Source organism: Gulosibacter hominis, from assembly GCF_904842695.1.
In the GTDB taxonomy this organism is placed as follows: domain Bacteria; phylum Actinomycetota; class Actinomycetes; order Actinomycetales; family Microbacteriaceae; genus Gulosibacter; species Gulosibacter hominis.
In genome coordinates, this window is the sequence record NZ_CAJGWQ010000004.1 from 1 (window position 1) to 57,671 (window position 57,671).

At 62.4% G+C, this 57,671-nt stretch carries 54 protein-coding genes (1 of these 54 running past the window's edge); 16 read left to right on the forward strand and 38 right to left on the reverse strand.

Translation table 11 applies throughout. The annotated features are described in order from the left end of the window. Positions 1-137: 137 nt before the first annotated feature. From JMV54_RS04030 to infC, 4 genes are all read right to left on the reverse strand, one after another. Positions 138-941, reverse strand: a complete 804-nt coding sequence (locus JMV54_RS04030; RefSeq protein WP_201517666.1) for a TrmH family RNA methyltransferase — start codon at positions 939-941, stop codon at positions 138-140. 87 nt (positions 942-1,028) lie between these two features. Continuing rightward, positions 1,029-1,415, reverse strand: a complete 387-nt coding sequence (gene rplT / locus JMV54_RS04035) for a 50S ribosomal protein L20 (RefSeq protein ID WP_201517667.1) — start codon at positions 1,413-1,415, stop codon at positions 1,029-1,031. 64 nt (positions 1,416-1,479) lie between these two features. Then, complete coding sequence (rpmI, locus tag JMV54_RS04040) at positions 1,480-1,674, reverse strand: 50S ribosomal protein L35 (protein WP_201517668.1); 195 nt, start codon at positions 1,672-1,674, stop codon at positions 1,480-1,482. Next, on the reverse strand, positions 1,674-2,309 hold the full coding sequence (infC, locus tag JMV54_RS04045) for a translation initiation factor IF-3 (RefSeq protein WP_201517783.1): 636 nt from the start codon (positions 2,307-2,309) through the stop codon (positions 1,674-1,676). Before infC ends, rpmI begins: the two co-directional genes overlap by 1 nt. 279 nt (positions 2,310-2,588) lie before the next feature. Between infC and JMV54_RS04050 the strand changes: the two genes are divergently transcribed. After that, a complete protein-coding gene (locus JMV54_RS04050; RefSeq protein ID WP_414146375.1) occupies positions 2,589-2,972 on the forward strand; it encodes a DUF1844 domain-containing protein in 384 nt (127 codons plus the stop codon). 125 nt (positions 2,973-3,097) lie between these two features. On the opposite strand, the gene JMV54_RS04055 is transcribed toward JMV54_RS04050, so the two are convergent. From JMV54_RS04055 to JMV54_RS04085, 7 genes are all read right to left on the reverse strand, one after another. Beyond that, positions 3,098-5,683: a cation-translocating P-type ATPase gene (locus JMV54_RS04055; RefSeq protein WP_201517669.1), complete on the reverse strand. Its 2,586-nt coding sequence runs from the start codon at positions 5,681-5,683 to the stop codon at positions 3,098-3,100. A gap of 9 nt (positions 5,684-5,692) precedes the next feature. Then, a complete protein-coding gene (locus JMV54_RS04060; protein WP_201517670.1) occupies positions 5,693-6,559 on the reverse strand; it encodes an SseB family protein in 867 nt (288 codons plus the stop codon). Between the two features lie 5 nt (positions 6,560-6,564). After that, on the reverse strand, positions 6,565-7,314 hold the full coding sequence (gene priA / locus JMV54_RS04065; protein ID WP_201517671.1) for a bifunctional 1-(5-phosphoribosyl)-5-((5-phosphoribosylamino)methylideneamino)imidazole-4-carboxamide isomerase/phosphoribosylanthranilate isomerase PriA: 750 nt from the start codon (positions 7,312-7,314) through the stop codon (positions 6,565-6,567). 133 nt (positions 7,315-7,447) lie between these two features. Beyond that, positions 7,448-8,194 (reverse strand): imidazole glycerol phosphate synthase subunit HisH, encoded by a 747-nt coding sequence (locus JMV54_RS04070; RefSeq protein WP_201517672.1) that lies wholly within the window; start codon positions 8,192-8,194, stop codon positions 7,448-7,450. Then, positions 8,194-8,799, reverse strand: a complete 606-nt coding sequence (hisB, locus tag JMV54_RS04075) for an imidazoleglycerol-phosphate dehydratase HisB (RefSeq protein ID WP_201517673.1) — start codon at positions 8,797-8,799, stop codon at positions 8,194-8,196. Before hisB ends, JMV54_RS04070 begins: the two co-directional genes overlap by 1 nt. 89 nt (positions 8,800-8,888) lie before the next feature. Then, positions 8,889-10,037: a histidinol-phosphate transaminase gene (locus tag JMV54_RS04080; RefSeq protein WP_201517674.1), complete on the reverse strand. Its 1,149-nt coding sequence runs from the start codon at positions 10,035-10,037 to the stop codon at positions 8,889-8,891. Between the two features lie 105 nt (positions 10,038-10,142). Then, positions 10,143-10,496, reverse strand: coding sequence for a LysM peptidoglycan-binding domain-containing protein (locus tag JMV54_RS04085; protein ID WP_201517675.1), 354 nt, complete (start codon positions 10,494-10,496; stop codon positions 10,143-10,145). 187 nt (positions 10,497-10,683) lie between these two features. Between JMV54_RS04085 and lexA the strand changes: the two genes are divergently transcribed. Beyond that, positions 10,684-11,385, forward strand: a complete 702-nt coding sequence (gene lexA, locus JMV54_RS04090) for a transcriptional repressor LexA (RefSeq protein WP_201517676.1) — start codon at positions 10,684-10,686, stop codon at positions 11,383-11,385. Positions 11,386-11,403: 18 nt separating this feature from the next. Here lexA and hflX read toward each other — a convergent pair whose 3' ends face one another. Next, positions 11,404-13,035 carry a GTPase HflX gene (hflX, locus tag JMV54_RS04095; protein ID WP_201517677.1) on the reverse strand — a complete coding sequence of 544 codons (1,632 nt, stop codon included), beginning with the start codon at positions 13,033-13,035 and terminating at the stop codon, positions 11,404-11,406. 48 nt (positions 13,036-13,083) lie between these two features. Between hflX and JMV54_RS04100 the strand changes: the two genes are divergently transcribed. Continuing rightward, positions 13,084-13,692 (forward strand): class I SAM-dependent methyltransferase, encoded by a 609-nt coding sequence (locus JMV54_RS04100; RefSeq protein ID WP_201517678.1) that lies wholly within the window; start codon positions 13,084-13,086, stop codon positions 13,690-13,692. 34 nt (positions 13,693-13,726) lie between these two features. Here JMV54_RS04100 and JMV54_RS04105 read toward each other — a convergent pair whose 3' ends face one another. From JMV54_RS04105 to JMV54_RS10760, 9 genes are all read right to left on the reverse strand, one after another. Continuing rightward, positions 13,727-14,566, reverse strand: a complete 840-nt coding sequence (locus JMV54_RS04105) for an ABC transporter permease (protein ID WP_201517679.1) — start codon at positions 14,564-14,566, stop codon at positions 13,727-13,729. Further along, positions 14,563-15,477 (reverse strand): ABC transporter permease, encoded by a 915-nt coding sequence (locus tag JMV54_RS04110; RefSeq protein ID WP_201517680.1) that lies wholly within the window; start codon positions 15,475-15,477, stop codon positions 14,563-14,565. Before JMV54_RS04110 ends, JMV54_RS04105 begins: the two co-directional genes overlap by 4 nt. Beyond that, positions 15,474-16,652, reverse strand: a complete 1,179-nt coding sequence (locus JMV54_RS04115; RefSeq protein WP_201517681.1) for a polyamine ABC transporter substrate-binding protein — start codon at positions 16,650-16,652, stop codon at positions 15,474-15,476. The genes JMV54_RS04110 and JMV54_RS04115 overlap by 4 nt, the downstream gene beginning before the upstream one ends. Further along, a complete protein-coding gene (locus tag JMV54_RS04120) occupies positions 16,649-17,836 on the reverse strand; it encodes an ABC transporter ATP-binding protein (protein WP_201517682.1) in 1,188 nt (395 codons plus the stop codon). The genes JMV54_RS04115 and JMV54_RS04120 overlap by 4 nt, the downstream gene beginning before the upstream one ends. A 134-nt stretch (positions 17,837-17,970) precedes the next feature. Further along, positions 17,971-18,819: a diaminopimelate epimerase gene (locus tag JMV54_RS04125; RefSeq protein WP_201517683.1), complete on the reverse strand. Its 849-nt coding sequence runs from the start codon at positions 18,817-18,819 to the stop codon at positions 17,971-17,973. 45 nt (positions 18,820-18,864) lie between these two features. After that, complete coding sequence (gene miaA, locus JMV54_RS04130) at positions 18,865-19,809, reverse strand: tRNA (adenosine(37)-N6)-dimethylallyltransferase MiaA (RefSeq protein WP_201517684.1); 945 nt, start codon at positions 19,807-19,809, stop codon at positions 18,865-18,867. Then, positions 19,806-21,344 (reverse strand): tRNA (N6-isopentenyl adenosine(37)-C2)-methylthiotransferase MiaB, encoded by a 1,539-nt coding sequence (gene miaB / locus JMV54_RS04135; RefSeq protein WP_201517685.1) that lies wholly within the window; start codon positions 21,342-21,344, stop codon positions 19,806-19,808. The genes miaA and miaB overlap by 4 nt, the downstream gene beginning before the upstream one ends. A 52-nt stretch (positions 21,345-21,396) precedes the next feature. Then, positions 21,397-22,974, reverse strand: a complete 1,578-nt coding sequence (locus JMV54_RS04140) for a SulP family inorganic anion transporter (protein WP_230972806.1) — start codon at positions 22,972-22,974, stop codon at positions 21,397-21,399. A gap of 16 nt (positions 22,975-22,990) precedes the next feature. Beyond that, positions 22,991-23,125, reverse strand: coding sequence for a hypothetical protein (locus tag JMV54_RS10760; protein ID WP_269144445.1), 135 nt, complete (start codon positions 23,123-23,125; stop codon positions 22,991-22,993). 120 nt (positions 23,126-23,245) lie between these two features. On the opposite strand from JMV54_RS10760, the gene JMV54_RS04145 reads away from it, so the two are divergent. The 5 genes from JMV54_RS04145 to JMV54_RS04165 all read left to right on the forward strand — a co-directional run bounded on the left by JMV54_RS04145 (position 23,246) and on the right by JMV54_RS04165 (position 29,596). Then, a complete protein-coding gene (locus JMV54_RS04145) occupies positions 23,246-24,160 on the forward strand; it encodes a hypothetical protein (protein WP_201517687.1) in 915 nt (304 codons plus the stop codon). Between the two features lie 199 nt (positions 24,161-24,359). After that, the gene (locus JMV54_RS04150) at positions 24,360-25,868 is read left to right on the forward strand and encodes an APC family permease (RefSeq protein WP_230972807.1); all 1,509 of its coding nucleotides are present in this window, start codon (positions 24,360-24,362) and stop codon (positions 25,866-25,868) included. Between the two features lie 27 nt (positions 25,869-25,895). Further along, a complete protein-coding gene (locus JMV54_RS04155; protein ID WP_201517688.1) occupies positions 25,896-27,209 on the forward strand; it encodes a type I glutamate--ammonia ligase in 1,314 nt (437 codons plus the stop codon). Beyond that, positions 27,199-28,341, forward strand: coding sequence for an amidohydrolase family protein (locus JMV54_RS04160; protein ID WP_201517689.1), 1,143 nt, complete (start codon positions 27,199-27,201; stop codon positions 28,339-28,341). Before JMV54_RS04155 ends, JMV54_RS04160 begins: the two co-directional genes overlap by 11 nt. Positions 28,342-28,378: 37 nt before the next feature. Further along, positions 28,379-29,596 (forward strand): M20 metallopeptidase family protein, encoded by a 1,218-nt coding sequence (locus JMV54_RS04165; protein WP_230972808.1) that lies wholly within the window; start codon positions 28,379-28,381, stop codon positions 29,594-29,596. Here JMV54_RS04165 and JMV54_RS04170 read toward each other — a convergent pair. Next, positions 29,593-30,450, reverse strand: coding sequence for a MurR/RpiR family transcriptional regulator (locus JMV54_RS04170; RefSeq protein ID WP_201517690.1), 858 nt, complete (start codon positions 30,448-30,450; stop codon positions 29,593-29,595). The two genes, JMV54_RS04165 and JMV54_RS04170, sit on opposite strands and share 4 nt — an antisense overlap. A gap of 31 nt (positions 30,451-30,481) precedes the next feature. On the opposite strand from JMV54_RS04170, the gene JMV54_RS04175 reads away from it, so the two are divergent. Next, on the forward strand, positions 30,482-31,825 hold the full coding sequence (locus JMV54_RS04175; RefSeq protein ID WP_201517691.1) for a class-III pyridoxal-phosphate-dependent aminotransferase: 1,344 nt from the start codon (positions 30,482-30,484) through the stop codon (positions 31,823-31,825). Positions 31,826-31,967: 142 nt separating this feature from the next. Here the strand turns inward: JMV54_RS04175 and JMV54_RS04180 are convergent, their stop codons facing one another. The 10 genes from JMV54_RS04180 to JMV54_RS04225 form a co-directional block, all read right to left on the reverse strand. Beyond that, positions 31,968-32,600, reverse strand: a complete 633-nt coding sequence (locus tag JMV54_RS04180) for a regulatory protein RecX (protein WP_201517692.1) — start codon at positions 32,598-32,600, stop codon at positions 31,968-31,970. Between the two features lie 112 nt (positions 32,601-32,712). After that, complete coding sequence (gene recA / locus JMV54_RS04185; RefSeq protein WP_201517693.1) at positions 32,713-33,777, reverse strand: recombinase RecA; 1,065 nt, start codon at positions 33,775-33,777, stop codon at positions 32,713-32,715. A 257-nt stretch (positions 33,778-34,034) separates the two neighbouring features. Further along, positions 34,035-34,265 carry a DUF3046 domain-containing protein gene (locus JMV54_RS04190; RefSeq protein ID WP_201517694.1) on the reverse strand — a complete coding sequence of 77 codons (231 nt, stop codon included), beginning with the start codon at positions 34,263-34,265 and terminating at the stop codon, positions 34,035-34,037. Positions 34,266-34,326: 61 nt separating this feature from the next. Further along, complete coding sequence (locus JMV54_RS04195; protein ID WP_201517695.1) at positions 34,327-34,647, reverse strand: helix-turn-helix domain-containing protein; 321 nt, start codon at positions 34,645-34,647, stop codon at positions 34,327-34,329. 141 nt (positions 34,648-34,788) lie between these two features. After that, positions 34,789-35,445, reverse strand: a complete 657-nt coding sequence (locus tag JMV54_RS04200) for a CinA family protein (protein WP_230972809.1) — start codon at positions 35,443-35,445, stop codon at positions 34,789-34,791. Further along, the gene (pgsA, locus tag JMV54_RS04205) at positions 35,442-36,095 is read right to left on the reverse strand and encodes a CDP-diacylglycerol--glycerol-3-phosphate 3-phosphatidyltransferase (RefSeq protein ID WP_201517696.1); all 654 of its coding nucleotides are present in this window, start codon (positions 36,093-36,095) and stop codon (positions 35,442-35,444) included. Before pgsA ends, JMV54_RS04200 begins: the two co-directional genes overlap by 4 nt. Further along, complete coding sequence (locus tag JMV54_RS04210; RefSeq protein WP_201517697.1) at positions 36,088-38,964, reverse strand: DNA translocase FtsK; 2,877 nt, start codon at positions 38,962-38,964, stop codon at positions 36,088-36,090. The genes pgsA and JMV54_RS04210 overlap by 8 nt, the downstream gene beginning before the upstream one ends. 108 nt (positions 38,965-39,072) lie before the next feature. Continuing rightward, positions 39,073-40,806, reverse strand: coding sequence for a ribonuclease J (locus JMV54_RS04215; protein WP_201517698.1), 1,734 nt, complete (start codon positions 40,804-40,806; stop codon positions 39,073-39,075). Positions 40,807-40,869: 63 nt separating this feature from the next. Further along, positions 40,870-41,844, reverse strand: a complete 975-nt coding sequence (gene dapA / locus JMV54_RS04220; RefSeq protein WP_201517699.1) for a 4-hydroxy-tetrahydrodipicolinate synthase — start codon at positions 41,842-41,844, stop codon at positions 40,870-40,872. Positions 41,845-41,936: 92 nt separating this feature from the next. Further along, positions 41,937-42,146, reverse strand: a complete 210-nt coding sequence (locus JMV54_RS04225) for a hypothetical protein (RefSeq protein WP_201517700.1) — start codon at positions 42,144-42,146, stop codon at positions 41,937-41,939. A gap of 77 nt (positions 42,147-42,223) precedes the next feature. On the opposite strand from JMV54_RS04225, the gene trmB reads away from it, so the two are divergent. Next, positions 42,224-43,171, forward strand: coding sequence for a tRNA (guanine(46)-N(7))-methyltransferase TrmB (gene trmB / locus JMV54_RS04230; RefSeq protein ID WP_230972810.1), 948 nt, complete (start codon positions 42,224-42,226; stop codon positions 43,169-43,171). Positions 43,172-43,211: 40 nt separating this feature from the next. Here the strand turns inward: trmB and JMV54_RS04235 are convergent, their stop codons facing one another. The 3 genes from JMV54_RS04235 to JMV54_RS04245 all read right to left on the reverse strand — a co-directional run bounded on the left by JMV54_RS04235 (position 43,212) and on the right by JMV54_RS04245 (position 48,044). Then, a complete protein-coding gene (locus JMV54_RS04235; RefSeq protein ID WP_201517701.1) occupies positions 43,212-43,997 on the reverse strand; it encodes an ABC transporter ATP-binding protein in 786 nt (261 codons plus the stop codon). Positions 43,998-44,096: 99 nt separating this feature from the next. Continuing rightward, entirely contained in the window at positions 44,097-46,478 is a 2,382-nt protein-coding gene (locus JMV54_RS04240; protein ID WP_201517702.1) for an ABC transporter permease, read from the reverse strand. A 60-nt stretch (positions 46,479-46,538) separates the two neighbouring features. Then, on the reverse strand, positions 46,539-48,044 hold the full coding sequence (locus JMV54_RS04245; protein ID WP_201517703.1) for an Hsp70 family protein: 1,506 nt from the start codon (positions 48,042-48,044) through the stop codon (positions 46,539-46,541). Between the two features lie 157 nt (positions 48,045-48,201). Here JMV54_RS04245 and JMV54_RS04250 point away from each other — a divergent pair, with 157 nt between their 5' ends. Then, positions 48,202-49,062 (forward strand): 3-hydroxyacyl-CoA dehydrogenase, encoded by an 861-nt coding sequence (locus JMV54_RS04250; protein WP_201517704.1) that lies wholly within the window; start codon positions 48,202-48,204, stop codon positions 49,060-49,062. Positions 49,063-49,543: 481 nt separating this feature from the next. On the opposite strand, the gene lepA is transcribed toward JMV54_RS04250, so the two are convergent. Beyond that, entirely contained in the window at positions 49,544-51,388 is a 1,845-nt protein-coding gene (lepA, locus tag JMV54_RS04255) for a translation elongation factor 4 (RefSeq protein ID WP_201517705.1), read from the reverse strand. Positions 51,389-51,624: 236 nt separating this feature from the next. Between lepA and JMV54_RS04260 the strand changes: the two genes are divergently transcribed. The 5 genes from JMV54_RS04260 (at position 51,625) to JMV54_RS04280 (ending at position 55,801) form a co-directional block, all read left to right on the forward strand. After that, positions 51,625-52,065: a PTS sugar transporter subunit IIA gene (locus tag JMV54_RS04260; protein ID WP_201517706.1), complete on the forward strand. Its 441-nt coding sequence runs from the start codon at positions 51,625-51,627 to the stop codon at positions 52,063-52,065. 25 nt (positions 52,066-52,090) lie between these two features. Continuing rightward, positions 52,091-52,366 carry a PTS sugar transporter subunit IIB gene (locus JMV54_RS04265; RefSeq protein WP_201517707.1) on the forward strand — a complete coding sequence of 92 codons (276 nt, stop codon included), beginning with the start codon at positions 52,091-52,093 and terminating at the stop codon, positions 52,364-52,366. Positions 52,367-52,468: 102 nt separating this feature from the next. Further along, complete coding sequence (locus JMV54_RS04270; RefSeq protein WP_201517708.1) at positions 52,469-54,037, forward strand: PTS ascorbate transporter subunit IIC; 1,569 nt, start codon at positions 52,469-52,471, stop codon at positions 54,035-54,037. 222 nt (positions 54,038-54,259) lie between these two features. Continuing rightward, a complete protein-coding gene (gene rpsT / locus JMV54_RS04275) occupies positions 54,260-54,526 on the forward strand; it encodes a 30S ribosomal protein S20 (protein WP_201517709.1) in 267 nt (88 codons plus the stop codon). 246 nt (positions 54,527-54,772) lie between these two features. Then, a complete protein-coding gene (locus JMV54_RS04280) occupies positions 54,773-55,801 on the forward strand; it encodes an agmatine deiminase family protein (protein ID WP_230972811.1) in 1,029 nt (342 codons plus the stop codon). 17 nt (positions 55,802-55,818) lie between these two features. Here JMV54_RS04280 and holA read toward each other — a convergent pair whose 3' ends face one another. Together holA and JMV54_RS04290 are read right to left on the reverse strand one after the other, a co-directional pair. Beyond that, positions 55,819-56,841 (reverse strand): DNA polymerase III subunit delta, encoded by a 1,023-nt coding sequence (gene holA, locus JMV54_RS04285; RefSeq protein WP_230972812.1) that lies wholly within the window; start codon positions 56,839-56,841, stop codon positions 55,819-55,821. 62 nt (positions 56,842-56,903) lie between these two features. Then, a protein-coding gene (locus JMV54_RS04290) for a DNA internalization-related competence protein ComEC/Rec2 (RefSeq protein ID WP_201517710.1) crosses the window boundary here: on the reverse strand, positions 56,904-57,671 show its 3' end. It continues 1,602 nt past the right edge of the window; the window shows 768 of its 2,370 coding nt (coding positions 1,603-2,370); its start codon lies beyond the right edge, outside the window; it ends in the stop codon at positions 56,904-56,906.

Consider the following 57,671-nt stretch of genomic DNA (forward strand, 5'->3'; position numbering starts at 1 on the left):
ACAAGTGGCCGCGTCGACTCAACATCATTGTTCGAGTTCATAGGTGACATATAACCACACAACGCAACGGCTCATGGAAACAAAAAGTAACGAACCACTCGAGCGCCAGGAAAATAGCGCGATGACCACCGGTGAAACTATGCCGAACGCTGCGCGAACGCCGACTCGTACAGGCACACGCTCGCGGCCGTGGCGAGGTTCATCGATTCGGCACGCCCGTAGTTGGGCACCGCGATCGTGGCATCGCACTGCGCGATGATGTCGTCGGGCAGGCCACGGGCCTCGTTGCCGAACACCCAGGCGGTTGGCTGCGCGAGGTCGCCGGCGTTGCGGGCCGCCAGCAGATCGTCGCCGTCAATATCGGCGGCGACCAGCCGCATCCCGGCCGTCTTGGCGCGCACACTGGCATCAAGGAAGTCGCCATCCACGGCAATCGGCACGTGGAAGAGCGAACCGGTGGTGGCGCGCACCACCTTCGGGTTGTAGAGGTCGACCGAGCGGCCGGTAAGGATGACCGCATCCGCACCCGCGGCATCGGCCACCCGGATGATGGTGCCGAGATTACCGGGGTCACGCACCTCTTCCAGAATCACCACCAGCTGCGGCGACTCATCAAAAAGCCGCTTAATCGCCACCGGGAACTGCCGCGCAACCGCTACCACGCCCTGCGGCGTGCGGGTATCGCACATCGCATCAACGACCTCTTCGGTGGCCCAAACGACCTCGATTCCGGCCGCATCGGCAAGTTCGGCGAGATCGTGGTGCCGTTCCATTGCGGTGGGGGTGGCAAATAGTTCAGTAATCAGATCGGGGCGGTCGTGCAGGGCCTCGCGGACAGCCTGCGGCCCCTCGAGCACAAACAGACCGCGCTCGGTGCGCTCAGCTTTTTGCGCGAGCTTACGCACATCACGCACTCGGGAATTGCGTACCGACTCAATCATGGGTGGGTCCTTTCATTCGCACTGCTCGGGATGCAAGAAGGCGGCCGGCCGGAAGCTCTCCGGCTGGCCGCCCACTCATATAGGCCGTTACGCGGCGTTCTTCGGTGCCGAGGTGTCCTCGGGAAGAGCAGCCTTCGCGGTCTCAACAATTGCGGCGAATGCGGCCGGCTCGTTCACTGCGAGCTCGGCGAGCATGCGGCGGTCAACCTCAACGCCAGCCAGGTTCAGGCCCTGGATGAGGCGGTTGTAGGTGAGGCCGTTTGCGCGCGACGCAGCGTTGATGCGCTGGATCCACAGGCGGCGGAAGTCACCCTTGCGGTCTTTACGGTGTGCATAGTTGTACACATACGAGTGGGTGACCTGTTCTTTCGCCTTACGGTAGAGGCGCGAACGCTGACCGCGGTAGCCCGAGGCTTCATCGAGGATGACGCGGCGCTTCTTCTTCGCGTTAACTGAACGCTTCACACGTGCCATAGCAGTGTTCTCCTAGTGATTTCAGGGCCGGGGATGCTCCGGCAAAACTTTTGTTGGCTGCGGACTAGCGACCGAGCAGCTTTTTGATGACCTTGGCGTCCTGAGGAGCAGCGATCTTGTCGTTGTTCAGGCGTGCCTTACGGCCGGGGGCCTTGACCTCGAGGTTGTGGCGCATGCCGGCCTGCTGTTTCTTGATCTTGCCGGTGCCGGTGACCTTGAAGCGCTTCTTCGTACCCGAGTGGGTCTTCTGCTTCGGCATCAGTTCTCCTTGGTAGTTGCCGGGGCTTCGGCGTTTTCGGCGCCTGCCTTGCCGGCTTGTTTGGCGGCACGGGCCGCTTCTTTTTGCTGGTTACGTCGGGCGTTCTGCTCGGCCTTCGCCTCGGACTTGTTGCGAATCGGTGCGACGATCATGACCATATTGCGACCGTCGAGCTTCGGTCGGTTTTCGGCCGTGCCGTATTCGGCGACATCCTCAGCAAACTTTTGCAGCAGCTTCAGACCAAGTTCGGGACGCGACTGCTCGCGGCCACGGAACTGGATCATCGCCTTGACCTTGTCACCCGACGAAAGGAACCCGACGGCTCGCTTGAGTTTCGTCTCGTAGTCGTGATCGTCGATCTTCAGGCGGAAACGGACCTCTTTGAGCACCGTGTTGGCCTGGTTGCGGCGAGCTTCTTTCGCCTTCTGTGCTGCCTCGTACTTGAACTTGCCGTAGTCCATGATCTTTGCCACGGGAGGACGGCTGTTCGGTGACACCTCGACGAGATCAAGGTCGGCTTCCTGGGCGAGGCGCAGAGCGACCTCGAGTTTTACGACGCCGACCTGCTCTCCACTGGGCCCGACGAGGCGTACCTCGTGGGCGCGGATTCGGTCGTTGGTGCGTGGTTCGCTGATGGTGGCTCCTCTTCTAGCACGTGAATCGCTTCACCGGTTTCGGATCCCCCACCGGCAACGACAGTTCGCAGCACGTGCAGCCACCCACTATCCAAGAGCTGGATCACTCAACACTGTAGATACAGCGTTAAGGGAGCGGTTTACCCGGTAACCTTGAGCGGTAGTCGCGGGTGGGACGAGTCCTCTTGACTAGGCCGCCTGAACTGGCCACTGCCGGAGCAGCAAACAGTGCAGACACCGCCCAATAGACTAGCAGAATCTTCTCGTGAAAGGAACCCTGTGGCGGAGAACAATGCAGCCGATGCTGGCACCAACCAGTTTGCCTTCAATAACGAACAGGTGGATGCGCAGCTTCGCGACATCGCCGAGGTGCCTGCCGTCGAATTGATCTCGACCGTTGCGGTTCATCTCATGAGTGCCGCCGCGGTGCACCTGGGCCTGGCCGAGGACGGCACCGAACCCGATCTCGATGAGGCGCGCAAGTGCATCAGCGCGCTGGCAGGACTCATCCAGGGAGCCACCCCCTACCTCGGCGACCACCACGGCCGTCCGCTGCGCGACGGGCTGCGCTCGCTGCAGCTTGCCTTCCGTGAGGCCTCCACTATCCCCGACCCGATCGGTAAGGGACCGGGCGAGGATTTCACCGGCCCGGTGTTCGGATAATCACAACGCCAGCACCAAGCCGGCACAGCGCCAGCTAAAATACCGGCGCTACGGCACCGAGCTAAACCAAAACGCAGCGGGGCGAGTCAGATGGATCGACTCGCCCCGCTGTAGTTTCACGTCACTCAGCGCCGACGCTGTTTGCCGGCGCGCCGTTCACGCTGGCCGGGCTCGTCGCCCTGGCGCTGCCCCGGGATCAACCGCGTCAGTCGTTCACGACGATCGTGGATGCGCTGCAGCGATTGCTCTACCTCGGCACCCAGCGCGCCGGCACGCCAGCGACCGTGCAGCTCAAGCAGCCCGATCGCGGCGAGACAGGTAATCGCCAGCGCGATCCAGAGTTCGTTCGTGGGCCATTCAAGCTGCAAGAACCAGCGCCCGAACGGGATCGCGAGGATCAGCAGGAATGCCGCAATACATCCAGCAAAAACGGCAGCCAGCAGCGGCTTGAACGGACGGCACACGAGGCTCAAAATCCACAGACCCGCAACCGCGAGGAATAACGACGCGGTTGTCTGCTGTTGCGGAACGCTCGCATCCGTGAATCGTCCCACCGCGGTTATCGCGAACACGCCGAGCAGCACCACCGCACCGGCGGGCAGCGCGAATTGCAGCGCGCGCCGGAAAAATCCGCTCACATAGCGGCGCGAGTTGGGGAGCAGCGCGAGCACGAATGCCGGCCAGCCGATCGTCACACCGTCGAGAATTGACAGCTGTCGCGGCAAGAACGGGTACGGCCAGAGGATCAGGCCGAACACGACCGCAAACATCACCGCGTAGGCCGTCTTCGACAGGTAGAGCATTGAAACGCGCTCGACGTTTGCGATTGCCTGCCGGCCTTCGAGCACCACATTCGGCAGCGCCTCAAACTGGTTGTTGAGCAGCGTCAATCGTGAAACCGCCCTGGCGGCTGCCGAGCCGTGCCCCATCGCAATACCGAGGTCGGCGTCCTTCAGTGCCAGCACATCGTTCACACCGTCACCGGTCATGGCAACCACGTGGCCGCGCTTACGCAGAGCGAGCACCATATCGCGCTTCTGCGTGGGGGTCACCCGACCAAACACGCGTTCCTGCTCGAGTACCTCGGCCATCTCATCAATGTCGTCGGGCAGCTTGCGCGCATCGAACCCGGATGCATCCGGTTCAATCAGGCCCACCTCGCGCGCCACGGCCGCAACCGTGCGCGGGTCGTCACCAGAGATGACGCGCAGGTCGACGCCTTCTTCACGGAAGTAGCGCACCGTATCGGCGGCATCGGGGCGGATGCGTTCGCGCAGCGATACGAGCACCACGCCCTGACAATTCTGCGGTGCGGCCTCATCGGCCACCTGCTGCTCGGTGAGTAGCTCTGGCGAGTAGCACAGCGCCAGCACGCGGCGACCCATATTGCTGAGCTCGGCCACTTCGGCGAGTAGCTCCTGGTCGCGTTCGGGTGAGAGCACAATATCTGGCGCGCCCAGCTGCCAGGTTCCGCGTGCTCGCTCATCTTCGATGACCAGCGCCGACCACTTTCGCTGTGACGAAAACTGGATTTCGCGCGCAATCGGAAGGGCAAGATCGGCGCCATACTGCTCGGCAAGACAGGCCGCCGAGTCGTTGGCATTTTTATCGGCGCCAATAGTTGCGAGCACCTGCTCCCAACCCGGCTGCGGCGCCGGGCCCTCGTGCGTGCCCCAATAGGCCATACCGCCCTCGGTGAGCGTCCCGGTTTTGTCGAAGCAGAGCATATCCACGCGCGCCAGCCCCTCAACGGCGTGCAGCTCTTGCACCAGCACCTTCCGGCGCCCCAGCTTCACCGCACCTGCGGCAAACGCCACCGAGGTCATCAGCAGCAGCCCGAGCGGCACCATCGCGATCGCGGCGGCAACCGCACCCACGGCCGCATCCACCCACTTGCCCGAGTCGATCGCGTGCTGCCAACCACCAAAGGCCTGCATCTGGCCATTAATGACAATGAGCATCACCGGTGCCAGCAGCCAGGCAACCAGCCGCAGCACCCGGTTGAGTCCGTCACGAATTTCAGAGTTCACCAGCGAAAAACGCTTCGCTTCGGCGGTGAGTTTTGCCGCAAACGATTCGGCACCCACGCCCGTAACCACCGCGGTGCCGTGGCCGGCGACCACGATCGAACCCGATAGCAGCGCCAGATCGGTGTGCTTGTCGACGGCGTCTTCTTCGCCCGTGAGGAGCGATTCATCCACCTGCAACCCGGATGCGTTCAGCACCATCGCGTCAGCGGGCACCTGGTCGCCAGAACGCACCTGAATAATGTCGCCGAGCACCAGATCTTCCCGGTCAAGTTCAACGACCTCACCGTCACGAAGCGCACGCGCGTGCGGGGCGTGCAGCACCCGCAGGTTATCGAGCTGACGCTTCGCGGAATATTCCTGCCAGACACCGATGATCGAGTTCGCGATCGCCGAAAACCCGAAAATCGCATCCTGCCAGCGGCCGAGCACCGCCAGCAACGTAAAACATGCCAGCACAATCAGGTTGAACAGCGTGAACACATTGGCCCGCAAAATCGCCCACATTGAGCGGCTCGTGGTGCTGGGCAGCTTGTTGTCACCAAACTCTTGACGAGACTGCTCAATCTCGGCCGAGGTCATCCCGATCTCGGAATCCTGCGGCCGAACCCGAACATTAGTTGGATCGATCGCGACGCTGGTTTTTTCCGTGGTCGCTGTTTTCGGAGTTGTCTGGTTGGCCATTCCTCGAGCCTATCGTCGCTTACGTCGCCAAAAACCGAATCGTCGGGTGGGTTGTGCTGCTTCTGAAGTCGGATTTTTCCCGATACCTTCGGAGGGGGCCACCTGCGCGGCGGCAATCCGCAGCGAGTCGATCCGCTGCACAAGCTCGGTGTCGGCGCCGATCCGCTGCTGAATTTCGTGCAGCACTGCCTGCCGATGTTCGCGGTCGGTTTCGGTGAGTTCAACGACCAGCTGCACCTCAGGGCCCGCGAATCGCGCCTGTGCATCGCCCGGAAGCACGTTGATACTCGTCACCACCGGGTCGATTTCTAGCAGCGGCTGGATGCGCTGCAGCACCTGTGGGTCGACCCAGGGCTCGACATATTCGTGCCCCTGCGCGATCGCCCACACTGCGGGGCGCCGCACCACAAACTCAGTGTCGGGGTTGGCGGCATCGAGGATCAGCACGTCGCTGCCGGCCTCTACCGCAGCCAGCGCTGCCCGCCGCGCATCCACCGGCACGGGCCGGGCATCAGCATCCCAGGCTTTCATTGCCGCAACCGATGAGAACACCGGCACGACCCCGCGACCATCCGGGGCTGCCACGGTCACGATCGACAGATCTGCCGACTTGTCGACGGTCTGTCCCTGTTCGTTGACGCCGGCTTCGCCAAGCTCGGCAACCAGTGGAATCAGCAGCCGCGAATCGCGCAGGGCATCGACGACCGCGCTGCCGGGTGCTTCTCCGGCGCGGAAGGCGCGGAGTGCGGCCAGCAGTTCGGGTGGTGCTTCGCCGCGGTCATCCTGCCAGGGGTTTTCGGTGAAGTTGCGCCCTGCCCAGGGTTGTCCGGCCGAGTCGGTGAGGTGGCCGCGCAGGTGTTCGGGAATTTCGACCATTGTGGTTAGTCGCCCGCGACGTCGAGCGCCTCGCGCAGCGTGAATGCGCCACTGTAGAGCGCCTTACCGATGATTGCGCCTTCGAGGCCCAGCGGCACCAGCTCGCGCAATTCGGCAACGTCATCGAGGCTCGAAACCCCACCGGATGCAATTACGGGGCGGTCGGTGCGTTCCATTACCGATTTCAGCAGCTCGATGTTCGGCCCCTTGAGGGTGCCGTCCTTGTTGACATCGGTGACCACGTAGCGTGAACAGTTGGCTTCTTCGAGGCGTTCGAGCACCGTCCACAGGTCACCGCCTTCACGGGTCCAGCCGCGCGCAGCGAGTGTGGTGCCGCGCACGTCGAGTCCCACCGCAATGAGTTCGCCATAGCGGCTGATCGCCGCGGCAGCCCACTCGGGATTTTCGAGTGCGGCGGTACCGAGGTTGATACGTTTTACCCCCATCTCAACGGCGCGCTCGAGCGATTCGTCATCGCGAATACCGCCCGACAGCTCTACGCTCAGCCGGCCGCGCATGGCGCGAATCACGCGGCGAATCACGGCCCGGTTTTCACCGCGACCGAAGGCGGCGTCGAGGTCGACCAGGTGAATCCACTCTGCTCCCTGCTCGGCCCAGTCGCTGGCAGCGTCAACGGGATCGCCGTATGAGGTTGCGCTGTCGGCTTCCCCCTGAACGAGTCGCACTGCCTTCCCATCGGCAATATCGACCGCGGGGAACAGCGTGAGGGTCGGCGAGGTATTGAATTCGCTCACTTCGTTGACGTCCTTTGAGTCTGGAATGGAGTGGAAATAAACAGGTGTTCTGCGGTGTCATGACAGCATTTACCGCTGCCGCGCGACCGCTGCGGCCGGCTCACAAACGCGCTGCGCAAACGGCCCGCATCGTTCAGCCTAACGAATCGACCCAGTTTCGCAGCAGTGCGATACCTGCCTCACCCGATTTTTCGGGATGGAACTGGGTGGCACTCAGCGGCCCGTTTTCGGCCGCGGCGAGGAAGCGCTCTCCGTAGTTGGCGAAGGTTTTTTTGATGGGCTCGACATACGGCAGCATTTCATCCACCTCAATATCGGTGGCAGCGTAGCTGTGGACGAAATAAAAACGTTCGGTTTCAATGCCCGCAAATAGCCGTGAGTCTGCTGCAACCTCAACCGTGTTCCAGCCCATATGCGGCAGCACGTCTGCTCGCAGACGACGCACCTCGCCATCCCACTGATCAAGGCCCGCCACCCCGCCACCTGGCGCGTTGGGCGCGTGTTCCTGCCACCAGAAGTCGTCGGCGTTTTGCGCGTGTGCGTGCCGCTGCGGATCGGGCGTGATTTCGGGGCGCTCTGCTGACGGCTGTCCCTCCAGCCCGCGCGAAAACATCACCTGCATTCCAACGCAAATACCCAGCACGGGACGCCCGCCCGCCAGTCGTCGGTCGATGATCTGCGGGCCGTCGGCGGCATTGAGCGCCGACATTACTGCCGAAAAACTTCCGACTCCCGGTACGAGCAGCCCGTCAGCGTTCAACGCTCGCTCGCGCGAGCCGGTCAGCTCGACTTGTGCGCCGGCTGCTTCAAGGGCTTTTACCGCCGAGTGCACATTGCCCGAGCCGTAGTCGAAGACGACAACGTCGGGACGGTTTGCCATTAGAGCGCTCCCTTGGTTGAGGGCACGCCGTCGACTTCGGGGTCGAGACGTTTGGCGGCGCGGAATGCGCGCGCGAAAGCTTTAAATTCGGCCTCGGCGATGTGGTGCGGGTCGCGTCCTGCGACCACGTTGAGGTGCACGGTGAGCCCGGCGTGGAAGCTGATCGCTTCAAACACGTGGCGCACCATCGAGCCGGTGAAGTGCCCGCCGATGCGGTGGAATTCGAACCCTTCGGGCTCTCCCCCGTGTACCAGGAACGGGCGACCGGAAATATCCACCACGCACTGCGCGAGCGCTTCGTCGAGTGGCACCAGCGCGTCGCCGTATCGCGCGATGCCGTGCTTGTCACCGAGTGCCACGCGGATGGCTTGGCCCAGCACGATGGCGGTGTCTTCGATGGTGTGGTGTTCATCAATGTGCACGTCACCGACCGCTTTTACGGTGAGGTCGCTGAGCGAGTGTTTTGCAAACGCGGTCAGCATGTGGTCGTAGAACGGCACCCCGGTGTCGATGTCGCTTTTGCCGGTGCCGTCAAGATTGATGGTCAATTGGATGCGCGACTCGCTGGTTTCGCGGCTCATCGTTGCCTGACGCGTGGTGGTCATGGTTCCTCCGGGGGTGCGGCGCGGCTCACTCTGTTCCGCGCGATGGTGTGTGGTGGGGTCGCCGATTATGGCAACCCAAAAATTGCGGCCTAGGCGCCAGCCGTTTCGCTGCTGGCTGTCTCGGTGCTGGCAGTCTCGGTGCCGGCGCGCAGTTCGGGATGCTCGCGCACAATTTCGGCGAGCGCGTCAAGGAACTGCGTGGTTTCGGCTTCGGTGCCGGCGGTGACTCGCAGGCTGCCGGGAAGGCCGTTGTTGCGAATCAGGATCGAGCGTCGATAAAACTCTTCAAACATTGCCTGCGGGTCGGTAATCCCGTGGAAGGTGACGAAGTTTGCGCTCGATCGATACACGGGGAAGCCGAGCTTGGGAATTTCGGTGAGCAGTCGGTCGCGCTGCACGCGAATCGCGTCGACCTGGCCGAGCATGATGTCAGTGCAGTCGAGCGCGCCGATTGCGGCTGCCTGCGTGATTGCCGACAGGTGGTAGGGCAGACGCACCAGTCGCAGCGCGTCGCACAGTGCGGGGTCGGCAGCGAGATAGCCGAGTCGAGCGCCGGCGTAGGCAAATGCTTTTGACATCGTGCGACTGACCACCAGGCGCTCACGGCCTGGCAGCAGCTCGAGCGCCGACGGGGTGCCATCAGGTTGGAACTCGGCGTAGGCCTCGTCGACGATGACGATTCCATGCGTTTGTTCGTAGGCGGCCTTGATGATCTCGAGGTCGACCGGGGTGCCCGTGGGGTTGTTTGGGGCGCAAAAGATCACCACATCGGGCCGATGTGTTTCGATGGCTGCCACTGCTGTTGCGGCGCTGAGCTCGTAGTCAGCGTCGCGTTCGGCGGCGATCCACTCACTTCCCACACCCGCGGTGAGCAGCGGATACATCGAGTAGGTGGGCGCAAACCCCATCACCGAGCGTCCCGGGCCCGCGAAGGTTTGCAGCAGGTGCTGCAGCACCTCGTTCGATCCGTTTGCCGCCCAAATTTGATCGGCGCTGAGCCCGTGCCCGAGGTACTCGGCGAGTTTTTTGCGCAGCTCCACAAATTCGCGGTCGGGGTACCGGTTGAGCCCGGGTAGTGCGGCGCGCACCCGGTCCAGCACCCGCTCGACAACCTCGGCTGGCACGTCATACGGGTTTTCGTTCACATTGATCGAAACACGCACGGGTTCCTGCGGCGCCCCGTATGCGGTGCGGCCACGCAGGTCGTCTCGAATGGGAAGGTCGTCGATTACAGTCACCACTCCATTCTAGGTCGAGGCCGCAGAGCCGGGCGCCGCAGCGTTCCGCCGCGTCGGCGCCCACCATGGCTCACCGGGCTGGCGCCAGCTGAGATGGGGTCGTCGCTAGCTGAAGTTGGGCAGCGCCAGCTGCTGCCCAGCCTGCACGTTGGCGCTCGTCAGGTTGTTCAGCCGCATGATCTCGTGCACCACATCGCGCACATCACGATCGCCACCGATCTGTTCGGCGATCGTCCACAGCGTCTCGCCGCCCGTCACGGTGTGGGTGTTGAACTGTTCATACACGGCCGCATCCTGCCGTTCATGTCCGGCCATCGCGGTGGGGATCTGTGCAATACCGGCACCGACACCCAGCGCAGCGGGGATGAGCAGCGCCCCGGCCAATGCTCGACGCCCACGTGCAGTCAAGCGCAGCCGAGCACCCCGGTTTACCCGTTGAGGCAGTGCGTTGATCGTCATGGTGGTTCCTTCTCGGTTGAGCGGATCGCGTGCATTCGCACGCTTTCGAACATTTGTTCCAAACATACATTCGAACAGTGTCGATTTCAAGCAGATGTTCGAATGTTTTTCGACAACACGCTCGAAAATGTGTTTGAGAACAGTGCTGGCCTCGACTAGCGTCAAAACCAACACGAACCACCAGACCATGAGCCTCCGACATTTTCGGCGCCCCGGCCGAGCTCAACAGGTCGAAGCCCGAGGAGCCACCGTGCCATCAGCCCGCAAACCCCTCACCGAAGTGCAGGAACGCATCCTGTCGTTCATCGCTGAACACCTGCATCGAAACGGCTTCGCACCCTCAATGCGCGAGATCGGTGACGCCATCGGCATGACCTCATCGTCTTCGGTGTCGTATCAGCTCGACCGGCTCGAAAAACTCGGCTACCTGCGCCGCAATACCAACCGGGCTCGCACCATCGAGCTGCTCATCGACATCAACGAATCCGACTCCGCGAGCGCTCCGGATATTTCAGCAACCGCCGTGGTGCCACTGGTGGGAAGTATTGCCGCGGGCATCCCGATCACGGCCGAGCAACAGGTCGAAGAATATTTGCCACTCCCCCGCAGCCTCGTCGGTGAGGGTGACCTGTTTTTGCTGAACGTTGTGGGTGACTCGATGATTGACGCGGCAATTTGCGATGGCGACTGGGTGGTTGTGCGCCAGCAGCGCACCGCGGCCAATGGCGAAATTGTTGCCGCGATGATCGACGGGGAGGCCACCGTGAAGACTTTTAAACAGCGTGACGGGCACACCTGGCTGCTCCCCCGTAACAGCGCGTTCGAACCAATTCTGGGCGATCACGCCGAGGTGCTCGGCAAAGTTGTTGCGGTGCTGCGGTCGGTCTAGGCCGTCACCGCCGCATCCCTACTGCGAATCGTTGCGCGGTAGGTCGAGCACCCGTTCGGCTGGTGCATCCTCACTGCGGCGCGGCCGCTGTTTGAGCGTCGGGCGCTCACGCTCGGGCGCGTGCCTACCGTCGACTCGGTAGGGCTCAACCAACCCCAGCTGATCGGGATGCACGCGCGCCACCAGGTGCGTGCCGTCGGCCTCGTAACGTTCGGAGAGCACGCCACCGCGCTCGTGCAGCATCGACACGAGATCGCCGCGATCAAACGGCACCACGAGTTCGACATCAACATCGTGGTTTGGCAGCATCTCGGCGATGCGCTCGAGTAGCTCGTCGACTCCCTCACCGGTGCGTGCCGAAACAAACACGCAATTTGATTCCAGACCGCGCAATTCGATGCGCTTGGCATCGTCAATCAGATCGCATTTGTTGAACGCGATGATTTCGGGAATATCCCGGCTGTCGATCTCACCAATCACCTCACGCACGGTCTGAATCTGACCGGCGGGGTCGGGATGCGCCGCATCCACTACGTGCACGATGAGATCCGAGTCGGCAACCTCCTCGAGCGTCGACCGGAATGCCTCAACCAGCTGGTGTGGCAGATTTCGCACAAAACCAACCGTGTCAGCCATTGTGTAGGGGCGACCGTCGGGGGTGGCGCAGCGCCGCACGGTGGCATCCAGCGTGGCGAACAGCTGGTTTTCAACCAGCACCCCGGCCCGGGTGATGCGGTTGAGCAGCGATGATTTGCCGGCGTTGGTGTAACCGGCAATCGATACCGCCGGCAACATATTGCGGGCACGGCGAGCGCGTTTCGTGTCGCGAGCCGTTTTCATGTGGGCGATCTCGCGGCGCAGCTTCGCCATCCGAATGTGGATGCGGCGACGGTCAAGTTCGAGCTTGGTTTCACCCGGACCGCGCGAGCCCATACCGGCACCACCGGACACCTGACCACCGGCCTGTCGCGACATCGACTGACCCCAACCGCGCAGTCGCGGCAGCAGGTATTCGAGCTGCGCGAGTTCGACCTGCGCCTTACCCTCACGGCTTTTTGCGTGCTGGCTAAAAATATCGAGGATCACCGCAGTGCGATCGATCACCTTCACCTTGACGGCGTCCTCGAGCGCACGCCGCTGGCTGGGCGCCAATTCGGTATCGGCAACAACGGTGTCGGCGCCGGTGGCGACAACAATGTCGCGCAGCTCTTCGGTTTTGCCGCGACCAAGATAGGTGGCAGGGTCGGGATGCGGCCGCCGCTGCAAGACGCCATCGAGCACCACCGCGCCGGCGGTTTCACACAGTGCAGCAAGTTCCTGCATCGAATTTTCGGCATCCCGCTGACTTCCGGCCGAATAGACGCCGATGAGCACCACCTTTTCGAGCCGCACCTGGCGATATTCGACCTCGGTGACGTCTTCGAGCTCGGTCGATAAGCCATCGACCCGCTGCAGCGACTGACGTGCCTCGCGGTCGAGTTGCAGACCGTCAATATCGTCATTGTGAACCGTATCGGCATCATCCATGAGTGCCTCGGCAGCACGAAATACCGCGGTGTGGTCGCGGTTGGTTTCACTGCGAGACAGGATGCGGTCGATCACGCTATCGGCGTCGTTGCCAGCGAGTCGGTCAGATGCGTCAAGATTCATATTCTGATCAAGTCTACGCGGCTGCGGCAAGCGGGTACTGTCATTGCTATGACCTCGCACTATTTTGATGCCGACCCCGACACCGATGAGCGTCGCCGCGAAATCGAGGTGGAGTTGCGCGGCACACCAGTGCGGGTAAGCACTGCAGCATCGGTGTTCAGTGGCGACCGGCTCGACAAAGCCACGAACATCCTGCTGCACGAGGTGCCCAACCCCCCGCTGCAAGGCAATGCGCTCGATCTGGGTTGCGGTTGGGGCCCTATCGCGCTGTCGCTCGCGCTGGCATCGCCCGAACTCGAGGTCTGGGCGCTGGATGTGAACGCACGCGCGCTCGAGCTGACCGCCGAAAACGCTGCACGCCACAATCTCGAGCGGGTGCGTGCGGTCACTGCCGATGAAATTCCCGATGGCGTGATGTTTGATGTGATCTGGTCAAACCCGCCGATCCGCATCGGCAAACAGGCACTGGATGAACTCATGCTCACCTGGAACCGGCGGCTGTCACCGGGAGGTGTCGGTTGGTATGTGGTCGGTAAAAACCTCGGCGCCGATTCGCTGCAGCGACGGCTGGCGGATGCGCTGGGTGACGGTTTTGACGTCTCCCGCGCATCCACCAGCGGCGGTTTTCGGGTGCTGCGAGTGGAGCGGCTGGGCTAGCTCGGCCAGCTCAGCCGCACTCGGCGCGTCCCAACTAACCGGCCATCGTCTTAACGATATCGGTCGTCGATTCGCCCGATCGACGCAGCACAATCGCGACAATTGCGAGTGCCGCGAGGGTGAGCACGATCATCACTGTCGACATCGCGGCAAGTTCTGGCCGCATCCCGGTTTTGAGGGTCGACAGGATGTACACCGGCCACGGGGTCGATCCCGACACCTGCACGAACGATGAAATCACCGTGTTGTCGAGCGAGAGCGTGAACGCAAGCAGCCCGCCCGAAAGCACCGCGGGCATTGCCAGCGGCAGCGTCACGCGACGGAACACCACCGCCGGCGGCGCAAACAGGTCGGCGGCGGCTTCTTCAAGCCGTTCATCCAGGCCGGCAAATCGCGCCCGCACAATGAACGTCACCACCGCGGTGGCGAACAGCGAATTACCGATCACCAGACGAACGATGCCGTTATTAAAAATCCCGAGGTGCAGATCTTGCCCGAGCGTGACCAGCCACGGTAGCAGCGACACCGCATCCACAATTTCTGGGGTGACGGTCACAAGGCCCAGACCGAGCACCAGCCAGGGCGCCCATTTACCGCCGCGTCGCGCGAGCGCCAACCCTGCGAGCGTGCCGAGCAGCGTGGCCAGCAGCGCCGACCAGGCCGCGCTTTGCAGTGTCACCACCACTGAACTCGTGATCCGTTCGTTCGCGAAGGCCGACTCGTAAGCGCCGAAACCGGGCTCGGTGAATGACACCAGCAGGCGCCCCTGATTAAACGAGTAGATGACGATAACGACGATGGGCAGGAACAGGAAGATAAAAATCAGCACCGCCCAAATATTGAGCAGCCGCGTGCTTCCCGATGTGCGGTTCATGAGTTCATCTCCTCAATCGAAACGCGCCAGCGGCGCTGGAATGGCAGTGCGATCAATTTGGTGAGCAGCCAGATTCCGGCGGCCAAGAGCAGGACGACAACGACCAGCAGCACGGCCATGGCCGAGCCGAGCGCCCAGTTTTGGGCAGTTTGGAACTGGCTGGCGACCAGCTGACCGATCATCGAGCCCTGCGCACCGCCCAGCACTGTCGGGGTGATGTAGTCACCCATGAGCGGAATAAACACCAGCAGGATGGCCACCAGGATGCCCGGCCAGGCAATCGGGAGCGTCACACGGGTGAAGGTTGCCACGCGGCCGGCACCAAGATCAGCGCTTGCTTCGCGCAGATTACCGGCCACTCGATCGAAGGCCACATACAGCGGCAGGATCATCATGGGCAAATAGTTGTAGACCACACCGATCAACACGGCTTCTCGAGTGTTGAGCAGCCCCAGCGGCTCGGCCCGCAGCCCCGCGCCCATAAGCCACTGCGAAAGCCATCCCTCGGGTGCCAGGATGATTTGCCAACCGATCGTGCGCACCAGCAGGTTGGTCCAAAACGGCACCAGCACCAGTGCGAGATAGAGCCCGCGCCGTTTTGGATTGGCCTTTGTGGCGAGCCAGTAGGCGAATGGCATAGCCACTGCCAGGCACAGGAAAGTACCTACCAGGCCAATCCAGATGCTGTTGAGCAAGATCCCGAGGTTCGACCCGGTGAGCGCCTCCAAATACCGCTGGAAGGTGAAAACCTCGTTTGAGTGAGTCTCAAAAATATCGGGCTTTTCACCGAAGCTGTAGAACAGCACCAGCGATACCGGGATGAAAAAGAACACGAGCAGCCAACCGGCGGCGGGAAGCGCGAGCAGTCCACCACGTTGGCGGCGCTTGGTTACAGTTGCTGTCGAGGTCAATTTGCTGCCCTCCCCTTCACTGCGTTCCAAATATCAACGAAGCGCTGCTGGCTCTCGGTGAGCAGCATGACCTTGAAACTCTCCACCTGGTCGGCGTCGAAAAAGACCATTTCGGGTAGCTCCATCCCCTCTTGTTCGGCGCGCTCCCGCAGGCCCTGAACGCCCACATCCGAACCGATGTAGTCGACTTCGCGATAGGCAACGTCGGGCTCAAGAACAAAATTGAGGAAGGCGTGAGCAGCTTTGGGGTGCTGGGCACCGGCGGCGATGCACCAGTTATCCATCCACAGCTCACTGTGCGGCGCGCCGACCACCCAACGCCAACGCTCAGGGTCGGGCGATTCGAGAATTCCCAGCCGCGCGTCGCTATTCCAGCTCTGGAAAAGCCACTGCGTTCCCTGCGGAATCGCACCCGAGCCCGGATAGGAATCGAAGGCCGAAATATGCGGGGCGAGCTTATTGACGAGGAAGTCTTCAGCCTCATCAAAATGCGCAGCATTGTCGTCGTTGGTGCTGTATTTGTTCGCCCAAAAATAGGTACCCACCAGGCTCTGCGGGTCGTCAATCATTGACACCTTGCCCGATGCTTCATTCATCGCGCAGTCAAAAAAGTCGTTCCAATCTTTCAACTCGCGCTTGATTTTGGTGGTGTCGTACACGAACCCGGTGGTGCCCCACGATTTCAAAATCGAATATTTGTTTTCGGGGTCCCAGGGCTGGCTCATGAGCTCGGGCAACACATGTTTCATATTCGGGATGAGCGAATGGTCGAGCGGTTCGATGAGCCCGTGTTCGGCCATCGCACCGATATAACCGCCCGTGGGCACCACAATGTCGTAGCCGCTGGTGCCCCGAGCCCCGACGAGCTTTGAAATAAGCTCTTCGTTCGAGCCAAAAGCGTCGATGATGAAATTGGTGTTGAAAGTATCGCGAAACTCATCGAGCACCTCCGGGTCGTCATATTCGCCCCAGGTGTACATCAAGAGCTTGTCTTCAATGGGCTCACCGTCAACGCCGGCTCGGGTTTCGCGTGCCGGCCCGGCGCAGGCCGCCAGCGCACCCGATGCGGCAAAAGCACCGAACGTGGCGAGAAACGATCGGCGGGTGAGATCGGCGCGGATGCGTGGCGCCGAGACGGCGTTTGCGAGGATGCGAATGGGTTGGCGCTCTGTCATCGTCCCGTTCCCATCGCCGCGATCGTCTGGGTGGAGAGGTTGGCGTCGATCTGCCCGCGCACCTTCTCGAGGTCGGGATCGGCCGCAAAAATACGCACGTGTTCGGGTTCCCAGCTCAGCCGCACCCGGTCGCCGAGTTCGAGATCGCCCCGTGCTGCCACCGGTTGCCGTGCGAGCACGGTGCTGCCGTCGTTTGCCTGGAAGAGGTACTGCATCGTCTCGCCCTGGTGGGCAAAACCGCTGACGCTGGCTTCGAGGGTGTTCACCGCGGCAGGTTCGCCGGTGGAGCGGGCGAACCTCACGAATTCGGGACGAACGGCGCCACGCACTTCGACACCCGGCTTGAGGTCGCCCGCTGCCGAGGGCTGGCTGGCTGCGAGCCGCACGAGCCCCGAGGTCATTTCTGTGGCCGAGTCGAGCGTGCCGTCAAAGAAGTTTTGTTGCCCCACGAATGCGGCCACATAGGCGCTTGCGGGACGGTCATAAATGTCTTGGCTGGTGCCGAGCTGCTCGATGTTGCCGGCGCGCATAATGGCGATGCGGTCGCTCATTGAGAGGGCTTCGGCCTGGTCGTGGGTGACGAACACGAAGGTGGTGCCGAGCCGGCGCTGCAGCAGCTTCAGCTCGAGCTGCATTTCTTCGCGCAGCTTGCGGTCGAGGGCACCGAGGGGTTCGTCGAGCAGCAGCACCGCCGGGCGGTTGACGAGCGCTCGTGCCACCGCAACGCGCTGCTGCTGCCCGCCCGAGAGCATGGTGGGTTTGCGGTCGGCGAACTTGCGCATCTGCACCATGTCGAGCGCTTCGGACACCCGCTCGGCAATTTCTGCCCGCGGGGTCTTGCGCTGCTGCAAACCGAACGCGACGTTTTCAGCGACCGAGAGGTGCGGAAAAAGCGCGTACTGCTGAAAAACGGTGTTGACCTCGCGCTTGTGCGGCGGCACGCCAACCACATTGCGCCCGCCGAGCTCGATGCTTCCCGAATCGGGATGCTCAAATCCGGCAATCATGCGCAGGGTCGTGGTTTTTCCGCATCCCGATGGGCCGAGAAGGGATAAAAACTCGCCCGCTTCAATATCGAGCGAAATATTGTCAACCGCGACGTGGTCGCCGTAGACCTTGGTGATTGACTCGAGCCGAACGGCGATATCACCGTTTGGTTGCTGGTTGTCTCCTGCGGTACGCATCGTCGGTACCCCCTCCTACACCGTCGTAAGAACTGCTGAGTTTCAGCAAGGTGTAGTCACTATACCAACTAGACGGTATATGTCGACGGGATGCGGCCGCTCTGCATCGATCGGCAAGCTCGGTCAGTTGCCGGTTACTCGCAGCACTCCCCCGTAAACATGCGCCTCGCACTGCCTGTCACGCTCACCGTCTCGCCCTGCTCGGTGAGTTCAATCGACACACCATTGGTGCCAAAATTGCCGCGCACCTCCCACTGCCGCGGCGCACCACTGCCTGCCCAGTAGCGCACCGCGAGCGCCGCTGCACCCGCCGCCACCGCACCGCCGGGCACTTCGCCAAGCATCCGGTCATACACGCGCGCCGCCAGGCAGCCTCGCCCGGCCTGGATGAGCGGATCGCCGGGCACCACAAACACCACGGTCGCATCATCAAAGGGGGCCGGATCAAGCTCGGGCCGGTCGCGCAAATCAAGCTGGTCTAGTTCTTCGGCGCTCGAAAGCGCCACCACCACATGCGGTGTGCACAGCTCAACGCCGAGCCCGGGGCGCGGCACATCGAGCCGCGTTGCTGCAACGAGTGGCTCGCCGCCAGCCAACCGCCAGCGACCGAGCGCAACCCGGGTTTGGTCACCGCTGCGGGTGATTTCGAGCTCGCCGGCACGGGATGAAATCACTGTCGGAACATCGTTGTTTGCGGCCAGGCGTTCGACGGCGGCAATCACCTCATCCCCGCGCAGCTCGGCCACCGTGCCGTCGGCATTGCGCGCATCGACGAGCCATTGCGGGGCGTCGCCGTGCAGCGGCTCGGTTTTTGACAGCCGCACAAGGCCCGTCGCGCCAATGCCCCGATGCCGGTCGCAGATCGCGGCGATCTGTTCGGAGTCAAGTTCCAGTTCGTACCGCTCATCGAGCACAACAACGTAGTCGTTGCCGTTCGATTCGATTTTGGTGAATGGCCGGGGCAGGATCATGCCCTCAATCATCCCAGAGTCGTGCTTGTCGCGCGCTGGCGATAACGGTCGCGCCAGTTATTCGTGGGGCCCATCGCCGGCCGCAAACCCAGCAAACTCGACCACCCGCTGCGCACCCCACGCATCGCCTGCCGGAAGCCGCAGCGCGCTCTCATAGCGCCGGAACCACGACACCTGCCGGCGAGCATATTTGCGGGTCAACAGCTGTGATTCGGCAATCGCCTCTGCCTCGGTGAGTTCGCCCCGCAGCTGCCGTGCCGCCTGGGCATAGCCGATCGCTTTGCCCGCGGTCGAGCTTGCAACGAGCCCCGCATCCAGCAGCCGCTGAGTTTCGTCAAGCAGCCCCGCACGCCACATTTCCACCACGCGCGCGTCCAGTGCCGCAACGAGTTCGGCACGGTCGCGTTCAACCAGCACGACGCTCGTTGGCCGCCACCAATTGTCCTGTTCGGGGAGCTGCGCCGAAAATTTTTCGCCGGTGATGCGAATCACTTCGAGCGCGCGGATGACCCGGCGGGCATTGCGCGGGTCGATACGCTCGGCAGCCTCGGGGTCAAACTCCGCCAACCGCCGGTAGAGCATCCCCGGCCCCCACTGCTCAAGTTCACGCTCAAGATCGGCCCGCACCTGCGGGTCACGCGCCGGGAAGTTCAGCTCAAACACCACCGCGGCAATATACAGCCCCGATCCACCAACCAAAATCGGCACCGCACCGCGGCCGATAATTTCGTCAATACGGGCGCGCGCCTCGCGCTGATACCAGGCCACCGTCGACGGCTCGGTAACGTCAAGCACGTCAAACAGGTGATGCGGGATGCCTCGCCGCTGCGCAGCCGGCAGCTTCGCGGTGCCAATATCCATACCGCGATACAGTTGCATCGCATCCGCGTTGACGATCTCGGCGGGCCGACCAAGCGCTTGCAACCGCTCGGCAACATCGAGCGAGAGCGCGGTTTTGCCGGTGCCAGTGGCACCGCCAATAACAATCAATTCACTGGTCACGGCCGACCGGGTGCCCCAATTCGCAGCGTTGGCAAGCCGAGGTTTACCGCGCGTCCGCCTGTTTCGCCGCCACCCGAGGTGCCGCACGATTCTGCCTGAGCCGCATCCCACGCATCCCCGGCGCGGGTGCGAATGACCGGCACCGTCTCGGCGCCGTCAGCGACCAGATAGCTCGGGGCGCCGCGGGTGATTTCCACCTCGACAAAATCGCCGGGGCGAGGGGTTTCATTGCCCTCGGGGAGCGAAAAGTGCACCAGGCGCCCGTCTTCGGCTCGGCCGGTGAGCCGGTGCGTGGCGTCATCTTTTTTGCCCTCGTCCACCGATACCAGCAGCTTTTGCCGAGTGCCGACAAGTGCTTCATTTTCTTCGAGCGAGATGCGGTGCTGCAGCTCAACCAGTCGGTCGAAGCGCTCCTGCACCACTTCTTTCGGCACCTGATTTGGCATCGTCGCTGCCGGGGTGCCCTCACGGATCGAATACTGGAAGGTGAACGCGTTCGAGAACCGAGACTGCTCAACCACCCGCATCGTGTCGGCAAAATCTTCTTCGGTCTCGCCCGGGAAACCAACGATGATGTCGGTGGTGATAGCCGCGTGCGGCATTTTTTCGCGCACCCGCTCGAGAATCCCGAGGAACTTTTTTGAACGATACGAGCGGCGCATCTCGCGCAGGATGCGGTCGGAACCCGATTGCAGCGGCATATGTAGCTGCGGCATCACGTTCGGGGTTTCGGCCATTGCATCAATCACGTCATCGGTAAAGGCGGCCGGATGCGGGCTCGTGAACCGCACCCGCTCGAGACCCTCGATTTCGCCGCAGGCGCGCAGCAGCTTGCTGAATGCCTGCCGGTCACCAAACTCGACACCGTACGAGTTGACGTTCTGCCCCAGCAGCGTCACCTCGATAGCGCCCTGATCGACCAGCGCCTGCACTTCGGCGAGGATGTCGCCGGGGCGGCGGTCTTTTTCTTTGCCGCGCAGTGATGGCACGATGCAAAACGTGCAGGTGTTATTGCAGCCAACCGAAATCGACACCCACCCCGAATAGGTGCTGTCGCGCTTGGTGGGCAGCGTCGAGGGGAAGGTTTCGAGCGACTCCAGCAGCTCAACCGCGGCCTCGCCATTGTGGCGGGCGCGCTCGAGCAGCACCGGCAGCGACCCCATATTGTGGGTGCCGAACACCACATCCACCTGCGGGGCGCGGCGCACAATTTCATCCTGATGCATCTGCGCCAGACAGCCGCCCACCGCGATCTGCATACCGGGGTGCTCGCGTTTCACGGCGGCGAGCTGACCGAGGTTGCCGTAGAGCCGGTTGGCCGCGTTTTCGCGCACCGCGCAGGTGTTGATGACGATCACATCGGCGGTGTCCGGCTCACCCTGCGCGTAACCGGCGGCGAGCAGCGAGCCGGTCATCCGCTCAGAGTCGTGCACGTTCATCTGGCAGCCGAGGGTGCGGACATAAAACGTGCGCTGGCTGCCATCCTCATTCCGGGATGCCGGCGACGGCGCAATAGTCGTGGGGCTTTCGGTCATAGTGTGGCTAGTCTACGGCGCGGGATGCGGGCACCGCATCCGTCTCGGGGCACTATTGCCGCGCCGGGCCGCGTCGGATGTGACTACGGGCGTGCTCGACCGCATCCTCAATACTGTCGAAAACATGCTTGTCGCTCCGCAGGGCACCGAGCACACCGTACGCATCCGCCACTTTTCGATGCTCGGGCTGGAGCCCTTTGAGTAGCACCGTCACGCCACGATGCTCAAATGTTTCGATTACTTCCACGAGCGTGTTCGCACCGCTCGAATCGAGCCCCGATAGGCGCGAAAGCCGGATGATGACCACTTCGATGCCGCTGAAGCTGTCGAATTCGCGGCGCAGCCGCTCGGCAGCACCAAAAAACATGGCACCATCAATGCGCACCAGCGCAATTCGTTCGTCTCCGGGCTGCTGTTCGCCGGGCAAATCTTCACGACGAACACCCGCCTGATCTGCCACCTGCTTGAGGGCAATCACGGCGGCAACCACGAGGCCGATTTCGATCGCAATAATGAGGTCAAACGCAACGGTAATCAGCGCGGTGATCGCAAACACCAGCAGATCCGTCCGCGGTGCCTGCGCCAGGGCCCGGAAGGTGGTCGGGGCGACCATGCGGGTGGCGGTGGCCATCAGCACCCCGGCGAGCGCGGCAAGTGGGATGTGCGCCACGAGCGACGAGCCAAAATAGATCACCACCAGCAGCAACAGGCCGTGCAATATTGCACTGACGCGGGTACGGGCACCGCTGCGCACATTCACCGCGGTGCGCGCGATAGCACCGGTTGCCGGCATTCCGCCAAAGAGCCCCGAAGCGATCGAGGCGAGCCCCTGCCCGCTGAGTTCGCGGTCGGGTGCATAGGGGCCGGTGTCGGCCATACGGGATGCAACTCGCGCCGACAGCAGCGATTCAATCGCTGCCAAAATCGCGATTCCCACCGCGGGCGCGGCCAGATCACCGAGCATCGCGAGATCGAATGCGGGGAGCTGCGGCGCCGGAAGCGCGGTGGGAAGCGCACCGATTGTTGGCACCTGCATCCCCGTAACCACCACAACAACGGTGGCAACAATCACCCCGATGAGGCTGCCGGGGATCATTGGATGGATTTTGGGCAACAGCAGGATGAGCGCCCACACTCCCGCCACAATGCCGAGGGTTTGCGCCGCTACCGACCAGTCGGCATCCCCGAATGCGGCGACTGCCGCAACCGCCGGGTTCAACCCGACCTCGGCCGTGGTGCCGAGCGCCATCGGCACCTGCTGCAAAAAGATGATCATGGCGATACCGAGCGTGAATCCCTCGACCACGGTCCAGGGAATCAGCGAAACCGCGCGCCCGAGGCCGCTCAGTGCCATCACAACGAGCATGACCCCGGCGATGATTGCCAAAAGCGGCACCGAACCGGCACCGTGAACGGCAACCACCGGCGCCAAAATCACCGCCATCGCTCCGGTTGGGCCAGACACCTGCACATTCGAGCCACCAAAAATTGCGGCCACGATACCCGCCACCACCGCGGTCACAAGTCCCGCCGCGGCCGATACCCCCGATGAGATGCCGAATGCCAGCGCCAGTGGTAGCGCCACGATGGCGACGGTCACACCGGCGGTGATATCGACCCGCCAGCTCAAGCGCAATTCAGAGTAGTCACTCGCCGATGGCAACAATCGTGCCAGGCTGTTGGCCCGCGGCACCGATGTGTTCGAGGGGGTCGACAATGTAGAGATTCCTTCGCTGCTTGTCGCGATGCAGCTGCGGCACCGCGACCCGGTTCGGCTGCAACTCATAGTAGCCAGCGCTGGCGGCACGGCTGCGCCGCGTGCTGCGACATCGGTGCGGTTCGTCGGTAGGATTTCGAGCGGTAGTTTGCTTATTTCCCAACTGCATTTTGAGAGGAAAAACGTGGCCGAGCAGCAGAGCAATAAAAAGATTGTGCGCGCTCCGAAGCGCGAACGCAGCGCTGCGGATGGTGGCGCCGATAAGCCGACTTGGCGGGCAACCGACGAGGCCAAGCGCTGGGCACGCAATCTGCGCATCTGGGCGATTGTGTGCTGGGTGATTGCGATTGGCCTCGAAGCCTTCGCGATCTTCGGCCTGTTGAACTCGAACTCTCGCGCCCACATCGGTGTGGCCTTTGGTTGGGATACGGGAGACGAAGGGTTCCCCGGCTGGGCGCTCGTGTTTTTGATCGTGCTGGTAGTGGCAATCGGCGCGCTCGCGGTGACGGGCTCGCTGCTGTGGAAGCGTGCCAACCGACTTGATCCGGCCTCAAAGCGCGACCCGGTGCGGTTCTTCATTCAAAACCAGCTCGGCGCCATCATCACGGTGGTCGCGTTTTTGCCCCTGGTCGTACTCGTGTTCTTGAACAAAGACATGGACCAGAAACAAAAGAGCATCGCGGGCGTGATCGGTGTGGTCGTTATGGCAATTGCGGTACTGATTGGCATCGACTGGAATCCGCCGTCGATCGAACAGCGCACTGCCGAGGCACAGTGGGATCAGCAGCGCGTCATCGCGATGACCGGCAAGGACGAGGTGTACTGGGTCGAGGGTGGCGAGGTGTACCACCTGTGCGCTGAGGTGTCGCCGTTGCAAAAAACTTCGACGGCGGAAGAAATCGTGGTCGGTACGGTGCAGGATGCAATCGATGCCGGTAAGTCGCGGCTCACCAAACAGGTGCAGATGGAGATCAACCAGTGCGGCCTCCCGCAGCCCGATGATGTGTATCTCGACTGGGAGCCACCGGCAAACGTTGAAGAGCTCATCAACGACGGGGTCGATTCGACCGAGCCGGCACCGACCGTGCCGGCGACCTAGGCAGACCGAGCCGGCGCCGACAGTGCCGGCGACCTAGGCAGTTCTGGCACGCGGGCTGTGAGACCGCGGCGTGATTAGCGATCGGGGCACTGCGACAGCGGTGCCCCGATCGCTTTTTGGATGCGACCGGCCGCACGTGTTCGCAACATTCAGTTTCGTAACATTCGTTACATGCTTGACGAGATCAAGTATCTACGTAATGCTTGATTCACCCAATGACGGGCAATCGACCACCAGCATCGGAGACGATATGTCAGCAACGACGCCGACAGCATCCACGGCAGAACAGCCCAAGCGACCGCTCAAGACGTGGGAAGTCGCAGCCATCTCAATCGGGTTCATGGGCCCGGTTATGGCAATGTCACTCAACGGAATTGGTGTTGCCGGTCTCGTCGGCAAGGCCGTTCCCTTCACTTTCCTGGTTTCGTTCATCGGAACGTTCCTGGTTGCCTACGGATTCATCCGGCTCACCCGATATTTCACACACGCCGGTTCGGTCTACGCGCTGGCGGGCTCAACTCTCGGCCCGCGCGCCGGATTTTTCGGCGGCTTCGCACTGCTTGGTACCTACCTGCTGTTCGCGGCATGTATTGCCGGCGCCTGCTCGGTGTTTTTCGAAGCGATGATGGCCGAACTCGGAGTCGAACTGCCCCCGATGCTCTGGATCGCAGTGCCCGCCGTGGTGGCAGTGGCCGCCCTCGCACTCAACCTGCGTGAATCAGCAGTCACCGCGCGCACGCTGCTCGCCATCGGTTTCCTGGGCATCGCCGCCATGGTGGTGCTGTCGATCGTCATCCTGTTCCGCGTCGGCTCCGGTGACGCCCCTGTCTCAACCGGTATCGACTGGTCGGTATTCACACCGGATGGCGCCCCAATTAGCGCCGTTATGACCGCAGCCGTTTTCGCGTTCCTTTCGTGGGCGGGATTTGAGTCGGGAACCGCGCTCGGTGAAGAAGCCGAAAATCCCCGCCGTGTCGTGCCGCGAGCGCTCACGCTGGCGGTGTTCATCGGCGGTCTCGTCTACGTCTTCGTTATGTTTGCGCAAACCATCGGGTTCGGCACCGACGAAGCCGGAGTCTCCGCTTTTGCCAACTCGGCCTCCACACTCACGCAGCTGTCATCGACCTACATTGGCAAGTGGTTCTCGGTGCTCATCTCGATCATCGCGTTCCTGGTCGCTTTCGCCTCATTCCTGAGCTCAACGGTTGCCGCATCGCGACTGCTGTTCGCCCTGGCACGCGACGGGTTCGGCCCCAAATCATTTGCCCACCGCAACCCCAAGACCGCGGTGCCAACCGTCGCGGTAATTTTCACGGTCATCCTCACCGCGCTGATGACCATCGTGCTCGGCCTGTTCGGTGCCACCAGCGTCGACGCCTACTACTGGTACGCAACAATCGCGACACTGTGCATGATCATCGCCTACGGCATGACCTCAATCGGTGTGATCGGCTACTCGCTGCGTCAGGGCTCCCCCATCCCCAAGTGGGAAATCGTGGTGCCCGTGCTCGGCCTGGCATTCCTCGTCTGGGTCTACGTCGTCCAGGTCGCTGGTCAGGAAGCACCGTACACCTACTTCCCCTGGATCGCCGCTGCCTGGTGTCTCATCGGGCTGATCGCGGTGCTATCAAAACCAGCACTGGCACAGCGCATCGGCGCGCGACTGACCGAACAAGATCCGCTCATCGACGAGCCGGCAAACTCGTAACCACCAGCCCCTCACCAAGGAGTTCTCATGACTCAGCAAGAAGCCAACAACACCGACGAACTGATCTTTATCGCCACCAGCGACATCGCGGCCCGCACCAAGGGACGGTCGATGCGCCTGGCCGACTTCAACGAAAACACTTCGATCGGCTGGGTGCCCGCAAACCTCGGCATCGGCCCGCTCGGCCACATCGTCGACAACATTCCGTTCGGATCCAGTGGTGACCTTCGTCTCCTCCCCGATCACGATGCGGTCTACCGAATCGATGGAGTGCCCGACAAACCGGCATTTACCGTCGCTTTCGCCGACCTCGTTGAAACCAACGGCACGCCGTGGGAAGCGTGCCCCCGCACCTTCCTGCGCAACGCGCTGCAAGAGCTTCGCGACGATTACGGCATCACCAGCAACGCCACCTTCGAACACGAATTCGTCGATCTGAGCGCGACTGAAGATTCGCATCCGTTCTCATTCCAGTCGTTCCGTCGTCTCGAACCGATCGGCACGCAGCTCATGAGCATCCTGCACCACGCTGGCCTGCAACCCGAGAACTGGCTGCCCGAATACGCCAAGCACCAGTACGAGGTGACCGTCAAACCCACCGATCCCGTCACCGCCGGCGACCGCGCCGTGCTGCTGCGCGAAATCGTTTACGAACTCTTCGATGCGCACGGTCGCGAGGCCTCGTTCGCTCCCGTTGTCGCTCCCGGATCGGGCGGCAATGGCGTGCACGTTCACTTCTCGCTCAACAACCTCGATGGTGAAACCCTCACCTTCGACCCCAACCGCCCGGGTCGGCTTTCAGAGCTCGCTGGCCGATTCGCTGCCGGAATCATCAAATATGCTCCGGCACTCACCGCCCTGTTTGCGCCGCTGGTCACCAGCTACGAACGGCTCGCTCCGAACAACTGGTCGACCGCTCGGTCGTTCCTCGGCCTGCAAAATCGCGAGGCCCTGCTTCGCATCTGCCCGACCAATGAAATTGCCGGCCGTGACCCCGCACCGCAGCTGCACTTTGAGTTCCGCGCGAGCGACATCGGCGCAAACCCGTGGCTGCTGCTCGGCGTTATCTATCGCGCGGGCCTGCAGGGGCTGCGCGAAAGCCTCGACCCTGAGGAAGTCATCGTTGGTGACCTCGACCTCGAGGGCGAGCACCGCCGCCTCACCCAGCTGCCCCGCTCACTGAACGAAGCCCTCGACCTGCTCAAGTCGAACGATGTCGTCCGGTCGTGGTTCCCGGCCTCGTTCCTCGAAACCTTCATCGCGGTGAAACACGATGAAAACGTGTTCGTGCAGGGCCGCAGCCTTGCCGAACAGTGTGAGGTGTACTCACGTGTCTACTAACCAGATCGAAAACCTCGGCTCACTGCGGCTATTCGACCACCACTGCCACGGCGTGGTCGAGCGCGACCTCGGTCGTGAAGAATTTGAGGCACTGATTTCAGAATCTTCACGCCCGGCGGCTGCGGGATGCACGCGGTTCGACACCCAGGTTGGGTTTGCCATTCGCAGACACTGCGCACCAGTGCTTGACCTACCGGCGTTCGCCAGCCCCGAAGAATATCTTCAGCGCCGACAAGAGCTTGGCGCCAAGACGGTGAACACCCGCCTATTGCAGGCCGCCAGCATCGACCTGCTCGGCATCGAAACCGGGCACGCACCCGACACGATTTCTTCGGCGACGCAGACCGCTGCGCTCGCATCCGCTGAAAGTGTGGAGATCATTCGCCTGGAGCGCATCGCCGAAGAGGTGGCGCTGGCACACGCCGCGGCGGGCGGAAAACCCGAGCAGCTATTCGATGCAATTGTTACCGAGCTTGAATTGCGGCTCGAGTCGGCGGTCGGTGTGAAATCGATCGCGGCCTACCGCTGCGGGCTCGATTTTTGCCCCGACCGACCCACCGTCGTAGAAATCACCGCCGCGGCGAGCGAGTGGATGCGTGGCTTTACCGGCTCGCATCCACGCCTGGATGATCCCGTACTGATTCGCGCCCTGCTGTGGTTTGCGATCGACCGTGGGTGCGCAATCCAGCTGCACATCGGCTACGGGGATGACGATGTTGATCTGCACCGCTGCAACCCGCTGCTGCTGACCCGGCTGCTGCGCGCATCCGTTGACTCGGGGGCGCGGTTTATGCTGCTGCACTGCTATCCCTTCCATCGCGAAGCCGGTTATCTGGCGGATGTTTTCCCCCACGTGTACTGCGATGTTGGGCTCGCAATTAATTACACGGGCTCACGCTCTGAGGCCGTCATCGCCGAGTCGCTTGAGCTCACGCCGTTTCACAAGGCACTTTTTTCGAGTGACGCGTTCGGTGCGAGCGAGCTGTACTACCTCGGCACGCTGCTCTTTCGCCGGGGACTCGCTGCGACGCTCAACCGATTCATCGAGCTCGATGAATGGCCGCACGACGAAGCGATGCGTGTTGCCAAGATGATCGGATACGACAACGCCGCGCGCGCATACAACCTCTGACGAATTTCAATTCGAGAGCACGAATAGGAGCATCGACTTGACCGCAACCGGCAATCAACGTGAGGGCGATACCGCCTCGGCCCAGCTTTTGGCACAGCTTGTTAGCGAAATCGAAAACGAGCGCGAATTTGCGTTGCAGCTGCGCCGCGAACTCCACCAGCATCCGCGCCTTTCGGGAGACGAGGCAGACAGCCGTGACCGGATCGCTCGGGCCACCGAACTCGATTTCACCCCGGTAGCTGAAACCGGCGGCTACTGTCGGTTCGGCCCCGTAGACGGGCCAGCTGTCGCCATCCGCGGCGAACTCGACGCGCTGCCCGTGAGCGAGCAGACGGGACTGTCGTGGGCTGCCACAAACGGGGCGATGCACGCCTGCGGGCACGATGTACACATGGCCGCACTCGCCACGTTTGTGCGCGCCGCCAAACGCGTGACACTCCCCTACGCTGTGGTGCCGCTGCTGCAGCCGCGTGAGGAGGCCTATCCTTCGGGAGCCAGCGATATTTGCGATAGCGGTGTGCTCGACACCTTGAATGTCGCCCATGTGATCGGAGCGCACGTGCATCCCCGTGTGCTCGCCGGGCAGGTCGCCACCGGAGCCGGGTCCGTCAATGCGGCCTCCGGCGAAATTCGCATCGAGGTGGAAGGCCGCACCGGTCATGGTGCCTATCCGCACGATGCCGCCGATGTGGCTTCGGCGCTCGCGGCGATCGCGCTCGGGCTACCCGAGGTGCTGCGGCGCACGGTCAACCCGCTTGCCCCGGCGCTGCTGAGCGTTGGGCGGATGGTCGCCGATTCGGGGGCTGCGAACGTGCTGCCAGGTAAGGGCACGTTGCACGCCATGCTGCGCACGACACAGAACGAAGATGCGGCGGTGATCGGTGATGCCGTGGCCGAGTTTGCTCGCCACCAGGCCGAGGCGTACGGGGTCACCGCAACCACCACTGTGGTGCAGGGCGAACCGGTTTTGTTCAATGACGCTGCGCTGTGCGATGCGCTCGAAGGCCTACTCGGGCAAGCCGAGCTCGAGGTGGCGCCAGCTATGCGTTCGCTCGGTGCCGATGATTTTTCGTTCTACAGCCAGCAATACCCGTCAACCATGTCGTTTGTGGGGGTTGCCACCCCTGACACGGTCGAGGACGGCCCGTCGCTGCACGATGCCACGTTCCTGCCCGATGATGATGCCGTGCTGCGGGTCGCGAAAACCATGGCCTGCGGCTATGTTGCGGCCGTTCAGCAGATTCAAAAACGCTAATCGTCGCGAAGTTGGCTCGGTTCAATCGCTTCTCGCAGGGGGTCGACGTGTTCAAGCCGCGCGACCCCCTGTTTGCCGAGGCTGCGTTCGACCTGTTCGCACAGCACCTCTGTCACCGCCAGCAGCGGTGTGGCGGTGTCGGTTGGTCCGGCCGATTCGACCTGCGCGGTGAACACGACGGTGGCAAAACCTGCAATTGGCGAAAGCCAGCGGTCGGTGAAAAGCACGATTTTGGCGCCGCGCTCGGCCGCAGCCTGAGCGATTCGGTAGGTGCGCGGCCGGTAGCGTCGAACATCAAAGATGCACCAGACGTCCCCCTTCGAAATATCCGCGATCTCGGTGGCAATGAGCACAGTCTCGGAGGGCAGCGTGCGCACCCGCGGCCGCACCGGAGCCAGCTGCAGCACCAGATGTCGCGCCGCGATTTGGGAGTAGTCGCCGCCCACGGCCACCACCTGACGGCCGCTGTCGGCAAGCAACCGCACTGCGGTGCGCAGCTCACTGTCGGGAGTGCGAGTGACGCTCTCGTTCACCCCGTCAATGAGCGTTTGCCGTTCGTTCCCCCGGTGGTTTCGCGCCGACTGCGACAGCGCCGAGGCTTCGCGCGGGCCCAGCTCGCTACGCAACGCCTCCTGGAAATCTCGAAACGAGTCAAATCCCAGAGACTTAACGAAACGTATCACGGTGGGACCGCTCACCGAGGATGCTTTTGCCAGGCTCGCCACCGTATTCAAGCCGGCTGCAGGGTAATCGCGCAGCAGTGCCCTCGCGACACGTCTTTCGGAAGCGGTCAGCTGCAGATCTTCGGCAACCAGCCGCTCACCCACTGCCGCATTTCTTCCCTGAAGCGTCATATTTCCATCCTATGAGAGCGAAAGTGAGTCAATGATGACCCTCCCCACACCAGATACCGTTCAGGAAATCACCCCGCAAGAGCGCGAAATTGAGATGCGGGAGTACCTGCGCGAACAGCAATCCCTCCCCGCAATCGAACAATTGCGATTTTTCCCGCTGACCGTGAGCGGTGGCCGCGGTGCGACGCTCACCACGGCCTCGAATCGAACGGTGATTGATTTTTCTGCCAGCTGGACCGCATCCGGTGTCGGCCACTCGCACCCCGCTGTTGTTGATGCTGTCGAACGCGCAATCCGCAACCAGGGCGGCGCATCATGCCTTTCGGCGGCAACACTGTGGTCGACCGAGCTGACCGAGCAGCTCTGTGCCCTCATCCCGGTGCGCGGTGAGCCGCGGGCATATCTTGGGCTTTCGGGCAGCGACGCAAATGATGTGGCGATCCGAGCCGCGCAACACCACACCGGCAAATCTCGCGTCATTTCGTTCGACGGCAGCTATCACGGCGGCCTCGGCGTATCGCAGCAGGCATCGGGGATGGCAGACCCTGATGCCACAGAAAACGATGCCCGGTTGCTGCTGCCCTACCCCGAAACCGCCTCCCAGCTGGATGAGGTTAGTGAACAGCTTGAGCGGGCGCTTGGCACCCGCAAGTTTGCCGCGGTCATCGTTGAGCCGGTGCAGTGTGACGGTGGTGTGCGCGTGCCTGCCGACGGGTTTTTGACTCGACTGCGTGCCGCCTGCGATCGTCACGACGCACTGCTGATCATCGACGAGGTCAAGGTCGGGTTGGGCAGAACCGGCCGCTTGCTCGCGCATCAGCGAGAGGATGCGGTGGCCGACCTCGTTTCGCTCGGCAAGTCGCTCGGTGGTGGCCTACCGGTGTCGGCGGTGGTCGGCGCTCGCGAGCTGTTGAGCGCACCGGTGGCTTCGGCTCTGCTCACCGCCTCCGGTAGCCCGGTGGCCTGCGCCGCCGCCAATGCTGCCCTCGGTGTGTTGGCGCAACCCGCGCTATTTGATGAGGTGAACCGGCTCGGGACCGTGTTCGCCGAGCAGCTTGCGAACTACCGGCAGTCAGACCGGCCGGGAGCTGCATCCATTTCGGATGTTCGCGGGCAGGGCCTGTTGTTTGGAATCGAGCTGGAGGGCCTGGGCGAGATTGACGGCTCGACATTTGCCGCGATGGTCGCCTATCGCGCGTGGGAGCTGGGCTTGGTGGTTTATGTGGTGCGTGACAACGTGCTCGAATGCACGCCCGCGCTCACCATCACCGAGGCTGAGCTAGTTGCGGGCATCCAGCGACTGTTGGTTGCGATTGATGATGTGGCGCAGGGTCGTGTGGACCCCGAGGATGTGGCGCAGTTCGAGGGCTGGTAGACCGACGGCTCGACGCTGACCGGGATCGCTGCCGCCGGGCGAGTTTTGCCGCGGGCAGGTTGCGTCGGTGTGCGCCGCCAGTGCACGTCGTTATTGTGCGCCGTTAGTGCGCGTGGTCATTGCGCGCCGTTATTGCGCGTCGTTATTCATCGTCGTTGAGCGCTGCGCGGATTGCTCGCGAGGCGATCTCGCCGCCGAAGCCGCGACGTGCGAGGTAGCCGTGGATGCGCCGATAGGCGGTGTCGTAGTCGAGTGAGCGGCTTCGCCGAGCTCGGTCACGGGCGAGCTCGAGCGCCCGCTCATATTCATCGTCACCGTCAATATTTGCGAGCACCAGCTCAATGGTGCTGTTTTCGATGCCACGAGATCGCAGTTCACGTTCCATGGCGCTCCGGCTCAGCTGTTTGCGCGCAAACCGGCCGTCGCGCAATTGTGCCGCGAGCCGTGCGTCGTCAAGATAGCCGAGCTCGAGCATCCGCTGAATAATCTGGTGCCGGTCGCCCTCGCCGAGCGTTTCGTAGTCGCGCTGCAATAGTTGATGCGCCTCAACAACTGATTTCGGTGAGCGTGCCAGTGCCCGCACCAGCGCCTCCTCGGCGTCTTGCAGCAGCCCGGCGTCGTCGGTCGTGCCCGGAAACGCGGTGATGCTGGCTTCGTCGCTCGCCGCGCTCGGCGCTCGCTGTTGTTCAAGCTCACGAATGGCTGCGCGAAGGTCGTCGGGTGTGGCTTTCGTGCCCGGGAACTGAATTACCTCGGCAAAATGTTCGTCGCTCAAAACTCTGCTCTCATCTCAGTGCGTTTTCCCTGCCGCCGCGGCAGTGCGCCACGCATGGCGCGTGACCAGCATCAAATCTGCCGCCGGCCACCCGCCATTGCAGCGCCGGTCGCTATGCGCCGAGCTGTTCGGCCTCGCGGATTTCACCGGTTTCGGGATCGGCGTCGACCGCGTTCGGGTCTTCACGAATACCGAGCGCCACGAGGATCTTGTCTTCAATTTCAGCGGCAATCTCGGGGTTTTCGCGCAGGAATCGGCGAGCATTTTCTTTACCCTGGCCGAGCTGGTCACCCTCATAGGTGTACCAGGCACCCGATTTGTTGACGATGCCGTGGTCCACACCGAAGTCGATCAGCGACCCCTCGCGTGAAATACCAACACCAAACAAAATGTCGAACTCGGCCTGCTTGAACGGCGGGGCCATCTTGTTTTTGACCACCTTCACGCGGGTGCGGTTGCCGACCGCGTTACCGCCGTCTTTGAGCGTTTCGATACGACGAATGTCGAGCCGCACCGACGCATAAAACTTGAGTGCCTTACCACCCGAGGTGGTTTCGGGGCTACCGAAAAACACGCCCACTTTTTCACGCAGCTGGTTGATGAAGATCGCGGTGGTCTTGGTCTGGCTCAACCCACCGGTGAGCTTGCGCAGTGCCTGCGACATCAGTCGAGCCTGCAGACCAACGTGCGAGTCACCCATCTCGCCCTCAATTTCGGCGCGCGGCACCAGTGCTGCCACCGAGTCGACAACCACGAGATCAACGGCGCCCGAACGCACCAGCATGTCGGTGATTTCCAGCGCCTGCTCACCGGTGTCGGGCTGCGACACCAGCAGCTGATCAATATCAACACCGAGCTTTTCGGCATACACCGGGTCGAGCGCGTGCTCGGCATCAACAAACGCGGCGATACCGCCGGCGCGCTGCACATTGGCAATGGCGTGTAGCGCAACGGTCGTCTTACCCGATGATTCGGGACCGTAAATCTCAACAATTCGGCCGCGCGGCAGACCACCAATGCCGAGTGCCGCATCCAGGGCGATAGAACCGGTGGGGATGATTTCTACGGGCGCGCGCTCATCACTACCGAGGCGCATAACAGTGCCCTTGCCAAAATGGCGGTCAATTTGGCTGAGTGCGGATTCGAGTGCTTTTTCGCGGTCTTTGGGTGCGGGCATCTGCTGCTCCTTTGGGTAGTTGGTGTTGTCGCCTGCAGGCTGTCTCGCGCTGATAGAGAGCGCTTCAACAAGGCGTTGCGTGCCTGCTTCAATCGATACCGTCACGGTAGCCGCCGCCTCCGACATTGTTGCCGGCTCGGTAGGTCTCGGTGGATAAATCAGTTTCCACAGGGCACGCGGGCTACAGTACCCGCTATCGAACACCCGTTCGAACACCTGCTGGCGGCGTGTCGCACACCACTGCCCAAACACCCCGTCTACTGGCGCTTTTTCGGCTCGAGCAAACCGACTCCATGCCGACGGCTCTCGGGCACATCCATCGCGACGCACAGCGCCAACCACACCGTTCGCGGCGCCTCACCATCGCTCAGCGCCTGCTTTGCCGTGCGGTCCCCCAGCTCACCGAGCACAACGTCACGCACGATCGACTCACCGTATGACTCACCAAACTCATCGTGCACGGCCCGCTGGAACTCGCTCAATCGCATCCCGCCAGCGTAACGCGAAAACGCCACGGAAATCCGTGGCGTTTCGGTCATCCAAGAAGAACTAAGCGATCGACTCGATCGGCCCAACCGAAGCGATGAGGTCTTCCGGAACGGTGTCGGGAATCACACCCACCAGGCGCTGATCACGCTCGCGCGCGGCAATCCGATCGCCAACCGCGTGATAGATCTCCGAAAGTGGCGTGTCGAGCGCCTCGGCGACCGCGGCAAGAATTTCACTCGACGGCTCTTTTTGCCCGCGCTCAATTTCCGAAAGGTAACCCAGCGCAACCGCTGCGCGGCTGGCCACCTGCCTGAGCGTGTCGCCACGGCGCAGCCGTACGTCACGAAGCACCTCGCCCATCTCGTGTCGTGCAAGCACCATGTATATCCTCCAAAACTATGACGCTGTCAGTCATTGCAGCTGTCAGAACTTGCACTCTACAACGTCGAGTGCCAACTTTTCATTCCACGGTGCCGGAATCTTCAGCGAACTTCCAGAAAATGACGCCCGGAGACCGCGCCGCTAACCGTTCGCCTGCGCAACCAAATACTCGGTGAGCTGATAGATCGCCGCCTCAACCGTGGCAAACCGAATCCGCTGCCGCGAACCAACCGGATCATCGGCGCGAACCAAACTGGTGAAATCGAGCCGGAACGCCCGCTCACCCCACAGCGTTGCCAAACCCACATACACGATGCCCGCCGGCTCGCCGTCCGACGGCTCGGGGCCAGCCACTCCGGTGGTGGCCACACCGACATCAGCGGGCACATCTTCAACCCGGCAGGCCTCACGCACACCGCGCGCCATTTGCAGGGCCACCTCATCATTGACCGCGCCGCGAGTGAGCAGCAGATCGCGCTCCACACCCAACAAATTCGATTTCACGTCGTAGCTGTAAGCAACAACCCCGCCGTTGTAGATCGTTGAAATACCGGGCACCCGAACCAGTTCTGCCGCGAGCGCACCGCCGGTGAGCGACTCGGCAGTGGCCACCGAAATACCCGAGCGCACCAGCATGTCGGCGAGTTTGCCGGTGGCCGTCATGGGTTCGTTGCGCTGGCTACCACTGCGGTCGTGAAGCACCGGCACATCTGGCAGCTGTGGCAGCGCGTCGCCAGCGGGCTCGCTCGGTGCCGTTTCGCCCGGCAGCGGGTTTGCAGCTGAAATTTGCTCGGTCATCGCGACTCCTCCGCGTTCGGGCGAATACGTTCGTTCTTCCAGTATGCGCGCACGAGGTAGTCGGCACCCGACCAGACCGTCAAAATCAGTGCCGCTCCCATGAAGACCGTGTTGACCCAGTGCATCCAATCGCCAAGCAGCGCCGGTAATGGCAGCAGCGCAAGCGAAAGGGCAAGCGCCTGCACAACGGTTTTGAGTTTGCCGCCGCGCCCGGCCGGCAGCACGATGCGGCGCGCTTCAATCAGCCGCCAAATCGTGATTCCCAGTTCGCGCACGAGGATGACACTGGTCACCCACCAGGGCAGCTCGCCCAGTATCGAAAGCATCACCATAGTGGTGCCGGTGATCGCCTTATCAGCAATCGGGTCGAGCAATTTGCCGACATTGCTGATGAGGTTGCGACTGCGCGCCAAATAACCGTCAACCGCATCAGAGGCGATGCCGACAATAAATATGGCCGCGGCCACCCATCGCCACGAACCGTGTTCGCCGGCATCCATAATCAGCGCGGCAACCAGCGCCGGCACAAAGAGGATGCGCAGGTAGGTAATCAGGTTCGGTACCGACCACACGCTCACCGGCCCCTCCCCCGCTCGCCACACGCGCGGCCGCTGGGATGCTGCCTGGCTTGCTGCTGTTTTGTCAGTCACGTCCGGTCAATCCCCACGCATCTTCGCTTTCATCATCGACCTCGACCTCTTCAAGACCCTCATATTGCGCGGCGACAGCGTCACCGCCATAGGGGTCTTCGTCCTGTTCGGAACCAGTGGGCGAGGCTTCGGCGCTCGCGGGCGGGTCTTCGCCGCGCAGCATCGCCAGCACTGCGGGGAGCTCTTCGGGGGTCACCAACACATCACGAGCCTTCGAACCCTCAGAGGGCCCAACGATCTCTCGCGATTCGAGCAGATCCATGAGCCGGCCAGCCTTCGCGAACCCAACGCGCAGCTTGCGCTGCAGCATCGAAGTCGAACCGAATTGTGAGTTGATGACCAGTTCGGCAGCTGCCAGCAGCGGTTCGAGATCGTCACCGATGTCGCTGTCGATCTCGCGTTTGGCGGCCGCTGTTTCCACATCCTTCCGGTACTCGGGCTTTGCCTGCTGCTTGACGTGACGCACCACCGAGTGGATTTCGTCGTCGTCGACCCAGGCGCCCTGCACGCGGATGGGTTTTTGCCCCGCCGGCGAAAACAGCCCGTCACCCTGCCCGATCAGGGTTTCGGCACCAACCTGGTCGAGAATCACGCGACTGTCGGTCGAGCTTGTCACCGCGAACGCCAAGCGTGATGGAACGTTCGCCTTGATCAAACCGGTCACCACATCCACCGATGGCCGCTGGGTTGCCAGCACCAGGTGGATACCGGCGGCACGCGCCAGCTGGGTGATGCGCACAATCGAATCTTCCACATCGCGCGGCGCCACCATCATCAGCTCGGCAAGCTCATCAACCACCACAAGCAGATAGGGGTACGGCTTGAGTTTGCGCTTCGAGCCCTCTGGCACCTCCACCTCGCCAGCGCGGATCGCGGCGTTGAAGTCGTCGATGTGCCGGAAACCGAAGCTTTCGAGATCGTCGTAACGCATCTCCATCTCTTTCACCACCCACTGCAGGGCCTCGGCGGCCTTTTTCGGGTTGGTGATGATGGGGGTGATCAGATGCGGCACGCCCGCGTACGGGGTGAGTTCCACACGCTTCGGGTCAACCAGCACCATGCGCACCTCTGACGGCTTCGAGCGCATCAGCAGCGACACAATCATCGAGTTCACAAAACTCGACTTACCCGAACCGGTCGAACCGGCTACGAGCAGGTGCGGCATTTTGGCGAGGTTTGCCACCACGAAGCCGCCCTCAACGTCCTTACCCACACCGATCGTCATCGGATGCTTGGCGTTGAGCGCCTTCTGCGAGGTGAGCACGTCACCGAGCCGCACAATTTCGCGGTCGCTATTGGGAATTTCAACACCGATCGCCGATTTACCGGGAATTGGCGACAGGATGCGCACCTGGTTCGAGCGCACCGCGTAGGCGATGTTTTTTGACAGCTGCGTAACTTTTTCAACCTTGGTGCCCGGCGCCACCTCAACCTCGTAGCGGGTCACCGTGGGCCCGCGCGAAAATCCGGTCACCTTGGCGTCAACCTTGAACGAGCGGAAGGTTTCGTTGAGCGCGCGAATGATTTCGTCATTCGCCTCGGTGCGGGTTTTGGGTGCGGCGCCAAGCTCCAGCATCCGCGTTGTGGGCAGCTGGTAGTCATCGGATGCGTCATCGCGGCTATCCCACGTGGCGGTTTCGTCGTCGGCAACCGTTGCAAGGGCGTCGGCTTCGGTGGGTTCGCCGGTCGCGCTCGATTTGGATGTGCTCGGTGTGGCTGGTGCCGATTGAATCGGCGCGCCACCCGATGCATCCGGTAGCGGCGGAAGCACCGTCGTCGCCTGCTGGTCGGCCGATGCGCCGGTGCCACGCGGCATCTGCGGCAGCACCTGCGTTGGCTGCTGGTCGGGCTGTTCGGCTTCCGGCGGGTTGAATTCGCCCGGTTCTGGCTGCTCAGCAAACAGATCATCAAATTCGTCGAGGCGGTTGCCGTCCTCCGGTGCCTGCACACCACCGAGGCTGTCGCGGCGGCGGCCACGACGCCGCTTCGGTTTTTCGGGCTTGAGTTTGGTGGTCTCGGCACCCTCACGATCAGCCGGATCAACAATCGGGGTGTCGTAGGCCGGATCAACCTCGCGGCCGGTGTTGTTGCGACGCCACCAGGGCAGATCGTCGCTGGCGGCCGCCGCCTCGGGCTCTTCTTTCGGGGCAGCTGCAACAGCAGTGCCACCGGTCTGGCCGCTGAACATCCAGTGCCACAGCTCGGTGGCGCGCTGCGGAATCTTTTTTGGCGGCGTCTTGGTCAAAATCAGGATGCTCAGCAAAAATACGAGCGCGTAAAACACGACCGCCGGAATCGGGGTGATGAGAAACCCCAGCGGCGCGCCAAAAATCCAGCCGAAAATCCCGCCCGCCGTGGCGATAGCGGGCATCCCCTGCGCCGGTTGCGGTTGCCCGGCAGCCAGATGCGCGATCGCCGCCGCCGAAAAGAGCGCAATAAACACGCCCGCAAATACGCGACCGTTGCTGTAGATACTCGCCGGTCGGAAATAGAGCCAGATCGCCAGCGAAAACAGCACAACCGGCATCGCATAGGAGATCACGCCGAACAGCCCTCCGAAGGTGAAGGCGTTGAGCGTTTGCGCCACCGGGCTCAGCGGCAGGAACCACACCATAACCGCACCAATGATGGCGGCGAGCAAAAACACCGTTGGCGCGGTGTCACGACGGTCTTCTTTGGCGAGCTGTTCGCGTCCGAGTGATCGCACCGCGCCACCCAAAGCGTGGGCAAACCCGTTCCAGGCACGCGCACCGAAACCGAGTTCATCGTCGGTGAACTGCACCCGCGTGTCGTTGGTTTTCGACGACGAGGTGCCCTGCTTTTTTGTGCGCGTTGAATTGGCCCCGCGCTTGGATTGGGACGTCGACATGGGTTCCAGGCTACCGGCGCCCCTGCCAATCACCGGCCATGCGCGCCGGGTTCGGCATTACTTACCGAATCCCGGCACGCATCCCTATTGATTATTTCGATGCGTTGGTTATTCGGATGCAACCTCATCCGAAAACATCACGATCGGCACAATCATCGGCCGGCGACGCTGTTTGGTGCCCGCCCAGCGCCCCACCACGCGCCGAATCGATTGCGAGAGCCGGTACTGGTCACGCACACCGTCCGCGAGCGCATCCTCAATCGCCTTGCGGGTCTGCGGCAGGATCGTTTCGAACACCGAGTCGTCGGGAGCGAAAGCGCGCGCGTGGATTTCGGGGCCGGCAACGATTTCACCCTCGTTGGGGTCGACCGTCACATAAATCGAAATAAAGCCCTCGGTCGCGAGCACGAGCCGGTCTTTGAGGTCGTCTTCGGTGACCTCGCCAACGGTCTTACCGTCGACGTACACGAAGCCCACCGGCACCTGACCCACCTTGCGCGGCACACCGTTTTCGAGGTCGATAACGCCACCGTTTTCGGTGATGACGCAGTTTTCGGCCGGGGTGCCCGAGAGCTGGGCGATTTTGGCGTTTGCCACCAGATGACGGTATTCACCGTGCACCGGCATGGCGTACTTGGGTTTGACCACGTTGTACGCCTGCAGCAGTTCACCGGCAAACCCGTGCCCCGAAACGTGCACGTGAGCGTTGCCCTTGTGCAGCACCTCAGCACCGGCCTTCATGAGGTTGTTGATCATATTCGACACCGGCACCTCGTTGCCGGGCACGAGGCTGGATGCGAGCACAACCCGGTCGCCCTCACGCACCGAAATATTGTGGTTGCCCTGGGCGATGCGGTTGAGCACCGCGAGGGTTTCGCCCTGCGAACCGGTGCACACAAATACGACCTGGTGGTCGGGCAGGCTCAGCGCGGTTTTTTCGTCAACCAGCAGGCCTTCCGGCACGTTGAGATAGCCGAGATCGGCCGCGATCCCCATATTGCGGCGCATCGACCGGCCCACAAGCGCAACTTTGCGGCGGTTGTCGGCGGCGGCGTTGATTACATGCTGCACGCGATGCACGTGGCTGGCGAAGCTGGCGACAAGCACCTTGCCCTTGGCGGTGCGAACCGCTTCGTGGATGGCCGGTGCAACCGAGCTCTCCGATCCCGAGTGGCCGGGCACTTCGGCGTTGGTCGAGTCGCACAGGAACAGGTCAACGCCTGCCTCCCCCATCCGGCCCATGGCACGCAGGTCGGTGAGTCGCCCATCCAGCGGGGTTGGGTCCATCTTGAGGTCGGCGGTGTGGATGAAATTACCCGCTGCGGTGGTGACGTGCACGCCGAGCGAGTCGGGAATCGAGTGGTTGATGGCGATGAACTCGCAGCGGAACGGCCCGAAATCTTCAACGTCGCCCTCGTGCACGGTGAGCGTGTAGGGGCGGATGCGGTGCTCGCGCAGTTTTGCTTCGACCAGTGCCAGCGTCAGCGGTGATCCGATCAGCGGAATATCGGGCTTGCGCTTGAGCAGATAGGGCACGCCACCGATGTGGTCTTCGTGGCCGTGGGTGAGGAAGATGCCCACCACATCATCGAGCCGGTCGTACACCGATTCGATATCGGGCAGGATGAGGTCAACACCCGGCTGGGTCGACTCGGGGAAGAGCACACCGCAGTCGATGATCAGCAGTTTGCCGTTGATCTCGAACGAGGTCATATTGCGGCCGACTTCGCCGAGCCCACCGTGCGGAATGATGCGGAGCACATCCCGCTTGAGTTTGGGGAGCGTGACCGGACGTGCCTCGTTAGCGGCGGCGCCGCGGGCAGATTTTGTGTTTTGTGTCATGAAGTACCTGTCGTTGAGCGAAGTGCGCCGGGCTGGTCAGACGGCACTGCTGATGGGACGCGACTAGCGCGTGGTGCCCGCGATTCTTGGCAGCGCGCCACCAGCGGCAGCGTTGCGATCGGGCCGGAAGTTTGAAAAGTCGATACCGTCGAGGCCCTGCACCTTGGCAACATCATCTTCGATGAGGGTTGCCTCCCACTCTTCGGGTCCAACGAGCGGGAGCCGCACGCGCGGGGTCGAGATTCGGCCGAGGCCGTGCAGCAGGTACTTGGTCGAAACGGTACCGGGAACGTGGGTCATCGTGGCTCGCGCCAGCGGTTCAAGCAGCCGGTGCTGCTCGGTGGCCGCGGCCAGATCACCGCGATTGACCGCATCCACCATAACGCGGTATGGCTGCGGGGCAATATTCGCGGTGACGCCAATGAGCCCCGACATGCCGATTGACAGCGATGGCAGCACCATCGGGTCGTCGCCAGAGAAATAGAGCAGGTTGGTTTCGTTCATCACTCGCGATGCCTGCGCGAGGTCGCCCTTGGCATCTTTTACCGCGAGGATGTTCGGGTGCTTGGCAAGCCGGATGATTGTCTCGTAGGCGATGGGGATGCCGGTGCGGCCGGGAATGTCGTAGAGGATCATCGGCAGGTCGGTCGCATCCGCGATCATGCGGAAGTGAGTGAGGACGCCCGCCTGGGTGGGTTTGTTGTAGTAGGGCGTGACCGCCATGATGGCGTCGGCGCCGGCTGCCTCTGATTGTTTGGCGAGCTGGATGGCGTGGGCGGTTTCGTTGGAGGGGCCGCCCTGGATGACCTTGGCGCGGTCGCCTGCAACCTGCTTGGCGACGCGCACGAGCTTGAGCTTTTCGGCGTCGGTGAGGGTTGAGGTCTCGCCAGTGGTGCCCGACACGACGATACCGTCGGCGCCGCCGGCGACCACTGCCTCGACGTGGCGTTCGACGTCGGCCCAGGCGACCTCACCCTCATGGTCCATGGGGGTGATGAGCGCAACGAGGACCTGGCCGAAAGGATTTTGAGCAGTCACCCCTCCAGGTTAGCGCGCCTGCCGACCTGCCGGCCCCTGCCTGCCCTGAGCCAGCAGCTGCCTGCCCCAGCCCCAGCCTGTCCTGCTGCCTGCTAACTGCAGCTTGCCTGCTCAGCTGCCTGCCCCAGCCCCAGCAGCTGCTGCGGATTTTTGTTTCCTGCGATCAGAGTTTTGTTTCCTGATTTTTGTTTATTGGCTGCAAAACGGGATATCTGGCGGGATTTGTGTGTCTCCGCGGCAACTTTTGCAGCCAGGAAACAAAGTTCAGTTCTCGGATGAGACCAGGAAACAAAAATCAGCACGGGGATGATGTCAGGAAACAAAATTCTGTAGGGCCTGGATGCCTCGATGCCTGGATGCAGGGGCAGGCTTTGCAGGGATGCAGGGTGCGGCGGGTGCGGGGAACTTCGGCGACAATAGGGGGATGCACGAGGACGCATCCCAAAATCAGCCAAAAACCGCCGCCGACAGCAAACGCCGCCAGCGAGTGCGCTCGTTCACGATGCGCGGACAGGTGCGCATGGCCAAAGACTTCGAGGATGTGCTCGCCGAACACGGCGACACCTACATCATCCCCGCGCCCAAGGGCGGCGCGACCGCATCAATTGCCGAGGATGCGTTCATCGACCTGCGCGAAGCGTTCGGCCGCGATGCCGAGCTGATTGTCGAAATCGGCCCCGGCAACGGCGAACAGCTCGTGCATGCAGCACAGCAGCATCCCGAACGCAATTTTCTCGCCGTCGAAGGCTGGGGCCCGGGCGTGGCACGCTGCGTGGCGAACGCGGCCCGCGCCGGCGTCACGAATGTGCGCGTGCTCGAAGCGGATGCAGCCCAAGCCCTACCGGTGGTGTTCGGGCTCGAAATTGTTGACGATCCATCCTTTGTCGCCGGGGGCTTCGGGGTGACGGCCCTCGGCACCGGCAAAACCACCGGCCGCGTCGACGCGAGCCGGCCGGGGTCCGCGAATCCTCGCGCGCTCGAGGTGTGGACGTTTTTCCCCGATCCTTGGCGCAAGGCACGGCATCACCGCCGACGCCTGGTGAGCGATCTGTTTGCAAACACGGTCGCCGGCGTGCTGCAGCCGGACGGTGTGTGGCGGCTCGCGACTGACTGGCGCGACTATGCCTGGCAGATGCGGGATGTGGTGGAAGGCAGCGAGCACTTCACCAATCCGCACGTCGGCGAGCGCCCCGACCCCGAAGACCGCGAGCCCGAGCGCGGTGGCTTCGCCCCGCGCTTCGAAGGCCGGATGCTCACCCACTTTGAGCAGCGCGGCCACGACGCCGGCCGTCCGCCGCACGACATTGTCGGGGTGCGCCGCAGCTAGCCGGCGCAGACAAACTCAAGAGGATGCGGTAACACTCGCCCTAGAATCCGTTGGCGCGTAGCCAGCCCAACAGCTGGTCTTCGCGCTCGACCGCGCACTCGGCACGCCAGCTACCGAGCATCAGCTCATCGACCAGGCGACCGTCACGCAGGTACACCACGCGATCGGCTCGGGCGGCGCTTGAAGGGTCGTGGGTGACCATCATGATGGTGGTGCCGTCGCGGTGGACATCAGAGATCGCATCCATCACTTCGGTGGTCATGCGGCTGTTCAGCGCACCGGTGGGTTCATCGGCGAACAGCACTTTGGGTTCGGTGGCAAGGGCGCGGCAGATGGATGCCCGCTGCAGCTGACCGCCAGAGACTTCGGTGATGCCGTGAGTGGCGACGTGGTCGATGCCGAAGCGAACAAGCAGCCCGTCGACACGAGCTTCTACTTCGGCACGGCCCTTCGGCTGTGCCTTGAGTGCGGGCAGCAGGATATTGTCACGCACATTGAGGTTGGGAAGAAAGTGTGCTTGCTGGAAGATGAACCCCATCTCGGTGAGCCGCACACGACTCATCTGCCGATCGTTAAGTTCGGTGAGGTCACGATCACCGAGCCGCACACTGCCCGATGTTGGCCGATCCATCCCGCTCACCGAATACAGCAGTGTTGATTTGCCAGACCCCGAGGCACCCATCACGGCCAGAAATTCGCCCTCACGCACCTCGAGGTCGATGCCATACAGCACCTGTGTGGGCGGTTCTGTTGAGTAGTAGGTCTTTTCGAGCCCGCTGGCGCTGAGCGCGGGACGTAGAACCGGTCGGGCGCTAACAGTGGTCATCTTGTCTCATTTCTCGGCAGCAAGCCTGATGCTGTGGTCAAGGATGTTCGGTGTGGTTTGGGAGGTTATTGCTGAGTAGCAACTGCAGACTCGTTCTGGTTAGGCACGTAGCCACGCGCTGGTGTCATTGCGTCGCAGCCGTGCCGAAACAGCTATTGCCGCAAGCATGCCGACTGCGATCAGCAGCAGTGGGTAGACGACGTACACGAGCAGCGGATTGGGGATGAACTTCAGGCTGGCAATTCCCAGGCCACTGGCTGAGGTGGCGGCCCCGACGAAGAACTCTCCGAGCGAGGCTGTCACCAGCACACCGACCACGCCACCGAGCACGATGGCGGCACCGGCTTTGAACCGCAGTTGCCACGAAAGTTCCGCTCCCGAGAAGCCGAGCGCCGAAAGTGCCCCGGCGCGGCGGCGTTCGCGGCTGAGCCGAAGCCCCAAAAAGAGGCTGGTGATCAGCGCCACGACACCAAGCGCAAACACGAGGGTGACCACCGCGGCACTCGCGAACGCATCCGTGACATAGCTCAGCGTTTGTTGTACATACTCACGCATCGGCACGGCCGCGGCAGCCGGGAACCGTTTGCCATATTCGGCAGCCAAAGCGGTCGCGTCTTCCCCAGTAGCAACGGCTGCGTAGTAGACGTATCCGGTGACCGCACCCACCGGCTCGCCCTGGAGTTTCGCGGTGCGGCCGCCACTGGTTACGTCCTGGTAGATTCCGCTGACCGTCAGTGTCACGGTTTCACCGCCACGACGCAGTGTGAGTGCATCACCGGCACCCACCCCGTATTCGTCGGCGTTGAGCACCGACAGTGCAATCTCTCCGGTTTCGGGGCGCTCACCGTGCAGATATTCAATGCCGCTACCCGAGTAGTCGCCAACTTCAATCCGCAGCGATTCCCACCCTTCGGTCCCTTTCACCTCGGCGAGCTCGTTGGCGTATTCACGCACGCCAGTAAGTCGACTATCGGCCGCGAGCGCGGGCGACAGCTCGTCGTGCACCCGCTCAGCCTCGGCCGTGAACTGCAGGTCGATGCGCAGGTCGGCCTCGGGCGCCCCCATATAGGTGACAAACTTCGGGCTTTGGAAGGTGGTGAGCAGATTAGTGGGCAGGGTCATCAGCACTGCAGCGAGCAAGAACACCAGTGGCAGCAGCACCCACTGGCCGCGCTCGGCCCGAAGGTCGATCAGTGCCAGGCGACGGTTAATGTTGCCGCCGCGGAAGCTGGCGAAAGCTGAACGGCGCACGCTACGCGCCAACCGCTTCGCCCGCCGTGCGGTGCGACGCTCGTCGAGGGTTGAGCCGTGCACCAGAGCGCTTACCACCTGGATGCGGTTGATGGCTCGCAGTACGCCGCGCGCGATACCGAACACGATAGCCACCACGCCCACTAGTGCCAACACCGGGGCAAGGACGGTTGCCGCCGTAACCGGTGCCGCCGCATAGTTCGCCTGAATACCGCGGGTGAGGGTCTGCGTCGCAAAAATAGCCAGCACACCGCCAACGACGGCGGCAGACGCGGTCATCACCGCATATTTTGACAGGTAGAGCCCCGAAATGGTGCGGTTGGGCAAACCAATCGCCTTCATCGCCCCGATCTGCCGCACTTCGTCGTAGAGCGTGCCGCGAATCACGAAGCGCACATTGAGCAGGGCGATCGCAATGAGCAGCAGGCTCGCAAACATCAACGCGACCGCTACTAGCCCATCGCTAATCGCGTTGATCATGCGGATCATGTCGCCCGTAACCGCCTGGCCGTTTTTCGGCAGCGACTCATCACGCTCATAGGCAGTCTGGAAGGTGCTCGCTTGACTCGAGTCCTCGAGGCGGTATTCGACGATGATCTCGGGAATACCACCGTCGGCACGAAGGGTAGCGAAATCGGCGTCGGCGACTACAAAACGAGTTGCGGAAGACAGCGAGGATGCCATTTGTGAGTCGCGCACAAATCCGGCGATCGTCAGCGTTTGGGCTCCCTCCTCGGTTTGGATGTGCAGCTCGTCGCCGGCTTTCAACGCGAAACGCTGCTGGAAGGCCACCGGTACGTAGATCTCCCCTACCGCCGGCTGTACGATCTCTCCGGCCTCGTCGAGCAAGAAGTCAAACTCGGCGTTTTGGGTGACGAACAGGTTGTCGATCAGGCTCTCAGAAAACTCTCCCGACTCACCTGTGCCAGGCCGCGACCAGGTGAGCGCGGCACTGTCGTACCCGACCATTTCTTCAATCAGCCAGGCATCGATTTCGGGATGTTCAGCAGCGAAACGCTCCAGCGCATCCGGGTCGTAATCGCCACGGTGCATCTGCAGAAAATGTGGCGGTTGAGCGACTGTGAACAGCGCGTTTACCGCTCCAACGGTACGTTCCATCACCATCGCACCAGTGGCCATTAAGAACGAACTGAGCACGAGCACAAGCAGCAGTGCCAGGTTGACACCGGGATTTCGCCGCAGGTCATTGAGCGCGTATTTGAGGTTCATGAGTCATTTCTCTTAGTTGAGCACCCAGCCGTTGCCCTGAAACCAGATGGCTGTCCCCGATCAACCCAGCCCCACACTGCGCTCGACCACATAGCCCTGTTCGGGCAGCTCGATTCGGATGCTTGTGATTCCGTTCGCGTCCACCCGCACGGTTTCGATCACCTCGGGGCCGTTATCGCGACGCTCAATCTCAACACCGCTCAGGTCACGCCCGTCACGCAACTCGGGGTCGAACGGCACCGCGAGGGACACCACCGGGGCGAGGTCACCCGTCGATTCGCCGGCAGCATCCAGTGCCGCATATTCGACGTAACGGAACCAGCCAATATTGTGCGCGGCACGATAACGACGCACCGCCACAAACTCACCGTCCGGGCCCGGTTCAGCCCCCGGCAACACCAGCGGATCGAACGCCACCTCGCGTCCCGAGTCACGCTCACGGAACACCCCGATGCCACGCGAGGGCCGATCGCGCAGTCGGTATCCCGAATCGGGATCGGCTGCGATCGCCAGGCCAATCGCCGTGGATGCAGACGGGTACGGTGATCGATGCACGCGGCGGCCAAACTCCTCCCGCAGCACTCGCGGCACGAGCGGCAGCCCACTGGCACCACCCACGAGATAGATTCCGGCGATCTCGGTGTCGTGCAGCGTTGCCCGCTCGTCCTCGCCGATCAGTGGCCGCATCGCGGTGATCGTCCGCTGCACGAGGGGTTTCGCCGCTTCATAAAACTCCTCCACCGGCACCGCCACATCGTCATCATCGAGTTCGAGCACCAGTCGACGCGATTGCGGCGCGAGCCGTTCTTTTGCGGTGCGGGCTTCGTCAAGCAGCCGCCCGCGCGCCCGGTCGCCAAACACATCCCCTGCCCGTCCCGCATGTTCGAGCGCGAGATCAACCAACACCTCGTCAAAGTCATCGCCGCCGAGCTGCCCCACACCGAGCGAGCGCACAATCTCGTGATCGGTGCCGTTGACGCGCACCAGCGAGGCGTCAAAGGTGCCGCCGCCGAGGTCATACACCACGAGGCTCTTGCGCTTCGAATTCAATGCGCGCGGGTGCCGGTGCGTGTATTCAAATGCCGCGGCGCTCGGTTCGTTAATCAGCGCCAGCACGTTCACGCCGGCGCGAACAAATGCATCCAGTGTGAGCAGCCGCTGCGCGCTATGCGCGTTGGCGGGCACCCCCACGATCGCTTCAATCGGTTCGTCATCGCGCCCGGCCATTACCGAACTGTTGCGGATGCGGTCGGTGACGTACCGTGCAAAGGCCAGCAGCACCTCGCCAAGCGGCCGCTGCGTGCCGCCGATCGTGACGGGGGTTTCGGAAGTGACTCGCGGCTGTGCCAGCAGGCGTTTGAATGAGCGCGCCAGCAGCGGCCGCCCCTGCGCGTGTTTGAGCGCCTCCCAGCCGCAGACGATGCGGTCGCCGTCGAGCGCCACAACGCTCGGGATATGTTCGTGCAGGTCACCGTCGTGGTCATCGATTCCCACGATCGGATAGTTGCCACGGTCAACCGCGGCAATCAGGGTTCGAGTGGTGCCGAAGTCGATTCCGAAGCGCATGCTGTCACGCTAGCAAGCGCAGGCAACGCGCGGGCCACTGCCATAGTTCGTCTCGGGTTAACCGACCTTTCAAGCACCGTCCAGAGGCCAGGAGTACCGTCGAAATTGGCAGGAGATTGCCACCGCACATCACCAATAGTTGAAAGTGAGTGTCGCTATGACGAACATCCGCAAAGTTACCGTGCTCGGAACCGGTGTACTCGGATCGCAGATCGCATTCCAAACCGCCTACTGCGGATTCGAGGTGACCGCCTACGACATCAGCGACGAGGCCCTCGCAACCGCACGCAAGCGATTTACCGGATGGGCGGCGGCCTACCGCGCCGACAACTATCCCGGCGCCGCCGAAGGCCAGGCCGATGCCACCATCGACAAAATCAAGCTCACTACCGATCTCGCTGAGGCCGCGGCGGATGCCGACCTCGTTATCGAAGCGGTTCCTGAAGTTCCGGAAATCAAGACCAGCACCTACGAGAAGCTCGCGCAGGTCGCGCCGGAGCACACGATTTTCGCAACCAACTCGTCGACGCTGCTGCCGAGCTCGTTCATGGATGCAACCGGCCGCCCCGACAAGTTCTTGGCCCTGCACTTCGCCAACCACATTTGGCGCCTGAACACCGCCGAGGTGATGGGCACCGATAAGACCGACCCGGCTGTCTATGACACCGTCGTGGAGTTCGCGGAAGAGATCAAGATGGTGCCCATCAAGGTGCTGAAAGAGCAGCCAGGATACGTGCTGAACTCGCTGCTGGTGCCGTTCCTGAACGCTGGTGCGGGCCTGCTCGTCGGCGGCGTCGCCGATGCCGAGACCATCGACAAAACCTGGCGCATCGCAACCGGTGCCCCGCTCGGTCCGTTCCAGATCTTCGACGTGGTCGGGCTCAACACCGCCTACAACATCACATCCGCCAACCCCGCCCCGGCAGCACAGGCATTTGCCAAGCTCCTCAAAGAGGAGTACATCGACAAGGGCAAGCTCGGCCGGGAAACCGGTGAGGGGTTCTACAAGTACAACTAGCGATCTAACGCAGCGAGGGGCGCACCGCTTCGGCGATGTGCCCCTTTCGTTCTGCTGCATTGACCGCAAGCAGTTCGGCGCCGCATTCCCCCGAAACCGCCCAGCGCCCATCCCCTTCACCCGTACTCCAAGGCAAGTGACCCTGCTATCGGCAAATGTCCCTGCTATAGCAGGGTCTTCCCGCAGTAACAGGGTCACTTGCCGGAAGAGCGCTGCAGCAACAAGAGAGCGCCGCGGCAAGGGGCACCGCACGGCAGCAAGAGAGCGCTGCGGCAACGAAAGAGCGCTGCGACCAAAGGCGCACGCCCGTACCCTCAGCACAAGTGACCCTGTTATCGCAAAGTGTCCCTGCTATAGCAGGGTCTTTCCGCAGTAAGAGGGTCTTTTGCCGAGAGGGCGCCGCGGCAATCAAAGAGCGCCGCGGCAAGGGGCACCACACGGCAGCGGGGCCCCACCGAGCAGGCGCGGCAGCAAGCGAAGGCTACTTCTGCTTACTCTCCACGTCGCCAGATAGCGCGGCGATGAAGGCTTCCTGTGGCACCTCAACGCGGCCAACCATCTTCATCCGTTTCTTACCTTCCTTCTGCTTTTCAAGCAGCTTGCGCTTACGCGAAATGTCACCGCCGTAGCACTTGGCGAGCACATCCTTACGGATCGCGCGAATATTTTCGCGGGCAATGATGCGCGCACCAACCGCCGCCTGAATCGGCACCTCGAACTGCTGCCGTGGAATCAGTTTCCGCAGCCGTTCGGCCATCATGGTGCCGTAGCTATAGGCCTTGTCGCGGTGCACGATGGCACTGAATGCATCCACCCGATCGCCCTGCAGCAAGATGTCGACCTTCACCAGGTCGGCAGCCTGATCGCCAACCGGCTCGTAGTCAAACGAGGCATAGCCCTGGGTGCGCGATTTCAGCTGGTCGAAAAAGTCGAACACGATCTCGCCCAGCGGCAGCGTGTAGCGCAGCTCAACCCGCTCTTCCGAGAGGTAGTCCATCGAAACCAGCGACCCGCGGCGCGACTCGCACAGTTCCATGACCTTACCGACGTAGTCCTTCGGCATCAGAATGGATGCGCGCACCACCGGTTCCCGCACCTCAAGGATCTTGCCTTCGGGGAACTCCGACGGGTTGGTGACGTGGTGCTCTTCTTTGTCTTCGGTGATGACGTCGTAGGTCACCGACGGCGCCGTGGTGATGATGTCGAGATCAAATTCGCGCGAGAGCCGCTCGGTAATGATTTCGAGGTGCAGCAGGCCCAAAAAGCCCACGCGGAAACCGAAGCCGAGCGCAACCGAAGTTTCGGGTTCGTAATTGAGCGCCGCATCCTCAAGTTTGAGTTTGTCGAGCGCCTCGCGCAGTTCGGGATAGTCGCCGGCGTCAATCGGGTAAAGCCCCGAGAACACCATCGGTTTGGGCTCGACATAACCGGGCAGCGCTTCGTCGGCGGGCTGTGCGGCCGAAGTGACCGTGTCGCCCACCTTCGACTGGCGCACATCTTTCACACCGGTGATGAGGAAGCCCACCTCACCGGTGCCGAGGCCCTTGGCCGGAGTTGGCTCGGGAGAAGAAACACCGATGTCGAGCAGCTCGTGCGTGCCGCCGGTTGACATCATCCGAATTTTTGCGCGATCGGTGAGGTGCCCGTCAACCATCCGCACATAGGTCACAACGCCCCGGTACGAGTCGTAAACCGAGTCAAAAATCAGCGCGCGCGGGTCGCCTTCGGGGTCACCGTCGGGTGCCGGGATGCGGTCGACGATGCGGTCGAGCAGCACATCCACGCCCATCCCGGTCTTGCCACTCACCCGCAACACATCGTCGGGTTCACCGCCGAGCAGGTTGGCGATCTCTTCGGCATAGCGCTCAGGATCGGCTGCCGGCAGGTCAATTTTGTTGAGCACCGGGATGACTTCAAGGTCGTTTTCGAGCGCCAGATAGAGGTTCGCGAGCGTCTGCGCCTCGATTCCCTGGGCAGCATCCACCAGCAGCACCGCGCCCTCGCAGGCTGCGAGCGAACGCGACACCTCGTAGCTGAAGTCGACGTGGCCGGGGGTGTCGATCATGTTGAGGATGTAGTCGTCTCCCGACACGTGCCACGGCATGCGCACGGCCTGCGACTTAATCGTGATGCCGCGTTCGCGCTCGAGTTCCATCTTGTCGAGGTACTGGGCGCGCATCACGCGATCTTCAACCGATCCGGTCAGCTGCAGCATGCGGTCGGCAAGGGTCGACTTGCCGTGATCGATGTGGGCAATGATGCAAAAATTTCGGATGCGGTCGGGTGGCGTGGCCAGCGGCTGCAAGATCTTAGGAGTGTTCGGCATGGTACCGGCCATTCTCCCATGCTTCTGATCGGAACCTCCACACGCGCTATCACGTCGCACAGTGCGGCTTGGCCTGAGCGGGAAAACCAACGGAATTAGCTTTGCAAATGCAAGCCTTTCTACAAAAACTTGCGGGGCGGTCGTAATTTTCTAGGCGTTTGACTACCCCAAGCTTGGCAGAGCGCCTAGAATTGCTAGTGGCTGACCGCTTCTCACCAAGTGTTTCAGGAGGTTTGATGTCTGCCGATCTACTTCCATCCACAGCAATCCGATTTGCCGTGCCAGCAGCCGACTGGCGCGCCGCCATTCAGGCCGCAGGTGATGCCCTTGTCGCCGGTGACATCGCCACCGACGCCTACGCCGACGCCATGATTAAGGCCGTCGAAGATCTCGGCCCCTACATCGTTATCGCGCCGGGCTTCGCACTCGCGCACGCACGCCCCTCAGAACAGGTGCGTCGCACCGGGCTCAGCTGGGTGAGCCTTGCCGAACCGGTTGAGTTCGGCAGCGAAACAAACGACCCGGTCGACCTGGTGGTGGGCCTTGCCGCCCTCGACCACGACGAACACCTGCAGGTGATGGCAAAGCTCGCGGGTGTGCTCGCCAACCCCGACACGCTCGCCCGGCTGCGCGCATCCAACGACCCCGAAGAAATTCGTTCAGCGCTGCTCGGCTAATCAGCGCCATGAGAAAGGACCCACTATGAAAATCATCGCAGTGTGCGGTATGGGCATCGGCACCTCGGTGCTGCTCAAGATGAACATCGACCAGGCGCTCGAAGCGCTCGGCGAAACCGCAGATGTTGAAGCCTCGGATATTTCATCAGCACGCGGCGCCGCTGCCAGTGCCGACCTGGTGATGACCAGCGCCGAACTCGCACCACAGCTCGGCGATATCGACACCCCCATCGCCGTCGTCAACAACTTCGTCGACCAAGACGAAGTGCGCGAAAAACTCGCGGCGGCACTCGACCTCTAATTGCCATTCGGTCGCGCATCCCGCGACCGACTCCGCCGGTGACGGCAAACCGGCTCAGCTGTACCGAGCCGAACGCTCGGACTACCGGAAAGGAATGCAGCCATGAATTGGCTCGTTGATGTCCTCGACTTCATAGGACAGCAAATTCTCAACGTGCCGGCCTATCTCGTCGGCATTATCGTGGCGGTCGGTCTGATCGCCCTGCGCAAGGGCGCCGGCCAGGTGATTGGCGGCGCGCTCAAAGCAACGCTCGGCTTTTTGATTCTCGGTGCCGGTGCCGATGTTGTGGTCGCCTCGCTTGAACCGCTCGGCAAGCTCGTGCTCGGCGTCACCGGAGCCGAAGGCGTCGTGCCCACTAACGAGGTCGTCACGGCAATGGCGGCAAAAGACTTCGGTGCCAACAGCGCCTACATCCTGGCGCTCGGCTTTTTGCTGATGCTGCTAATCGCCCGCTTCACCCCGCTGAACTATGTGTTCCTCACCGGTCACCACATGGTGTTCATGGCCATGCTGCTGTCGGTGCTGCTGTCGCTGTCGTTCGGCGCGAACGGCGGTTGGATCGCCGTGCTGATCGGTGCCGTGCTGCTGGCAATCATGATGACCGCGATGCCGGCGTTCGCGCATCCGTGGACCAAACGAGTCACCGGCAACGACACCGTGGCAATCGGTCACTTTTCGACACTCGGCTACATTGCCGCTGGTGCCGCGGGCCAGGCGGTCGGTCGCAACTCGCGCTCCACTGAAGACATTAAGTTCCCGCAGGGGCTGTCGTTCCTGCGCGACTCGATGGTCGCAACCGCCCTTTCGATGGTGCTCATCTATGTGGTGTTTGCCGTCTGGGGCCTGATCGCACTCGGCCCCGACTCTTATGCGATGCTTGACGCGACCGACGGCGGCGCGTTCGTGATGGCCGCAATCAAGCGCGGTCTGCTATTCGGTGTTGGTGTCTCGGTGATCCTCTACGGTGTGCGCACCTTCCTGGGTGAGCTCATCCCGGCCTTCCAGGGCATCGCCAAGAAGGTGGTTCCTGGCGCCAAGGCGGCCCTCGACATCCCGATTGTGTTCCCCTACGGCCAGAACGCCGTGCTCATCGGTTTCATCTCGTCGTTCATCGGCGGTCTGGTGATGCTGGTGTTGCTGGCCACCTGGCTTGGCCCGGCATTCGGTCTCGCACTGATTCTGCCCGGTATGGTGCCGCACTTCTTCTGTGGTGGTGGTGCCGGTGTTTACGGCAACGCAACCGGTGGCCGCCGCGGTGCGGTCGTGGGTGGTTTCGTCAACGGTCTGATCATCACGATTTTGCCGGCGCTGCTCTACGCGGTGATGAACGGAGTCGCTTCGATGTTCAACCAGCAGGCGCTTGCCGGCTCTACCTTCGGTGACGCCGACCTCGGCTGGTTCGGTTCGCTGATCGGTGCCGGTGTGCTCACCGGCTCGGCAGTGGCCACCGCGATCATCTCGCTGGTTATCGGCGCGGTCATCCTGGCCCTCGCCATCCTCTGGCAGGTCAAGGTGGTGAACAAGGGCTGGATGCCGGGCGAGGCCCACGCCCAGTTCGTCGCCGAAGTCAAGGCCGAAGAGGCTGCCGCAGCCAAGGCCGAGCGCGAAGCAGCCAAGGCTGAACGCGCCCGCGCCAAAGACGCCGGAGCTGATGGCACAGCCGATGCCTAACCGCAGCTAATCCCCCTCGCGGTGTGGGCCCGTTATCCTTCTCGGACACGGGCCCACACCCATTAGCGGTGACTTTCAATTCGGGGGCTTATTTCGGCCGCGCATCCTGGTAAGATGAATGCTTGGCTTACGCGTACCCCACTCGACGCGATGCGCCGCGCGGCCCCTCTACCGCAAGGTGCGAACCGAAAATCATCTATTTCGTACGAGGAAAGACTCAACGTGGCAAACATTAAGTCGCAGATCAAGCGCATTAAGACCAACCGCAAGGCAACCGAACGCAACAAGGCCCGCAAGTCGGAGCTGCGCACCGCAATCCGTCGCGTGAACGAGGCCGTTGCTGCCGGCAACCTCGAGGCCGCCCAGACCGCTCTAGCCCACGCTTCGAAGAAGCTCGACAAGGCCGTTTCGAAGGGCGTCATCCACAAGAACCAGGCCGCCAACAAGAAGTCGGCTATCGCCAAGCGCGTGAACTCGCTCAGCGCCTAAGCACGCTGCAGCTGACGGGGAGCATCATCGCGATGCTCCCCGTTTTTGTTTCGCTTTTGCGCCCGTGAGCTCAGCGGAAGATTTTGGCCCTACGATGCCCTCTCAGCCATCCTGACCCCGAAATTTTCCGCTGAACTCACCTTGCGGCACAGCAGGGCCACGCAACCAACCAGAGCAGGCTACGATTACTGTCGGATTCGGCTGTATGCCGCCACTGGAACTTCCGTGCCGACAAAGGAGTCGTCGATGACTGCATCCCCTCTCATGCCCGCTGAATGGACCGCGCATGAACGCACCTGGATGGCTTTCCCTCCCCCGAACGACACCTTCGGTGAGCGCGGCGGCCACGATCTTGAGCGTGCCCGCACCGCATGGCTCAATGTGGCTCGCACCATCGCCAAATATGAACCGGTAACGCTCATCGTTGATCCCGGTGACGAACACGAGGCACGCGCACAGGTCGGTGACGAGATCGATATCGTGCTGCACCAGCTTAATGACGCGTGGCTGCGCGACGCGGGCCCGAGCTTCGCTTTTGCGGGCGACGAGCTGGTGGCGGTCGACTGGGTGTTTAACGGCTGGGGCGCACAGGGCTGGGCCGCGTACGAGCATGACGCGAAGCTGGGGCGCTTTATTGCTGAACAGGCCGGCGTTCCGGTGGTTGATTCACCGCTCGTGAACGAGGGTGGCGGCATCCACGTAGATGGACTGGGCACGATGCTGCTCACAAAGACCGTGCAGCTTGACCCCGGTCGCAACCCGAACCTTACGGCGGCGGATGTGGAGCGCGAGTTTGCGCGCACCATCGGCACCACCAAGTCGATCTGGTTTGAACGCGGTTTGACTCGCGACTATGACGAGTTCGGCACTCGCGGCCACGTGGATATTATTGCGAGCTTCGCGGGTGAGGGCCGGGTGCTCGTACACGACCAGCGCGACCGCGCGCATCCCGATCATCTGGTGAGTGAACAGCTGCAGGCAACACTGCGCGATGCGGTGGATGCGCGCGGTGAACGGCTCGAGATGATTCCGGTTCCGGCACCCAAGACGCTGCGCGACCATCACGGTTGGGTCGACTGGTCGTACATCAACCACTATGTGTGCAATGGTGCGGTAATTCTGTGCGCGTTCGATGACGAGCACGATGCGGTCGCGGCAGAAATTTTGCAGCGCTGCTACCCGGATCACGTGATCGAGCTCGTGGATGCCCGCGATATTTTCGCGTTCGGCGGCGGCATTCACTGCATCACGCAGCAGCAGCCGCGCCGGCGCTAGCGGGAAGGGGCGTAGCCCTACAGCTCTCGCGCGGCCACTTTGCGGACGAGTCGTTCAACCGCAAATTCGGGGTCGCGCGAGAGCCCTTTCACCATGTGATCGGTTTCGGCGCAGAGCATGATGGCGTGCCCGAGCTGCACCTCGGTGAACCCCGAGAGGTCGCGGCGGGCCTGGCCCACCTGCCACGGCGCCGCGCCCACCTGCGAGGCGAGCTGTGCATCCGTGCCGGCAAGCCCGGCCACTTTTGCCATCAGCCGCAGCTTCATCGCAATCGCCGCCACAATCGGCACCGGGTTGACTCCGGTGTCGAACCCGGCACGCACGAGGCTGAGCGCCTGCGCCAGCTGCCCGGCGATAGTGGCATCAGCGATCTTGAACCCGGTGGTTTCGACTCGGCCGCCGTAGTAGCGTTCAACCAGCTCGGCGCTGATCTCGCGGTCGTCACTCAGCGCCATTAATTGCCGGCAGGCGGCGGCGAGCTCGGCTACGTCGGTGTTGAACGCGGCCACGAGGGATGCGGCGGCCTGCGGTTGGATGCGTCGCTGCTGCGCCCGAAATTCGGTCACTACAAACTCGTGCAGTTCGTGTGCTTTTGGCGTGACACAGTTGATTTCGACGAACCCGGCGTTGGCGCGCACGAGATCGAGCAGTTTTTTGCCGCGCACCCCCGACTCGTGCCGCAGCACCACAACGGTGCTCTCCACTGGGTTTGCCACGTAGTCAAGCGCCTCTTGCAAAAACTCGTTGGCGCACTCGTGCACGTGCTCGCACACCACCAGCCGCGGCTCCATAAATAGCGACGGGCTCACCAGCGTGCTCAGTTCGCCCGGCGCATACGAGCTGGCATCAATTTCTGAGGTTTCGAGCGCGGGGTCAGCGTCGCGCAGCTGGGCGCGAATTGAGGCCACCGCTTCGCTGGCAAAAAAGTCTTCGGGCCCCGAAACGAGCATGACCGGCGCGATCTGGGGCGCACGCCAGCTGCCCTGAGCGATGGCGGTGTTTGCTCTGCCTCGACCACTCTGTTTTGCTCGTGCTGCCACCGGCACCTCCCCCACTACATGTGACGGCTTTAACTCTACGTTGTCGCAACTCGCGGCTGCGGCTAACTACAGCAAGTGGGCCCGCTGCGCTCGGCCCAAATCCGCAGCTGCCCGTGCTGCTCATACACCGCAAAACTGCCGCGCTGATCGGTGCGCAGCCACGGCGTGCCCGCAGCCCCGAGTGCCGCGAGCGCCTCGTTCGTTGGGTGCCCGTACGAATTATCGGCACCCACCGAAATGAACGCCAACCGGGCACGCACCTGCGAGGTGAGTTCAGCCGATTGGTCGGCCGAGCCGTGATGCGACACCTTCAGCAGGTCGGCCCGCAGTGATGGCCACTGTTTTGCGATCGCCCGCTGTCTCGTCTCCCCCGCATCCCCGAGCAGCAACAGCGAGTAGCAGGCCTGCCGGCACGATTCGTTGGGGCTCGCGAGCACCACGAGGCTGCCGTCATTATCTTTTGTGCGCGACGGTGCCGCACCGCGCCGCTTGGGAGACAGCACCTGCAGGTCGAATTCGCCGCGCCGCTGCTGATCCCCAGCTGCCGCAAACCGCACCATCGCGCCCCGCGAGTGCAGCAGCTTGGTGTCAGGCTCGACGCGTGCCTGCTCGGTATCCGGCACCCAGGCCTCGCGCACTGGCACCGTGAGCTCACGCAGCGCACCGATATGGTCGCGGTCAAAATGGCTCACGATGAGCAGGTCGATTTCGGTCACCGCGAATCTCTCCAAACAGGATGCAAGCAGCTCAATATCTTCGCCGGTGTCAATCAGGATGTGTCTGCCGTCCGATTGCAAAAGCAGCGCATCCCCCTGCCCCACATCACACAC

Excerpts from the sequence above, each read along its gene's own strand:
- JMV54_RS04030 (WP_201517666.1), bottom strand. The coding sequence starts at position 941 with ATGATTGAGTCGGTACGCAATTCCCGAGTGCGTGATGTGCGTAAGCTC.
- rplT (WP_201517667.1), bottom strand. The coding sequence starts at position 1,415 with ATGGCACGTGTGAAGCGTTCAGTTAACGCGAAGAAGAAGCGCCGCGTC.
- rpmI (WP_201517668.1), bottom strand. The coding sequence starts at position 1,674 with ATGCCGAAGCAGAAGACCCACTCGGGTACGAAGAAGCGCTTCAAGGTC.
- JMV54_RS04055 (WP_201517669.1), bottom strand. The coding sequence starts at position 5,683 with ATGGCCAACCAGACAACTCCGAAAACAGCGACCACGGAAAAAACCAGC.
- JMV54_RS04060 (WP_201517670.1), bottom strand. The coding sequence starts at position 6,559 with ATGGTCGAAATTCCCGAACACCTGCGCGGCCACCTCACCGACTCGGCC.
- JMV54_RS04070 (WP_201517672.1), bottom strand. The coding sequence starts at position 8,194 with ATGGCAAACCGTCCCGACGTTGTCGTCTTCGACTACGGCTCGGGCAAT.
- hisB (WP_201517673.1), bottom strand. The coding sequence starts at position 8,799 with ATGACCACCACGCGTCAGGCAACGATGAGCCGCGAAACCAGCGAGTCG.
- JMV54_RS04085 (WP_201517675.1), bottom strand. The coding sequence starts at position 10,496 with ATGACGATCAACGCACTGCCTCAACGGGTAAACCGGGGTGCTCGGCTG.
- lexA (WP_201517676.1), top strand. The coding sequence starts at position 10,684 with ATGAGCCTCCGACATTTTCGGCGCCCCGGCCGAGCTCAACAGGTCGAA.
- hflX (WP_201517677.1), bottom strand. The coding sequence starts at position 13,035 with ATGAATCTTGACGCATCTGACCGACTCGCTGGCAACGACGCCGATAGC.
- JMV54_RS04100 (WP_201517678.1), top strand. The coding sequence starts at position 13,084 with ATGACCTCGCACTATTTTGATGCCGACCCCGACACCGATGAGCGTCGC.
- JMV54_RS04105 (WP_201517679.1), bottom strand. The coding sequence starts at position 14,566 with ATGAACCGCACATCGGGAAGCACGCGGCTGCTCAATATTTGGGCGGTG.
- JMV54_RS04115 (WP_201517681.1), bottom strand. The coding sequence starts at position 16,652 with ATGACAGAGCGCCAACCCATTCGCATCCTCGCAAACGCCGTCTCGGCG.
- JMV54_RS04120 (WP_201517682.1), bottom strand. The coding sequence starts at position 17,836 with ATGCGTACCGCAGGAGACAACCAGCAACCAAACGGTGATATCGCCGTT.
- JMV54_RS04125 (WP_201517683.1), bottom strand. The coding sequence starts at position 18,819 with ATGATTGAGGGCATGATCCTGCCCCGGCCATTCACCAAAATCGAATCG.
- miaB (WP_201517685.1), bottom strand. The coding sequence starts at position 21,344 with ATGACCGAAAGCCCCACGACTATTGCGCCGTCGCCGGCATCCCGGAAT.
- JMV54_RS04150 (WP_230972807.1), top strand. The coding sequence starts at position 24,360 with ATGCTTGATTCACCCAATGACGGGCAATCGACCACCAGCATCGGAGAC.
- JMV54_RS04155 (WP_201517688.1), top strand. The coding sequence starts at position 25,896 with ATGACTCAGCAAGAAGCCAACAACACCGACGAACTGATCTTTATCGCC.
- JMV54_RS04170 (WP_201517690.1), bottom strand. The coding sequence starts at position 30,450 with ATGACGCTTCAGGGAAGAAATGCGGCAGTGGGTGAGCGGCTGGTTGCC.
- JMV54_RS04175 (WP_201517691.1), top strand. The coding sequence starts at position 30,482 with ATGATGACCCTCCCCACACCAGATACCGTTCAGGAAATCACCCCGCAA.
- recA (WP_201517693.1), bottom strand. The coding sequence starts at position 33,777 with ATGCCCGCACCCAAAGACCGCGAAAAAGCACTCGAATCCGCACTCAGC.
- JMV54_RS04190 (WP_201517694.1), bottom strand. The coding sequence starts at position 34,265 with ATGCGATTGAGCGAGTTCCAGCGGGCCGTGCACGATGAGTTTGGTGAG.
- JMV54_RS04195 (WP_201517695.1), bottom strand. The coding sequence starts at position 34,647 with ATGGTGCTTGCACGACACGAGATGGGCGAGGTGCTTCGTGACGTACGG.
- JMV54_RS04200 (WP_230972809.1), bottom strand. The coding sequence starts at position 35,445 with ATGACCGAGCAAATTTCAGCTGCAAACCCGCTGCCGGGCGAAACGGCA.
- JMV54_RS04210 (WP_201517697.1), bottom strand. The coding sequence starts at position 38,964 with ATGTCGACGTCCCAATCCAAGCGCGGGGCCAATTCAACGCGCACAAAA.
- JMV54_RS04215 (WP_201517698.1), bottom strand. The coding sequence starts at position 40,806 with ATGACACAAAACACAAAATCTGCCCGCGGCGCCGCCGCTAACGAGGCA.
- trmB (WP_230972810.1), top strand. The coding sequence starts at position 42,224 with ATGCAGGGTGCGGCGGGTGCGGGGAACTTCGGCGACAATAGGGGGATG.
- JMV54_RS04235 (WP_201517701.1), bottom strand. The coding sequence starts at position 43,997 with ATGACCACTGTTAGCGCCCGACCGGTTCTACGTCCCGCGCTCAGCGCC.
- JMV54_RS04240 (WP_201517702.1), bottom strand. The coding sequence starts at position 46,478 with ATGAACCTCAAATACGCGCTCAATGACCTGCGGCGAAATCCCGGTGTC.
- JMV54_RS04245 (WP_201517703.1), bottom strand. The coding sequence starts at position 48,044 with ATGCGCTTCGGAATCGACTTCGGCACCACTCGAACCCTGATTGCCGCG.
- JMV54_RS04250 (WP_201517704.1), top strand. The coding sequence starts at position 48,202 with ATGACGAACATCCGCAAAGTTACCGTGCTCGGAACCGGTGTACTCGGA.
- lepA (WP_201517705.1), bottom strand. The coding sequence starts at position 51,388 with ATGCCGAACACTCCTAAGATCTTGCAGCCGCTGGCCACGCCACCCGAC.
- JMV54_RS04260 (WP_201517706.1), top strand. The coding sequence starts at position 51,625 with ATGTCTGCCGATCTACTTCCATCCACAGCAATCCGATTTGCCGTGCCA.
- JMV54_RS04265 (WP_201517707.1), top strand. The coding sequence starts at position 52,091 with ATGAAAATCATCGCAGTGTGCGGTATGGGCATCGGCACCTCGGTGCTG.
- JMV54_RS04270 (WP_201517708.1), top strand. The coding sequence starts at position 52,469 with ATGAATTGGCTCGTTGATGTCCTCGACTTCATAGGACAGCAAATTCTC.
- JMV54_RS04280 (WP_230972811.1), top strand. The coding sequence starts at position 54,773 with ATGACTGCATCCCCTCTCATGCCCGCTGAATGGACCGCGCATGAACGC.